Genomic DNA, 57671 nt, shown 5'->3' on the forward strand with positions numbered 1-57671 from the left:
CACTGCGACGAATACTGCTCTACCTGCTCAAACACCAGCGCAACCGCGCGCTCACGCACCACACGCGGGTGCCTCGACGACTTGGCCATAACTCCATCCTCACTCACACGATGGAGCCTCCACCAAACCCGGGGCGGTTCAAAGGCCACGTTGAGGGACTCTGAGTCCCTCAACGTGGCCTTCACGGACCGTCGAGCAAGCCGCTGGACGAGGGGGTTACTTGAGGCCGAGTTCCCGGGAGATGAGCATGCGCTGGACCTCGCTGGTGCCTTCGCCGATTTCGAGGATCTTGGCGTCGCGGTAGAAGCGGCCGACGGGGTACTCGTTCATGAAGCCGTAGCCGCCGAAGATCTGGGTGGCGTCGCGGGCGTTCTCCATGGCCGCGTTCGACGCGACGAGCTTCGCGATCGCGGCTTCCCTCTTGAAGGGTTCGCCGCGCAGCATCTTCGACGCCGCCGCGTAGTAGGCGAGCCGGGCGGTGTGCGTCCGGACCTCCATGTCGGCGATCTTGAACTGGAGCACCTGGTACGAACCGATCTTGTGGCCGAACGCCTCGCGCTCGCCGACGTACCGCAGGCATTCGTCGACGCAGCCTTGCGCGAGACCGACGCTGACGGCGGCGATCGCCACCCGGCCTTCGTCCAGAATGGACAGGAACTGGGCGTACCCGCGGCCGCGTTCGCCGACGAGGTTCTCGACCGGCACCCGGCAGTCCGAAAAGGACAGACCGTGCGTGTCGGAGGCGTTCCAGCCGACCTTCGAGTACTTCGGCGCCACCTCGAAACCCGGCGTGCCCGAAGGCACGATGATCGCGGAGATCTCCTTGCGGCCGTTCTCCTTCACCCCGGTGACGGCGGTGACGGTGACCAGTTTGGTGATATCGGTGCCCGAGTTCGTGATGAACGACTTGCTGCCGTTGATCACCCAGTCGCCGCCGTCCTCGGCCGCGCGGGTGCGAGTGGCACCGGCGTCCGAGCCACCACCCGGCTCGGTCAGCCCGAACGCGCCCAGCGCCTCACCGGCGCTCAGCGTCGGCAGCCACTGTTCCTTCTGCGCCTGGGTGCCGAAGCGGTAGATCGGCATCGCACCAAGGGAAACCCCGGCTTCGAGCGTGATCGCGACGGACGAGTCGACGCGGGCGAGCTCCTCAAGAGCCACGCACAGGGCGAAGTAGTCGCCGCCCATGCCCCCGAACTCCTCGGAGATCGGCAGGCCGAACAGGCCCATCTCGCCCATCTTCGCGGTGATCTCGTACGGGAACTCCTCCCGCTCGTAGAACCCGCCGATGACCGGAGCGACTTCCGCCTGCGCGAAGTCCTCGACGGTCTTGCGCAAGGCCTCGTACTCTTCGTCCAAGCGGAAGTCGATCATGTGCTCTCCTGTGGGGTCACCACGGCTAGTGCTTCGTCCAGCGCGACCTGTTGGCCGGCCCGGACATGGAGCTCGCTCACGACACCGTCCACCGGTGCGGTGATGGTGTGTTCCATCTTCATCGCTTCGACGACGATCAGCGGGGTCCCCGCGCTCACGACGTCACCCTTCGCGACCTTGACGACCAGTACGGTGCCCGGCATCGGGCTCGTGACCGGGCCACCACCGGCCGCTTCACCCTGGGAGGCAAGGATGTTCGCCTGCTGGCCGATCGCGACACACTGTCCGTCGCGGGCGAGCCACACCGTCGTCCCGGCGCCTTGGGCGTGCCGGTAACGACGGAAACCGTTGGGGTGCCGGACTTCCAGCACACCGTTGTCCCAGCGCGCGGAATACCGGGCCGACTCGCCACCGTCCACAGTGACCGAGGCGGCGGCCGGAATGCCTTCGACACAGACCACGGATTCGACGTCACCCGAGCGGAGCCGGAACGTCACCCCGCCGGAACCGCCACTGCGCCAGCCGTTCGGGATGTCCCACGGGTCCACGATCGGCCCTTTCGGCTGCAATGCGAGCAGTTTGTCCAGCGCGGCCGCGACGAAGAACTCCTCGGCGACGCCACCAGTGACCAAAGTGGACAGACGACGTTCGACCAGCTCGGTGTCGAGCCGTCCGGCTCGGACCTCGTCGTCGGCGAGAAGCCCACGCAGGAACGAGATGTTGGTGCCGACGCCGAGTAGTGCGGTGTCGGCGAGCGCGAGGTCCAGCCGGTGCAACGCGGCGGCGCGGTCCGGTCCCCAGGCGATGACCTTGGCGATCATCGGGTCGTAGTTCGAGCCGATCACCGCGCCTTCGGTCATCCAGGAGTCGACGCGGACACCGTCGCCCGACGGTTCGTGCACGGCGAGCACGGTGCCGCCGGTCGGGATGAAACCGCGGGACGGATCTTCGGCGTACACCCGGGCTTCCACCGCGTGCCCGCGCAGTTCGACGTCGGACTGCGCGACGGTCAGGTGTTCCCCGGCGGCGATCTTGACCTGCCACTCCACCAGATCCAGCCCGGTCACCATCTCCGTCACCGGGTGCTCGACCTGGAGCCGTGTGTTCATCTCCATGAAGAAGAACTCGTCCGGCGCCTTGGCGGACACGATGAACTCGACGGTCCCCGCGCCGACGTAACCACAGGACCGGGCCGCTTCGACGGCCGCGGAACCCATCCGCTCCCGGCTCACCTCGTCCAGCAGGATCGACGGCGCCTCTTCGATGATCTTCTGGTGCCGCCGCTGAAGACTGCACTCACGCTCACCGAGGTGGATCACGTTGCCGTGGGTGTCGGCGAGCACCTGGATCTCGATATGCCTTGGTGTGGTGACGAAGCGTTCCATCAGCAACGTGTCATCGCCGAACGAACCCTTGGCCTCACGGCGGGCCGACTCGATCGCGTCGGCGAGTTCACCCTCGGCGTTGACGAGCCGCATGCCTTTACCGCCACCACCCGCGGACGGCTTGAGCAGCAACGGATAGCCGACCTCGGCGGCGGCCTCCGCGAACCCACCTTCGGGAATGTCCACATCGGACTTTCCTGGTACGACGGGAACACCGGCGGCCGACACCGTCGCCTTCGCGCGGATCTTGTCGCCCATCGCGTCGATCGCGCTCACCGGCGGGCCGATGAACACCAGACCGGCGTCAATACACTCACGAGCAAACACCGCGTTTTCAGCCAGAAAACCATACCCTGGATGCACCGCTTGAGAGCCGGTATCGATTGCCGCCTGAATGATCGCCGGAATGGACAAGTAACTCCGTGCGGCCTCGGCGGGTCCGATCCGGACAGCGGTATGCGCCTCACGGACATGCTTGGCATCGGCGTCAGCGTCGCTGTACACCGCGACCGACCGGATGCCCATGTCCCGCAACGTCCGGATGATCCGGACGGCGATTTCGCCACGGTTGGCGACCAGAACAGTGTCGAACATTTTCAACTCACATTCGGAAGACGCCGTAGTTGACCGGTTCCAGCGGCGCGTTGGCCGCGGCCGACAAAGCGAGACCGACGACCGTGCGGGTGTCCGCGGGGTCGATCACGCCGTCGTCCCACAGCCGCGCCGTCGAGTAGTACGGGCTCCCCTGAGCCTCGTACTGCTCCCGGATCGGGTCCTTGAAAGTCTCTTCGTCCTCTGTGGACCATTCGCCGCCGCGGGCTTCGATACCGTCGCGGCGGACCGTTGACAGCACCGACGCCGCCTGCTCGCCACCCATCACCGAAATCCGCGCGTTGGGCCACATCCACAGGAACCGCGGCGAATACGCCCGGCCACACATCGAGTAGTTCCCGGCGCCGAACGAACCGCCGATGATCACCGTCAGTTTCGGCACCCGCGCGCAGGCCACCGCGGTGACCATTTTCGCGCCGTGCTTGGCGATACCGCCGGCTTCGTAGGCGCGGCCGACCATGAACCCGCTGATGTTCTGCAGGAACAGCAACGGAATCGAGCGCTTGTCGCACAGCTCGATGAAGTGCGCGCCCTTCATCGCCGACTCGGCGAACAGCACGCCGTTGTTGGCGATGATCCCGACCGGGTGGCCGTGGACATGTGCGAAGCCGGTCACGAGTGTCGCGCCGTATTCCTTTTTGAATTCGGCGAACCGGCTGCCGTCGACGATCCTCGCGATCACTTCGCGGACGTCGTACGGCGTGCGCGAATCCGTCGGCACCACGCCGTACAGCTCGGCGGGATCGGCAACGGGCTCTTCGGTCGGCTGGACGTCCCAAGGCCTGGGCGTGCGCGGGCCGAGCGTCGACACGATCGACCGGACGATCGACAGCGCGTGCGCGTCGTCGTTCGCGAGATGGTCGGTTACCCCGGACTGCCGCGCGTGGACGTCACCGCCGCCGAGTTCCTCGGCCGTGACGACCTCACCGGTCGCGGCCTTCACCAGCGGCGGGCCGCCGAGGAAGATGGTGCCCTGGTTGCGCACGATGACCGCTTCGTCGCTCATAGCCGGGACATACGCGCCACCGGCGGTGCAGGAGCCGAGCACGGCGGCGATCTGCGGGATCCCGCGCGCCGACATCGTCGCCTGATTGTAGAAAATCCGGCCGAAGTGCTCACGGTCGGGGAACACCTCGTCCTGGCGCGGCAGGAACGCACCGCCGGAGTCCACCAGGTAGATGCACGGAAGGTTGTTGTGCAGCGCCACTTCCTGGGCACGCAGGTGTTTCTTGACGGTCAGCGGGTAGTACGTCCCGCCCTTGACCGTGGCGTCGTTGACGACGATCACGCATTCGCGCCCGGAGACGCGGCCGATGCCGGTGATGATGCCCGCGGACGGCGCTTCGTCGTCGTACAGGCCGGTGGCGGCGAGCGGCGAGAGCTCCAGGAACGGCGAACCCGGGTCGAGCAGCGTGTCGACGCGGTCGCGGGGCAGCAGTTTGCCTCGTTCGACGTGCCGCGTGCGGGACTTCTCCGGGCCACCCAGCCGGGCCACCGACAACCGCTTGCGCAGGTCCTCGACGAGTTCGGCGTGCGAAGTGGCGCTACGGGCGTACTCGTCGCTCCGCGGGTCGGCAGAGCTGCTCAGTACAGGCGTGTCCATGGCTCCTCATCGTCCAGCCGGCACAGCAGGTTAGCGGTCGTTAACAACACCAAGAATGTTAGCGACCGCTAACCTGACTGTCCAGCGGACGACAGCAACGCTACGACGTACTAGCCGGTAACGGCTCGCAGCGCCGGATAGTAGGCACCGGAGTGGCCGGACGCCTTCGGGTGATAGGACTCGTCGACCGGCCAGGTGAGGCTGTTCAGCCACACGTCGCCGTTCGAGCAGATGTTGTGCCCGGCGAAGTTGCCGCGCACGTCCACGAAGGTCGCCCCCGCCGCGGCGGACCGGCTCGAGATGACACTGGCCAGCGTGTCCGCGCCGGAGTTGATCGCGGAGCGCTTGGTGTCACTCAGGCCGACGTTGCACGAACCGGGGACGGTGTAGAAGCGCGGGTAGCCCAGCACGATGACCCGGGCGCTCGGCGCTTTCTGCTTGATCTTCGCGTAGACGTTGTCGAGGAGCGGGGGCAACGTGTTGTTCGCGTAGTTCTTCGCGGTGTTCACCCGATCCAGGCAGGTCTGGTCGGAGTTGAGGGTGCAGGTGGTGATCACGTCGGCGAAACCGGCGTCGTTGCCACCGACCGAGACGGTGACCAGTGTCGCCGCCGAGGTGACCGAGTTGATCTGGTTGAGCACGTCCCCGGTCCGCGCGCCCGAGCAGGCGACGAAGGTGAACGTGGTGCCGGCGTGCGCGTTGGCCCACAACTGCGGGTACGCGTTGGAACTGCGCTTGCAACTGCCGGAGTTGCCGTAACTGCCGGCGCCCACCCCGGAGGAGTAGGAGTCGCCGAGCGCGACGTAGTTGGTGGCCTTGACCGCGCTGGCGGTGCCGGTCAGGCCAAGCATGGCAAGCAGGGCGACCCCCAGGGCCGCGAAGCTTCGGATCCAGAGGCGGGAGATTTTCCGGACAGGGACGGCCATGGGTCACTCCTTTGTGACGTGGTAACGCGTTGTATCACTACCAGGTGACATCCTCACAGGGAAGCGTCACATCGACTGCCACCCGCTTGGCTCACGCAGGAAGTCGTAGCAGGTCACGGACGGTTGTTAGCGCTCGCTAACTTGCGGCCATAAGATAAGCGCATGCCCGTCAACCCCACCCCGCTAGTGAATGGCGAAAAAGCGAACAGGCGGGAACAAATCCTGACCGCCGCCGCGGAGCTGTTCGCCCACCACGGTTTCCACGGGGTGGGAATCGACGACATCGGCGCGGCCGTCGGCATCTCCGGCCCCGCGCTCTACCGGCACTTCCGCAGCAAGGACTCGATGCTCGGGGAGATGCTGAACTCGATCAGCCAGTTCCTCCTCGAAGGCGGCGTCGCCCGCGCGGAACAACCGGGTGACCCCCACACGGTGCTTACCCGGCTGGTGCGCTTCCACGTCGACTTCGCGCTCGAGCACCCCGCGCTGATCACCGTGCAGGAACGCAACCTCGCGAACCTCACCGACGCCGATCGCAAGCAGGTGCGCGGTTTACAGCGCCGCTACGTCGAAGTCTGGGTGACGGCGATCTCAGCCGCGGTTCCCGGCGTCGGTGAGCGACACGCCCGGTCAGCGGCGCACGCCGTGTTCGGCCTGATCAACTCCACCCCGTACAACCGCCATCTCGGTGACGAAGAGCTCGCGGAGTTGCTCGTCCAGCTCGCGCTGGGTGCACTGCACGCCGCGAAATGATCATCCGAGTGGCCACTGAAGTAAACACCGGCCCCAAATCCTTGCGGGCTGGTGTTTGATAGGCACGTGCAGCCCGACAGGAGCGAGGACGAGCGAAGGCTCGTCGAGAAGGCGCAACGCGCCCTCGTCGCGATCAGCCTCGGCGACGACGCCGAAGCTCTCGACGAGGTGGCGCCGTCTGCCGTCGAGCCCCAGAAACGGTCGGCGGAGACCAGGGAACTGATGTTGCTGCTCTTCGGTGAGTGCAGCGCGATGGTGTCGACACTGGGCGACGGCGGCAGCGCGCCGGTCAAGGTCCAGGTGTTCGACGAGGACGGCGAAGAGGTCTCGATCGACCAGGCCGACCCGCCGGTCCGCACGGCTGTGCGAACCCTGCTGGCCGAGGTGCACGGCAACACCGAGGCCGCCGAGGAGCAGGTCGAGATCGCGCTCGCCAACGCCGCCCCCGAAGAGGTCGACAGCCTGGTGCTGCAGGCCCTCCGGTGGACGATCAGGCTCTCCGCGGAGTGCCTGGAACGCGATCTCCCCGTCGCCCCCTGGATCTCGGACGCCGTCGCGGACTAATCCTTCCCCGGGGAATATTGATGGAACGCCAAATGTGGCGTTCCGGCGGTCAGGCGCGTGGGGGTCGTGAGTGTTTACGAGTGTTAGAACACTTGTCACTCACGACCCCTCACCTGACCAGCGGAGATGTCCGGCAGGATCGTCGCCGGAACGCGGTGACGCCACCTTTCCCCGGGGTCAGCCGGCGTGGAGGGTGACGACAGTGCGCACCGGCCTCCGCAGCCGCAGCGGACTCTCGGGGACATGGATCCAGGCGATGTCCCGGAGTTCCTTGGCCACGAAGGAAATGCGGCGGTACTTCAGATGGTCCACCAGTCCGGGGTTGTGCCGGACGACGGCGTCGTACCACTGGTTGGACACGACCAGCGCCAGGTTCGTCTCCTGGTGCTTCTGCAGGGTGAGCTCGAGTTCGGGCAAATCGACCAGGCGGCAGCACGAGTTCAGATCACCGCCGACCCAGCCGTTGCCGTCGTGGCCGACTTCGCCGAAATGCAGCGCGAGCCGCATCCTCATCTTCACCGTGCCGGTGGTGCGCGCGGCATAGCGGATCAGCTCGGTGTTCAACTGCCGCACAAAACCGTCCGAGATGTCCTGCTTGGCCTCGTCCGCGGGGATCAGCAGGATGACCGCGTCACCCCGGTCCTCGCGCTCGCATCGCGACCAGTCCAGCCCCGCGGCTTCGATCGCCTTTTCCACCATTTCGTACATCCGCGCCCTGAGCCACGACTGGTCGGCGTTATTGCGGGTACCGAACTTCTCGATGTCCACAATGGCCATCGAATAGTGCCTGGACTTGTAACTGATCAAAACCCTTCGACCTTCCGGAAATGCGTGCGCGGTCTGTGAACGTTACCGCAACTATGTGACACGGATGGCCTATCGAATACGCGTCAACGCGGAATCTCCGCCGGGAGCTTGGCGACTTTACGTAGCCGCTCCAGATCATTCACCACGATCTTGCGGTACGAAAGCTCGATGATATCCCGTTTCTGCAGCTCACCGAGTTGCTCTTCGACGGTCCTGGTCGCCATTCCGGCCAATGAACCCAATTCCGCTTGGGTCAGGCAGCCGACAATTTCGTAGCGCCCGTCGACGTCCGCGCCGAATTTGCCGGTCAGTTCGACCATGACCCTGGCCAGTTTGCACAACGCGGCGAGGCCGTAGTCGACGCGACGCCGGTTCGCCTCGCGCAGCCGCTCGATGATCATCCGGGTCACCGCGAAATGCGCTTCCGGTTGCCTGCGCAGGAAATCCTTGAGCGCCCGGCTGTCGATGACCCGTGCGGTGGTGCGCACACAGGTGACCACGTTGGCCGAGCTCTCCTGCGGATCGATGGCGGTCATCTCGCCCGCGAGATCGCCATCGCGGACCATGCCGAGCAGGACGACCCTGCCGTCCTCGGAGGACACGACGATCTTGGCCGCGCCGCGCAGGAGCAACAGGGTCCGGTCGTTGTGGCCGCCGTGTTCGACCATGGTGTGGTTACGGGGGAACTCGCGTTCGAAGCCCAGTTCGAGCAACCCCGCGCGCACCGCGGGCTGAAGCCGCCCGAGCAGGCTCGACGCGGGCCAGGCCGTCAGGTTTCGGTCCACCGGAATTCTTTCTTGCCTTGAGATGGCTACCTCCCTGTTACTACGCCATCTGTGAGGCCATCACGCTGAACCGTGCGGCTGCGTGCCACCACATCCCACGATGTCTTTCCTGTCGTCTTTCGGGTCGGCGGACAGTGCGGTCGCCAAACGGTCGAGACAGATCACGCAGGGTATGACGATCTTGCGATAAGTGGTCCGCACGATCTGCCTGCGGCGGAATTCGCCGAGCACCCGGTTCACCGTGACTTCGGCGGCGTGGACCAGCTGCGCGAGCTCGGCCTGGCTGAGGTGGATCACCGCGCCCCACTGGGCGAACCGCTCGTCGAAGTCGTCGGTGAGAGAAAACAGCAGCTTGGCGACCCGCGCCGGTACCGCGTGACTGCGGATTTCGCGGTGGCTTTCGTCCGAGGCACGCAACCGGGTCGCGATCACGCGCGCGACCTCCATCGCCAGCTGCGGATGCGATCGGAGATAACCGTCGAACTTCTCCCAGCTGACGCTCGCCGCGCGGACCTGCGTCACCGCGACCACCGACGCCGAACGCCGATTGCCGTCGGTGTAGGAAAGTTCGCCCAGCAGACTGCCCTTGGCCCGGATGCCGAGCAGATGCTCGTCTCCCCCATCGGCCTGTACGACGACCTTGACTTGGCCACTGTAAACAAAAGTGACAAAACCGCCCTCGTCACCTTCCAGAATCAGGTGCGACTGCGGCTCATACGTCGCATGCCCGGCGAGCGCGAGCAACTCCTCGCGTTCGGAACTCCGCAGCCGCCCGAGAAACGACTCCTGCGGCCACGCCACGCCGTCTTCGCCGGGATCTCCCCTTGCACCGCGCATCGGCCTCAACGCCTCCCCTTCGGGCGTCTCAACTCTTCCCCGTCGGGCCCGGCCAGTCTTTCGGCCATCCAGGTGGAATCCGGACGGCTCCAGTCACCCGAGCAGGGACTTGACGAGCGCGGCTATCTGATCGGTCTCGATGAGGAAAGAGTCGTGCCCGTATGGGGAAGTGATCACCGCCGGCTCACTGCCGAGGCCTTCGGCGAGCGATTTCGCCTGGTACAGCGGGTAAAGCCGATCACTGTCCACACCGGCGACCACCGAACGCGCGGTGACCCGCTCGAGCGCCTCGGCCACTCCGCCCCGGTCACGGCCGACGTCGTGCGCGTTCATCGACCGGGTGAGCGTCACGTAACTGCCCGCGTCGAACCGCCGGACGAGCTTGTCGGCGTGATGGTCCAAATAGGACTCGATGGCGAATCGCCCGCCGCGCAACGCGTCCTCGCCGTCCTGGTCATGACGTCCGAATCGGTCGGTGAGTTCCGGCTCGCTGCGATAGGTGACGTGCGCGATCCGGCGCGCGACGCCGAGTCCGCGATGCGGGCCTTCACCGGGAGCGGCGTCGTAGTAGTCACCGCCGCGCCAGCCCGGATCGGAAGTGATCGCGTGCAGCTGAGGCGACGCCCAGGCGATCTGCTCGGCCGACGCTGCCGCCGTCGATGCCAGTACCAGCAACGATTCGACGCGCTCGGGGAACATGACGGCCCATTCGAGCGCACGCATGCCACCCATCGAGCCGCCGAGTACCGCGGCCCATCGCGCGACACCGAGTGCGTCGGCCAGCGCCGTCTCCACGACGACCTGGTCGCGGGGAGTCACCAAGGGAAACCTGCTGCCCCAAGGCTTTCCGTCGGGGTCGAGCGACGACGGCCCGGTCGAGCCCTGACAGCCGCCGAGCACGTTCGGCACGACGACGAACAGTTCATCGGTGTCCATGGCCCGGCCGGGGCCGATCAGGTCACTCCACCAACCGGCCGTCGGATGCCCGTCCTCGATGGGCCCGGTGATATGCGAATCGCCGGTCAGCGCGTGTTCGACGAGCACCGCGTTGGAGGCGTCGGAATTCAGCGTGCCCCAGGTTTCGTAGGCGAGGGAGAACGCGGGCAGCACGCCACCGGCGTCGAGCCGGAGCTCACCGCCGGTGACCCACTGCCTGCGTCCAGGGGGATCCCCTGCCCGCCACGCGCCGGTGACGGGCTGGGGATCCTCACCGGGTGATGTCACAGAGCGGCCTTCGCCGCCCGGAAGCCGGCTTCGAGGTCCGCCTTGAGGTCCTCGATGCCTTCGAGCCCGACCGACAGCCGGACCAGGCCGGGCGTGACCCCGCTGGCGAGCTGCTCACCGGCCGAAAGCTGGGCGTGGGTGGTGCTCGCCGGGTGCACGATGAGGCTGCGCACGTCACCGATGTTGACCAGCTGGCTGTGCAACTCGGTGCCGTCGACGAACTTGCGGCCGGCCTCGACACCGCCGCGCAGGTCGAACGAGAGCACCGCGCCCGCGCCCTTCGGCAGGTATTTCTGCGCCGCTTGGTAGAACGGGCTCGACGGAAGGCCGGCGTAGTAGACCTTTTCGACCTCGTCGCGCCCCTCGAGCCACTCGGCCAGTGCTTGCGCGTTGGCCACGTGCCGCTCCAGGCGCAGCGAAAGCGTCTCGATACCTTGCAGGATCAGGAAACTGTTGAGGGGTGCGATCGCGGCACCGGTGTCACGCAGGATCTGGACGCGCGCCTTGGCCGCGTACGCGCCGGGGCCGAGGGCTTCCCAGTACTTGAGGCCGCCGTAGCTCGGGTCGGGCTCGTTGAAACCGGGGAACTTCTCGGGGTTCTTGCCGTAGTCGAACGTGCCGCCGTCGACGAGGACACCGGCGACCGTGGTGCCGTGCCCGCCGAGGTACTTGGTGGCGGAGTGGACGACGATGTCGGCGCCGTGCTCGATCGGGCGCAGCAGGAACGGCGTCGGGATGGTGTTGTCGACGACGAGCGGTACCCCGGCCTCGTGCGCGACGTCGGCCACGCCGCGGATGTCGAGCACATTGCTGCCCGGGTTGGCCAGCGTCTCGCCGAAGAACAGCTTGGTGTTCGGGCGGACCGCGGCGCGCCACTGCTCCAAGTCGTCCTGGTCCTCCACGAAGGTGACCTCGATGCCGAGCTTCGGCAGCGTGTAGTGGAAGAGGTTGTACGTGCCGCCGTACAGCGACGGGCTGGAGACGAAGTGGTCGCCCGAGCTCGCGAGGTTGAGGATCGCGGCGGTGGTGGCGGCCGAACCCGAAGCGAACGCCAGCGCGGCGACACCGCCTTCGAGCGCGGCGAGGCGCTGCTCGAGGACGTCCTGGGTCGGGTTCATGATCCGCGTGTAGATGTTGCCGGGCTCGGCGAGGCTGAACAGGTCGGCTCCGTGCTGGCTGTCGCGGAAGACGTAGGAGGTGGTCTGGTAGATCGGCGTCGCCCTGGCACCTGTCGCGGTGTCGGGTGCCGCGCCCGCGTGGATCTGCTTGGTCTCGAAGGACCAGGCCGAGGTGTCGGATGAGTCCGTCATCAGGGGTTCTCTCCTTGCGCTGATTAGTCCAACGTGTTACGCCGACGTTAGCTCCGGATGCGGGTTGGCCCAATCGTTTCCCACGTGCTGAGAGGCACGTACACCATCGGGCGTACCGGGAACTGCCGCTCAGGGCACGACGACACGGTGCCCGCCGCCCGTGATTCTCAAACTATGGCAATTACCGATTGGCGAATGCGGGCAGGGACCCGCCGATGGTTCTTACTCACCCATGTCGTCTGCTCGGTCGGGTGGGTCGGCATCGAACTGGCGTTGCTGACACTTGGCCTGATCGGGCAGCTCGACTCCGACCCGGTGGTGACGCGCAGCGTGCGCATCGTCGCCGGCATCCTGGGCGGCATCTTCTACTTCCCGGCCGCCGCCCTCACCCTGATCAGCGGGGTGCTCCTGGGGCTGGGCACCAAATGGGGCCTGGTGCGCTACCACTGGGTGCTCGTGAAGCTGGCGTTCAACGTCGCGTTGCTCATCGGCGGCAGCTTCCTGGTGATGCCCGCGTTCGAGACCGCGTCCGACGCCGCGATCAGGAACGAGCCGATCGGGGACACCTCGATCATGATGGTCAGCGCGATGACGGCCGGGCTCACGCTGCTGCTCATCGCGACCCAGTTGTCGATCTTCAAGCCATGGCCGAAGACACGGTGGTACCCGAAAAAGGTTGCTTCCAAAGTATCTCTCTAGCTAAGATACTTACTTAGAGAGACACTTTGGAGGGGTGATGACCGAGGAACGGACAGCGGTACTGGTGGTCGGGGCGGGGCTCGGCGGGCTCTCGGCCACCATGTTCCTGGCGCAACACGGGGTGGCCGTGCTCACGGTCGAACGGCACGCGAGCACGGCCATCCACCCACGCGCGACGGGCCAGAACTGGCGCACGATGGAGCTTTTCCGGTGGGCGGGCATCGACGCCGACGTGCTCGACGCCAGCGGCCGCGCGTCGCAGGGGTTGCGGATCACGGTCGCGCCGAGCCTCGACGGGCCGGTGTTCCACCAGATCATCGAGGACAGCGACGACGTCGACATGAGCGGCGCGACGTCGATGCCCCACGGGATGGCCGGCCAGGAGGTCGTCGAGCCGATCATGCTGGCGCGGGCCGAAAAGTTCGGCGGGCGGGTGCGGTTCCGCACCGAGCTGGTGTCGTTCGAACAGGACGCCGACGGCGTCACGGCGTTGCTGCGGCATCGGGACACCGGCGAGGAAACCACCGTGCGTGCGCGGTATCTGGTCGCCGCCGACGGTGGGCGCAGCCCGGTCCGCGAGCGGCTCGGCATCCCGTCGACCGGGCCGGGCATCATCGGCCACAACATCGGTGTGGTGTTCGACGCCGACCTCGGCGAGCGGCTCAAGCCGGACGTCACCGACCTGTACTACTTGCAGAATCCGGGCTTCACCGCGGGCTTCTGCAACACCGACATCCCGGGCCGGTTCGTCTTCGCGCCGGACTACTTCCCGGAAAAGGGCGAGAAGGTCGAGGATTTCACCGCGGACCGGCTGACGCGGATGATCCGGATCGCCACCGACCTGCCCGACCTCGAACCGGCGATCCGCTGGATCGGGCCTTGGGAGATCGGGGCTCGGGTGGCCTCCCGTTTTCGTGACGGGCGGGTGTTCCTCGTCGGTGACGCCGCCAAGGTGACCCCGCCGACCGGCGGACAGGGCGGGAACACCGCCGTCGGCGACGGACACGACCTGGCCTGGAAACTCGCCGCTGTCTTGCGCGACGAAGCGGGCTCCGAGCTACTGGACACGTACGACGCGGAGCGCAGGCCGATCGCGACCATGGTCGTCGACACCTCGTTGCACAACATGAAGCAGCGGATGCGGCCCGATCTCGACGTCAGCGAGCTGACTCCGCCGGTGGATCCGGTGGCCGGGATCCTCGGGTTTCGTTATGTGTCTTCGGCGGTTCTGGCCGAGGATTCGGGTGAGCGCACCGAAAACCCGTTCGAGCCGAGCGGGCGTCCCGGGTTCCGCGCTCCCGATACGGCCATCGCGGGCCCTGGTTCGTCCACTGTGGACTTACTGGGCCGTGGCTGGGTACTGCTCGCCCGTTCTACGTCCTGGCGCGACGCGGCCACTGACATCTCCACCGAGATCGGGGTCGAGATCAGCTGTTTCGTGGCGGGAACGGACTTCACCTCTCCCGATTTCGCCACCCGCTATGGCCTCTCGGACGGTGGCGCAACCCTCATCCGCCCCGATGGCGTCGTCGCCTGGCGCACCCCCGCCGCGGTCGAAGACCCGGCAGGCACGCTCTGGAACGTCCTCGGGCAGGTACTGAGCCGCTAGCGCCACGCGTACGTGCAGAGTCGTGAGTGGCAACAAGTGTTCTATATGAGGTTCCCCCCGGGGAGCGGACACCGGGTTTCATGCTGCGTGTTGAGAACGGTACCCGATCCGGGTTTCTGCCGGGGTGCGGTAACCCACCGTCGAGTGCAGTCGGTCGTGGTTGTAATAGCGCAGGTAACGAAAAACGTCACGTCGGGCCTCGGCCCGGCTGGGCCAGAACGTCGTGCCGATCTCGGCTTTGAGGGTGGCGAAGAACGACTCCGCGACCGCGTTGTCGTAACACGACCCCGTTCTCCCGATCGACGGCCGGATTCGCTGCTCTGCCAACGCTTTCCGGAACTGGTCGGAGGTGTACTGCACCCCGCGATCGGAATGGAACACCGCGTCGTCGTCGATGAGTCCTCTCGTGGTGGCCAGGGTGATCGCGTCACAGACCAGATCGGTGCGCAGGTGGTCGGCCATGGCGTGGCCGACCACCTCCCGGCTGTGCAGGTCGATCACCGTGGCCAAATACAGCCACCCAGCCGACGTCGGCAGATAGGTGATGTCCCCGACGAGGCGCTGTCCTGGTGCGGTGGCGGAGAAATCCCGCCCGATCAGATCGGTCACCGCCGCCACCGGGGTGGTGGCGGGTGTGGTCAGCGAGCGGCGTTTGCGGCGGGTGCTCCCGGCCAGGCCGTGCGCGGCCATGAGCCGTTCCACCCGTTTGTGGTTCACCACATGGCCTCGCCGGCGGAGTTCCGCGGTGATCCTCGGTGCGCCGTAGGTGCCGTGGTGGGCGGTGTGGATCTCGGTGATCACTCCGGCCAGTTCCCGGTCGGCGTCCGCTCGCGCCGCGCGGGTGGCCTCCGACCGGATCCATTCGTGGTAGCCCTGCCGTCGGATGCCCAGGACCTGGCATAACCGGGTCACGGTGAACTGGGCGCGGTGTTCGGAGATGAACCGATAGCGGTAGGTCAACGATCCATCTCTTTGGCAAAATAGGCGGCTGCTTTGCGGAGAATGTCCTTCTCCACCTCGAGTTCCGCGACCCGTTTGCGCAGCGCCCGGACCTCGTCGCTGTCCTCAGGCTGGTCCGGTGGCGCCTCCTGCGCTTTCTTCGCGGTCCTGACCCAGGTGCGCAGCGTCTCGGCGTTGACACCGAGTTCGCGGGCAGTCTGGGCCAACGGCCGTTTCGGGTGGGCCGCCACCAGCGCCACCGCGTCTTTCACGAACTCCACGGGATATATACGTCGAACCACCAGGACATCCTTTCCCTGGCATCACGATGCCAGGAATCAGGGTGTCCGGTCCTAAGGGGGAACCTCATATATAACACTCGTAAACACTCACGAGCGGTCTCGAGGTGTGCTCGGCGGGCGGGGTTGGGCCGGGGGCGGTCTAAAGTGGTCTGATGGCTGAGCTCGCCGCGGTTTCCGTGCGTAGTGTGGTGGATCGGGTCGGCCCGACGCTGTTACGCGCGCTGTCGGTGCCGGACGGGGCTCCGGCGGTGGCCGATGTCGTCATCTTCGAGCCCGGGAGCCCGCTTTCGGCGGGCGACGTGGTGCTCGGGGTCGCGGTGAGCGATGCCGAGCAGGCCGCCGAACTGGTCCGCGGTAGTGCGTCGCAGGGCGCGGCGGCGGTGTTGCTGAAGCCGCCGTTGGCCGGGAAGGCCGCGGTGAAGCGGGCGGCGAAAGATGCCGGGATCGCACTCATCGAGGTCAAGGCCGCCACGTCGTGGGCCCAGCTGGTCTGGTTGCTGCGGACGGTTCTCGACGCCATCACCGACGAAGCGGAGTCCACTGAGGACGGCTTGGAGTCGGCCGATCTGTTCCGGCTCGCCGACGCGGTCGCGTCCGTTGTAGACGCTCCGGTGACCATTGAGGACACCAACTCCCGCGTGCTCGCCTACTCCGCGCGCCAAGACCTCACCGACCCGGCACGGATTTCCACCATCATGGGCCGCCGGATTCCGGATGACGTGCTCGCGAAGTTCCGGTCGCGCGGCGTGTTCCGTGAGCTTTCCCGTGGCAGGCAAACGGTTTTCGTGCCCGCCCAGCGTGACGGCACGTTGCCGCGGCTGATCGTGCCGATCCGGATGGGCGGCGAGTTGCTCGGCTCGATGTGGGCGGTGGTTTCCGGGCCGGTGTCCGACGAGCGGGCCGCCGCGTTCGCCGACGCGGCGCCGGTGGTCGCCCTGCATTTGCTGCGACGCAGGGCGCATGCGGACGCGCAGCGCCGGGCGTCGGCCGAACTATTGCGTGGCGTGTTGCAGGGAAAACCGATGACTCGTCAGGTGATCACCGAGCTGGACCTGTCCGACGAACCGCATCGAGTGGTCGTGATCGAGGCGCCGGGCGGAGACACGCCTGGGGCAGAGGGTCTGCGGCTGGCATTGCTGGAGAAGATTTCGCAGGGTGTCGGCAGACGGCCGGTGGCAGCCGAACTGGGCGGACTGCTCTACGCGCTGGTCCCGGACGGGGAAAGCTGGTCGGAGCTCCGCGACGCGCTCGTCGCGCTGCCGACGTCGAGCCGGACGCCGACACCGCGCGTCGCCGCCGGGAGCGCGGCCGACATCACCGCGCTCGCGACGTCCAAGGCCCAGGCCGACGAGGCGCTCACCCTCCTGCGCGCCGGGCTTGTCCCCGGTCAGGTCGTCAGCTTCGACGACGCATGGACAGCGCTCGTCCTGCACCGGGGCGCGACGGCCGCCGCCGGAGCGAAAGTCGCCGAACTCGGCCCGCTCACGGAATTGCGCGCATACGACGGATACCTCGACACGTTGTACGAATGGCTGAGACATCCAGGTGACCCTCGCGCGGCCGCCAAAGAATTGCGGATCCATCCCAACACCCTGCGCTACCGTATGCGTCGAATGCTCGAATTGGTGCCTTTGGACCTGGACGATCCGGATGTCCGACTGGCGCTGACAGTGCAGCTCATAGCGGTGCGGTGGAGCTGATTAGCCCGAAAGGCCCAACGTCGTTACGCCGAACGCCATATGTCTTGGGCTGCATGGTTCCCGCCGAAGGAACGGAATGTCGGCCGGTGACCACCAGAAATGGCATCGGGTGATTCCCTGGCTTACTTTTCCGCTCGACCATTCCGGTCTCCCAGCGTGATCGAGGAGTGCCAATGAGCTATCCGGAGCGCATCCGCAAAGTCGTGAAGTTGGGCGCACTTTCCGCGCTGACCGTCGCCAGCCTGGTGGTGCCTGGCACCGCGGCCGGCAGCACCACGGTCGTCTCCCAACCCACGGCGACCGCGGACTGCTACACCCCAGAGCACTCCGCCGCTCGATCCAAGGATGGTCACGCCAACGACCTGAACCCGGCGCAGGCCGCCGCGATCGAAGCCGACATGAGCTCGCGTGTCGCGGCCAAGGGCCAGTCGCTCAGGGTCGCCGCGGCGACGAGCATCCCGGTGTACGTCCACGTGATCACCAGTGGCTCCACCGGTTCCCTGCCCGCGGCGACGATCAGCCAGCAGATCTCGGTGCTCAACAGCGCCTACTCGAGCGCTGGCTTCAGCTTCTCGCTAGCCAGCACCGACTACACCAACAAAGCCGCCTGGTACAACGGGATCACCGACGGCACCACCGCCGAGCGGCAGATGAAAACGGCACTGCACAAGGGAAGTTCGAACGCGCTGAACATCTACACCGCGTCGCTCGGGAACGACCTGCTCGGCTGGGCGACCTTCCCGTGGGACTACTCCACGTCGCCGACCATGGACGGCGTGGTCATCCTCGACGAGTCGTTCCCCGGCCGATCGGCCACCAACTTCAACCAGGGCGACACCGCCACTCACGAGGTCGGGCACTGGCTCGGGCTCTACCACACCTTCCAGGGCGGCTGCTCCGGTTCGGGTGACTACGTTTCGGACACCCCCGCCGAGGCCAGCCCGGCGTCGGGCTGCCCGACCGGCCGCGACACCTGCAGTGCCGCGGGCACCGACCCGATCAAGAACTTCATGGACTACAGCTACGACAGCTGCATGACGCAGTTCACCACCGGACAAGGCACCCGGATGAAGAGCGCCTGGACGTCGTACCGCGGGTAATCGCCAAGAGAAGGTGGCCCGTCCGCTGGGACGGGCCACCTTTTTCATACGTCCAGGAGCGTTTTTCCCACAGTGACGCGGGATTCCATCGCGGCGTGCGCGTCGGCGGCCCGTTCGAGTGGAAAGCGTTGCCCGATCACCGGACGCAGCCGGCCCGCCGCGGCTTCGGTCAACGCGCTGCGCGTGAACTCGCGCATCTCCGCCGGATTTCCGATCCCGCGCACGACGTCCACACCACGCGCCTCCGCTTCTTCGTCCGAGATCGGCGTCCAGTCCCCGCTGGAAAGCCCGAAGACGACCATCCGCCCGCCGCGTCGAAGCAGCTGGAACGCTGTGGCCCCGACATCCCCGCCGACGCCGTCGAACACGACATCGACCGGCCCGACGCGCTCGGACCAGTCCGGCTCCCGATAGTCGACGGCCAGATCGGCCCCGAACTCGCGGACCTCGGCGAGCTTGGTCCCGCCGGCCGCACCGACGACTTCCGCGCCCGCCGCCTTCGCCAGCTGCACGAGCAAGCTGCCGACACCCCCGGCCGCCGCCTCGACGAGCACGCGCTCCCCGGGCTTGATCACCGCGGCCCGCACCAAGCCCGTCGCCGTCCGGCCGTCGGCGAGCAGCGCCACAGCTGTGTCGAGCGCCAGTTCGTCCGGGACCTCGAAGAGCAGCTCCGCGTCGACAGCCACCTGCTGCGCGTAACCGCCCGAACCGCCGGTGCTCGTGACGACCCTGGTGCCGATGAGTCCAGCGTCGACGCCTTCCCCGACCGCGCTGACCACGCCGCCCACGCCGTTGCCGGGGATCACCGGCGGCTCCACCCGGAACGGGCCCGGTTTACCCGCGCGGAACTGCGTCTCGACAAAGGTGATGTTCGCGAACGCGACCTGGACCAGCACCTGCCCCGGCCCGGTCACCGGATCGGGTGTTTCTTCCCCGGCCAGTACTTCCGGCCCGCCGAACTCCCTCAGCCACACCGCGCGCATGAGCTCCCTTTCCCCACTGGTGAATCCCGGTTTCCAGGGTGCTACCTGTAGCTAAGTGGAGGTCAAGAGTTTGTTTCGCGGCGACTATGAAAGTGCGGCAATACTGTCGCAGTGGCACGATGACACTGCGGACGAGGTGCCTCACCGTAGGCATCAGTCCTATTGGAACCCCGCAGGAGGCAGCCGTGCGTATCGCCGTACCCCGCGAAATCAAGAAGCACGAGTACCGGGTCGCGCTGACCCCGGCGGGCGTGCACGAACTGACCGGGCGCGGCCACGACGTCTTCGTCGAGACCGGCGCCGGACTCGGTTCGTCCATCACCGACGAGGAGTACCTCGCCGCCGGCGCCAAGGTGCTCGCGACGGCCGACGACACCTGGGCCGAGGGCGAGCTCGTCCTCAAGGTCAAGGAGCCGATCGCCGAGGAGTACCCGCGCCTGCGTGCCGGCCAGGTGCTGTTCACCTACCTCCACATCGCCGCGGACCGGCCGCTGACCGACGCGCTGCTCGCCTCCGGCGTCACCGCGATCGCCTACGAGACCGTGCAGACCGCGAACGGCGCGCTGCCGCTGCTCGCGCCGATGTCCGAGGTCGCGGGCCGGCTGGCACCGCAGGTCGGGGCGTACGCCCTGATGAAGCCGAGCGGTGGCCGCGGCGTCCTGCCCGGCGGTATTCCCGGTGTGCACCCGGCACGGGTTGTCGTGATCGGCGGCGGTGTCGCGGGCATCAACGCCGCGCGCGTGGCGCTCGGACTCGGTTCGGACGTCGAGATCCTCGACACGAACGTCGACCGGCTCCGCCAGATCGACAACGACTTCGGCGGCCGGATCCGCACGGTGACGTCGAACAAGCTGTCGGTCGAGCAGGCCGTGCTGGAAGCCGACATGGTCATCGGTGCCGTGCTGGTACCGGGCGCGAAGGCGCCGAAGCTGGTCTCGAACGAACTCGTCTCGCGGATGAAGCCGGGCAGCGTGCTCGTCGACATCGCGATCGACCAGGGCGGCTGCTTCGCCGACTCGCGGCCGACCACGCACGACGAGCCGACCTACCAGGTGCACAACTCGGTGTTCTACTGCGTCGCGAACATGCCGGGCGCCGTCCCGCGCACCTCGACGTACGGGCTCACCAACGTCACGCTGCCCTACGCGGTGCAGCTCGCGGAGCACGGCTGGAAGTCCGCGCTCAAGGCGAACCCGAGCCTGGCGAAGGGCCTGAACGCGCACGCCGGTCAGCTCACCAACGCGCCCGTCGCCGTCGCGCACGAGCTCCCCTACGTCCCCGTGGACACCGTCCTCGCCTGACCTCACGCGGCATCAAGGGAGCTTTACTACCGCCAAACGGCAGTAAAGGTCCCTTGATGCTTTTTCGGGAGTCGAGATCATCGCCATCTGTCGACAGATGGCGATGCACACGAGCATTGGACTCAGCCACGCTCGCCAGCAATTACGTGACGCACCGTGGGGGGTTTGGGGGCTCGGCCCCCAAGACTCAAACCGGAAGCTCCGCTGGTGAGCGCGATCCGCGAACACAGAAAGCGGAAGCTGTAGGGGCGACCCGCTCAACCAGCCTGGGGGTCACTGGGAGCGGGTCGCCGTCACCAGCTTAGGTAATAACGGCGGACTTCGCTGCACGGGGTCGGGAAGTTGTCCTAAATACTTCTTCACCGGCTGGGCCCGCAACTGGTTTTCCGTTGGGTCGATCAGCCGGAATCGGGCATTCAGCTGCAAAAACCCCAGCGAAGTGTGTCCGGGGTGAAGACCGGCCCTGCCGGATCGTGACGAAAATCGCGTGCCTCGTTCCTGCCCGTTCCGCACGCGCGCGGCGCCGGGGTACGGCAGGATGGCGCGGATCAACCCAGGGGAAACGAAGGGGGCGGAATGCACGACGGCAGTGGCCGCATCTCGGTACAAAATCTCAGTAAGCAGTTCGGCACGGTCAACGCGGTGCAGAACCTGAGTTTCACGGTGGAACCCGGCACGGTGACGGGCTTTCTCGGCCCGAACGGCGCGGGCAAGACAACCACCCTGCGCATGCTGCTCGGTTTGGTGACACCCACCGCCGGCACGGCGACCATCAACGGCCGCCCGCACGATCAGCTCGGCAACCCGGCGCGGGTGGTCGGTTCGGTGCTCGAGAACGAGGGATTCCACCCGGCTCGCACCGCGCGCAACCATCTGCGGGTCTACGCGGCGGCCATCGGCATGCCCGACCAGCGTGCCGACGAGGTGCTCGGGCTCGTCGGCCTGTCGTCCGCGGCGGATCGCAAGGCGGGTGGGTTCTCGCTCGGGATGAAGCAGCGGCTGGCGCTCGCGACGGCGTTGCTCGGCAACCCGCAGGTGCTGGTGCTGGACGAGCCGGCCAACGGCCTCGACCCCGAAGGAATCCTTTGGCTGCGCAACTTCCTGCGTGCTTACGCGCGTGAGGGTCGCAGTGTGCTGGTGTCGAGCCACCTGCTCAATGAGGTCGAGCAGACCATCGACCAGGTCGTCATCATCAGCCAGGGCATGACGCGCTACTACGGCTCGCTCGACCAGTTGCGCAAGAGCCAGCAGTCGCGCGTGCTCGTGCAGCCCGCGGACGCCAACGCGCTCGTGGCGGCGTTGCAGGAAGGCGGGTTCACGCAGGTCTCGCCGACACCGGACGGCCGTGTCGCCGTCGTCGGCGCGACCGTGCAGCAGATCGGTGACATCACGGCGAAAGCCGGGATCGCCGTCTACGGCATGCAGGAGGAGCACGCCGATCTCGAGCGGCTCTTCTTCCAGCTGACCGCCGGGCAGTTCAGCGCGCCGGGCTACCAGCAGCAACCACCGCAACAGCAGTACTACCAGCAAGGACCACCGCCACCCCAGCAGTACCAGCAAGGTCCGCCGCCGCAGCAGTACCAGCAGCCGAGTCCGTACCAAGCCCCGCCCGGGCAGCAACAGGGCCCGCAGCAAGGCCAGAACGACGGCTGGGGAGGCCAGCAGTAATGATGGGCAACCTGATCAAGGCGGAGATCCGCAAGACGCTCACCACCAAGAGCTGGTGGGGCCTCATGATCCCGACCCTGCTCTTCGCGTTCCTGTTCGCACTGGGGTGGGGCGCGATCACCAACAACTTCAGCAACTACCTCGGCAGCTCCGACACCCGCGAGATCACCGCGGCACTGGGCATCAAGACCGGTGAACTCCCCGTCGGGCTCCTCGCGCTCGGCCACGGGATCAACATCGGCACGATCTTCCCGATGATCTTCGGCGTTTTCGCCCTCGCTGGTGAGTACACCAAGAAGACGATCACCACGACGTTCCTGACCGCGCCCAACCGCGGCGCCGCACTGACCGCGAAGATGATCACCTACATCGGCTGGGGCGCGATCTACGGCGTCATCATCGTCGCCGCTTCCAGCCTGGGCACGGTGCTGACCGTCGACAGCGGCCGTCTTCCGACCGCCGGCCAGTGGCTCGGCGTGCTCGGTGCCGGGATCCTGGCGACCACGCTCGCGACGCTGTTCGGCATCGGGCTCGGCGCGGTCTGGCGGAGCGTGGTCGGCAGTGTCATCACGCTGACGATCTACATGCTGGTCCTGGAGAACGTGCTGGTGTTCGTGGGCTGGGGCTGGCTCCGGCTGGAGTGGCTCGGCGGCGTGCTGCCCAACGGGACCTTGAACGGGATCGTCGGGGCTATCGGCGCCGAGGCGTTCGGTGCGGCCGGGGTGGCGATTCCGGGACTGGACGACGAGACGAAGTGGGTGTTGCAATACACGGCCGGCGCGCCCGGGGCGTTCTCGTGGTGGGCTTCGGCGTTGATCTTCCTGGCTTGGACGATGCTGTTCTTCGGCATGGGCTGGGCCGCCAACCAGAAGCGGGATATCACGTAAGCGAAAGCCTTGGTGGGCAAGGCACTTTGGGTGGGTGGCTCGTGAGTGGCTACGAGGGTTAGAACACTCGTAGCCACTCACGAGCCACGCAGTGTCGGACCCCCCGCCTAGGGTGGCGGGGTGACCACTGCACCACCACGGGTTCGTCAAGAAGTTCCAGCGCGTGAGACAGCCGAGCCGGAGAAGGTCGGCTGGATCCGGCGGCTAGCCGCCGCGTGCTGGCACCATCGTGTGCTTGTCGTGCTGTCGCTGTTCGCCGCCGTGCTCGGCGTCGGGCTGCAGGCGGCGGGACCATTGCTGGTCAAGGTCGCGGTGGACGACGCTGTCGCCGGGGAGACGTCGCAGCTGAGCCTGCTCGCGGTGGCGTTGATCGGGCTGCAGGTCCTGTCGTTCGGGACGGCGTTCGTCCGCCGGTACGTGGGTGGCCGGCTGGCGCTGGACGTCCAGCACGACCTTCGGCAGAGCGTGTTCGGCGCGGTGTCGCGGCTTGACGGCGGCAAGCAGGACGCGCTGCGGACCGGACAGGTCGTGTCCCGTGCCATCTCGGATCTGCAGCTGGTCACCGGGATTTTGATGCAGGTCCCGCTTTCGGCGGGATCGGTGATCTTCGCGTTGCTCGCGCTGGGCGCGATGCTGTGGTTGTCCCCCACCCTGACGCTGATCGCGCTGGTGATCACGCCCGCGGTGGCGATCATCATCGCGACGAGCCGCAAACGCCTGTTCCCCGCCACCTGGTCGGCGCAGCAACGGGCGGCCGACGTCGCGCAGCACGTCGAAGAGACGGTCACCGGCGTCCGCGTGGTCAAGGGCTTCGGCCAGGAGACCCGCGAAGTCGCACACCTCGAAAAGACAGCCAGGACCCTGTTCGCCGAGCGCCTTCGCGCCGCGCGGCTGGCCGCGTTGCCGACGGCGACCACGGCCGCGTTGCCCGCCGCGGGCCAGGTCGCGGTCCTCGCCGTCGGCGGGATTCTCGCGCTGCGCGGGCAAATCAGCCTCGGCACGTTCCTCGCGTTCGCGACGTACGTTTCCGCGCTGATCGGCCCGGCCCGCATGCTGTCCGGCCTGGTCGTGCAGGCGCAGCTCACCAGGGCCGGGGCGGAGCGGGTGTACGAGCTCATCGACGCCCAGCCCGAGGTCCGCGACTCCCCCGACGCCCGGCCGCTGCCTGACGGCCCGCTCGACATCCGGCTGGACGACGTCCGTTTCGGCTACACGCGCTCCGAGCCGGTGCTCAACGGCTTGTCCTTGCACGCGAGAGCAGGCGAAACGCTGGCACTCGTCGGCACGGCCGGGTCCGGCAAGTCGACGATTTCCTTGCTGCTGCCCAGGTTCTACGACGTCCACACCGGCTCGGTCGCGATCGGCGGGCTCGACGTCCGCGACGTGAAGCAGCAGGAGCTGCGCCGGGCGATCGGGGTCGTCTTCGAAGAGGCGTTCCTGTTCTCCTCGTCGATCCGCGACAACATCGCCTACGGCCGCCCTGACGCGAGTGACGAAGAGATCCTGGCCGCGTCGAAAGCGGCCGAAGCGCACGAGTTCATCAAGGATCTGCCCGCCGGTTACGACACGCTCGTCGGCGAGCGCGGGCTGACGCTGTCCGGCGGCCAGCGGCAACGCCTCGGACTGGCGCGCGCTCTCATCACGGATCCCCGCGTGCTGCTTCTGGACGACGCGACTTCGGCGGTCGACACCGCGACCGAGGCGGCCATCTACGACACGCTCAGGTCGGTCACAGCGGGCCGGACGACCCTGCTGATCGCGCATCGGCGGTCAACGTTGTCGCTCGCGGACAGGATCGCCGTGCTGGACTCGGGCCGAGTCGTCGACATCGGCACCGAAGAGGAACTCCAAGCCCGTTGCGCGCTGTTCCGTGAGCTGGTCGGCGGCCCGGGCGACGACGTCGAGGAGATCCACCGCTGCGAAGGCCTCGACTGCGGCCCGGCCGGGATCACCCCCGAGCTCTGGCCCGACGACGGCGAGCACGACGAGATCGACGAACTCGCCGATTCCGCCCGGCAGCGCACCGGCACCGACGCCTCGGCGGCAGGCGGCCCGCGTGGCTCGTCGGGACTCGATCTTCCACCGACCGAAGAACTTCTCGAAGGGGTGAGAAAGCTTCCGCCCGCGGTCGATTCCCCGCGGATGGACGGCACCGACGTCACCGCGCCGGATCCGAACTTCCGGCTGTGGGGGCTGCTGCGCCCGGTGCGCTGGCCGCTGCTCGTGGTGATCTTCATGGTCGCGGCGGACGCGGCGGCGGCGATCGCGCTGCCCGCGCTGTACCAGCAGGGTGTCGACAAGGGCGTCCGGCTGGGCGTCGAGTCCGCGGTGTGGATCGCGGCGGGCATCGGCGCGCTGGTGATCGCGGCGGACTGGTTCGTGCTCTTCATGAACACGAAGCTGACAGCACGCGTCGGTGAGACCGTGCTCTATTCGCTGCGGGTGCGCAGTTACGCCCATCTGCAGCGGCTCGGCCTCGACTACTTCGAACGCGAACTGTCCGGCAAGATCATGACCAGGATGACCACCGACGTCGACGCGCTGTCGACGTTCCTGCAGACGGGCCTCTCGACGGCTGTCGTCAGCGTGCTGACGCTCTTCGGCATTTCGGCCGCGCTGCTGATCACCGACAGCTCGCTGGCGCTCTACGCGCTGGCCGTGCTGCCGATCCTCGCGGTGGCGACGGTGATCTTCCGGCGCCTGGCGTCGCGGGCGTACACCGAAGCCCGCGAGCGCGTCAGCGTGGTCAACGCGGATATGCAGGAGAACGTCACCGGGCTGCGGGTCGCGCAGGCGTACACCCGCGAGGAGCGTTCGGCGGAGGCCTTCGCGCAGCGCAGCGACGACTACCGCCGCTCGCGGCTGCGGGCGCAGCGCTACATCGCAACCTACTTCCCTTTGGTGACCATGCTTTCCGGGATCGCCCAGGCCGTGGTGCTGGTGGCGGGCGCGAACCGGGTCGCCGCCGGGACGCTGTCGATCGGTGTCCTGCTGGCGTTCCTGCTGTACCTCGACCAGTTCTTCTCGCCGATCCAGCAGCTTTCCTCGGTGTTCGACGGCTACCAGCAGGCGCGGGTCGGCCTGACTCGTATCGGCGACCTGCTGCACACCCCGAGTTCGGTGCCCGCGGCGAAGAACCCGGTCCCGGTGCCCGCCAAACTGCACGGCGCGGTGACCTTCGAGAACGTCGATTTCGCTTACACCGGAACGGAAGCACTCGCACTGGCCGGGGTCGACCTCGACGTCGCCCCCGGCGAGACGATCGCGCTGGTCGGCGCCACGGGCGCGGGAAAGTCGACGGCGGTGAAGCTGGTCGCACGGTTCTACGACGCGACCGGCGGGCAGGTGCGCATCGACGGCGTCGACATCCGCGACTACGACCTCGGCGCGCTGCGCGGGCGGATGGGTGTCGTGCCACAGGAGGCGCACCTGTTCTCCGGCACCGTCGCGGACAACGTCCGCTACGGCAAACCGTCGGCCACCGACGCCGAGGTCGAAGCCGCCGTCCGCTCGGTCGGCGCGCTCGACGGCGTCGCCGCCCTGCCCGCGGGCTTCCGGCAACCCGTCGGCGAACGCGGCCGCTCGCTGTCCGCGGGACAACGCCAGCTCGTCGCACTGGCCCGCGCCGAACTCGTCGACCCGGACGTCCTGCTCCTCGACGAAGCCACCGCCGCGCTCGACCCGTCCACCGAATCCGCCGTCCTGCGGGCAACCGAGCAGCTGGCGCGCAGGCGCACCACCTTCGTGGTCGCCCACCGCCTGGCCACCGCCGCCCGCGCGGACCGGATCGTCGTCATCGACCACGGCCGCATCGTCGAACAAGGCACCCACGCCGAACTCATCGCCGCCAACGGCTCCTACGCCCGCCTGTGGGCGCTGGGCTAAAAGAGCGCGGCCGGGTGGGTGGCTCGTGAGTGGCTACGAGTGTTAGAACACTTGTTGCCACTCACGAGGGCGGGGCTGGAAAACCGGTACGCCCCACCCGGCCTCTCCTGCGACGATTCCCCGGTGAAGCCACCCCTGCGACAGATCCGAGCGGTCCACACCGAGACCACGATCCGCGTCTACCAGGCGTACCCGCCCGAGATCGGTGACGCGGCACTGCGCGCGGGCAGGTTCGTCGCGCCGTTCAAGCGGGAGCGCATGACCTGGATCAAACCGTCGTTCCTCTGGATGGCGTACCGCTGCGGCTGGGGCGCCAAACCCGGGCAGGAGCGGGTGCTCGCCATCGACATCACCCGGGACGGTTTCGACTGGGCACTCGCCAATTCCGCACTGAGCCACTTCCACTCCGATGTCCACGCTGACGAGAAGGCATGGAAAGCACACATGCGCTCCTCGCCCGTCCGGATCCAATGGGATCCCGAACGCAACCTGCATCTCGGCCCACTCGGGCACCGCTCGATCCAGATCGGGCTCAGCGGCGAGGCTGTCGGCAAATACGTGGACGACTGGACCGTTCACATCACCGACGTCACCGCCGACATGCGGGCCGTGCACTCCGAGGTAGTGGCCGGCGACCTCGAAAGGGCGCGTTCCCTCCTGCCCGACGAGCGGCCCTACGCGCTCTCGCCGGAACTCACGACAGCGATCGGCGCCACCGAGCCATCTACGTCATCGACCACAGCCGCTCGGTGAAATGGGCCGCCGTAGAGCTACCGAGCGTCCCGGATGGTGAGCGATTCGGAACCTTCACCCAGGTAGAAGTGGCCGGGGAAGTACTCGACATGCACGTGCCCCTCCGGGTCGCCGGAGGCTGCGGCATCACGGACCAATTCCGCCAGCACCGAAAGAAGCGGCTTCGGCCCACGCGCGACGAGTGTTTCTCGCTCCCTGTCCACGGAGATGAGCACAGCTTCGTCGTCCGACTCGCGCACCTCGATGGCGGACAAAGCCGTGTCATACGGTTTCGGATCCGCGATGCGGTCCAGCGCAATCGAACCGTGCCCGCGCTCCAGGACAATGACGAGCTCGGCGTACTCGGCGGCATCCCCGGACAGTACGGACTCCCGGGCCAGAGCCGACAAATGCACAATCATCGCTTTTCCGCGGCAGCTTTCGCGGATGGATACCGCCGCTCAGCCCTCGGCGAGGAATTCCCCCATCAGCTCTCGCGCGGCGTCACGCACTGATTCTTCAGGGTCTTGCTGCGTGAGCTTGGCCAACACCGGAACGATGCGCTGAGGATTCTCTTCGAGCCAGCCCAGCACAGTGAGCCCCTGTTTGCGCATCCTCGCGTCGGGATCCAGCAAGAGGCCGTAAAACAACCAGAGCCCCTCTCGCAGCTCAGCTCTGCATCGCTCGGCCAAATCCGCATTGCCGGCTTCAACCTCGGCTTGCGCGGTTTCGCCACCGGCGATCTCCACCAGCACCTCGACAACGCGATACCGCGCTTCAATCGAGAGCGGACCAACCAACAGAGCGAACGCGGCCCGGACGGCAGGCAGCGCCGACTCGTACAAACTTCCCTGCACCACAACAGTGTTGTCGATCTGCCAATAGTGTTTGGTAGCGTCCTTTTCGGACTCGGCATCAGCGAGCGCGGTCAACGCTTCGGCCACACCTGCGGCGGTGCCTGGCCCCCCACGGAGCCGAGCCCACTCGACACTTTCGACCACGGCGTTGGCAAGGTGATTCATTCGCCCACCCTATCGACACCCCAAGAACCATCCTTCTTGACTTTGGTACCGGGTGGGAACTGATTGGGCGTATACGTCCCTTGGCAACTGTGGCAGATCTCGACTTCCTCACCCGTACGCGGGCGGACTGCTTCGGTGAACTGCACTTGGTCTCTTGGTATACCAAGCTTGTTGGCAACATCGTTCTCGGCGCAGCCGTGTGGAGGCCGTGCGCTGCCGACTGCGATGTTTCCGGTCTCCGGGTCGTAGCCGGCCGTTGCCGTGGACGGCGGGCGCTGCCGCTTCGGCGTGTTCGCCACGAGATCGGCGGCGTGCTGATCCCGTTGTGCCCGAGCGTCCGCCAGCAGTTCCTCCCTGCTGCGGGGCGGTCCACCCGCGGCGTCGTCCCCGCAGCCCATGAGACCAAGGGGGTCTATCCAAGACGTCGGATTGCTCGCGTACATGGCGGGGTTCGGGCCGCCGTCGAGTCCCAGCGGATCCCGGCTCACATACCGCCCGATCTCTGGGTCGTAGTACCGCTGGTAGTTGTAGTTGAAGCCACTTTCCTCATCGTGATATTGCCCGGCGAACCGCAGTGGGGTGATCGTTCGCGAAGATCCGCCCAGGGACTGCCCCCACAGCGTCCGCTGATCATGCCAAGACAGGTTGCCTGTCGCGTCCACCAATTCACTGGGCGCACCGACCAAATCCGCGATGATCGAGTAGAACTGTTCATCGATCCACTGTTGTGGCGCCGCCGCCATCCGCACCCGTTCGGCCTGCAGGAGCGGCCGAAAAGTGCCGGGTTCGTACTCCCAGGTAGTAGCGCGGGTACCACCCACCACTTGTTCGGCCAACTGCACGCCGTCCCACACGAAATCGGTGCGCTCGGCCACCGACCCACCATCCGGCGAGAGACGTTCCTTGGCGACGCGGCGACCGAGCGCATCGTACGAATAGCGCCACCGCGTGCCGCCGGGGGTGGCGACACCGACGAGTCTGTCCTCGGCGTCCCAGTCGTAGTGCCAGACGTCCGGCTTGGCCGAAAGACGCTGTTTCCGCCGCATCACCAACCGCCCCTGAAGGTCGTACCGGTAGCTGGTGCGACCCGAGTTCCTGATCAGCGTTCCCTCATAAGCGCGGGGGCCTTCCATCTCCCCTGCCGAACCTGGCAGCGAAGCATGAGTGACGTTGGCTCCGGCATCGTAGGCGTACCGCTCGATCCCGCGAGGTCCGTCCACGCCGACGATCCTTCCGGCGGGATCACTGGCGAACCGTCGGCGTCCGCTCACCATGTCGTCGATCTCTGACAGCACGCCGTTCTCGCGATATCGGTACGACCGCCGCTGCAACACTCGGGGCCGTGACCGATCCGCATCGGTGGCACCTCCGACGGTGGAGACCGTCTGATCGGTAAGCCGACTGTTCGCATCCCAGGTTTGTGCCAGAATGGTGCCGGTGTCAAGCAACCGCTCGGTCTCGCGTCCCGCGTCGTCGTAGCCGAAAGTCATCGTGCGACCCACGACTCGGAGCGACACCGGCTGATTGCGTGTGTTGTAACTCCAGACACTTTCGACTCCGGAAGATGTCCGGCGTGAAGTCCGACGCCCTCCGATGTCGTAGTTCGACACGACAGTCCTGCCGTTCACTGTCTCGGCAACCACACGGCCGATCGCATCCCGCTGGAAATGCACGTCGGCGTCGGCATTCCGCGCCCGGAGCACTCGGCCTTGACCGTCGCGTTCGAAGATCGCCTCGCGTCCGTCGTCGTAACGGCGCGCCACCACTTCGCCCATCAGGTTCCGTTCGAAGCGAACCGTCTGCCCTGCCCCGTTCGTCCGCTCGACCAACTGTCCCGCGGCGTCGTGACGAAAAGTCGAAACTCGGCCGTCGAAGTCCACCTCTCTGATCAAACGGCCCGCATGATCGTACTCGTAACGCCATACGAGGCCCTGAGGATTTGTCACGGCGACTAGCCGCAGTTCAGAGTCATACCTGAACTCGGTTCGTTCCCCCAGCGGCCCTATTTCGACCGACGGCAGGTCGAAATGTGTGGTGAGCGTACGGGTGACATTGCCCATCGGGTCAACGAACTCGACCTCGTTACCTTCACCGTCATACCGCCACTGTTCGACCGAGCCGTCGGGACGTTGCCGGGAATGCGGTTTTCCTTCGACCGTCCACGTCATGCGGGTGACACCGCGGACCGGATCGTCCACCGTGACGATCCTCCCGAACGCGTCGCGTGTGTACCTGGTGGTCTCGCCGAGTGGATCGACAACGGCCAATACCAACCCTGCCGCATCTGTTTCGACACGACGAACAGCGCCGAGGGGATCGGTGACCGAAACCAACCGGCCGTCCTGGTACCCATAGCCGGTCGTCGCACCCGAAGGGTCTACGACAGCGACAGTGTTGCCTGTTTCGTCATAGATCCGTCTCCACACACCACCGTCGGGATCAGTGATGACAAGGGGAAGGTGGTGCGGGTCGTACGACGCGGTCGACCGCCTGCCGTCAGGTCGGACAACCTCGATCAGATCTCCGCTTTCGTTGTAGCGGAAGCGGGTCGTCCGTCCGAGCGGGTCCGTCTCGGTCGTCGGCATGCCGTACGGATCCCAAGCGAACAGCGTCACGTTGCCGAGTGGATCCTCTTGCCGGATCAGCTGCCGCAACTCATTGAAGTGGTAGACAGCGACTTGGCCCATCGAGTTGGTCTCACGAGTCAGCCGATTGGCGACGTCGTATTCGAGAATCCCCGCGAGCGCTTCACCTGAGCCGTCTGTGCGAACACAACGGCCGTCCGCGTCGTAGGTGTAGCCGTACCACTGGCCGTTCCGGTCTTCCCACCTGGTTATCCGGCCGTCGGTGTCATAGGTGAATCGCAGAGAGCGACCGCTGGAGTTGATCACCTCGGACAGTTGCCCAGCTGCGTCGTAGCCATAACGGACCAATGTCACGTCAGTGCCGGAAGGATTGCCGAGCCGAAGTTCGGTGATCCGGCCACCGTCGGAATCGACGTCGATCCGATAGCCGCCCGAATGTCGTACCGTGCCGAGCATCCCGTTCTCGCCGTATTCGAAATCGATCCGATTGCCCCCGCGATCGGCCACCGCCGAAATGCCGGCGACACCGGCACGCGGCGCACGGAAATGCAGGGTACGTTCGGCCTGCGGCTGTCTGATCACATAACCGCCATCGGTGCTGCGGGCAAGTGGCCAGCGAGCACCGGCTACCGCGAAAACTTCGTCTCCGTCCTGTCCGGGTAACGGGTAGACCAAGATCACGCCGTCCGGCCCGGCGTAGTAAACCTTGTCTCCGCCTATCTCCAGACGTTGGTCCAAAGTGGACGCCCACGACGGCCCGAACGCCCGCCCCGAACGATAGGAAGACACGTGTACCCGTTGCAGGACCACAGGCAGTATTCCCGGGAGCTCGACATCGGTCTGCACCAGGAACATCTCACCGGAAGCCATGTCGATGGGTTCTCTGCGGCCGCACCGCCCGATCGGTTCCTGTGATCTTGCCTGCGGGTTTTTCGCATCCTTCGCGAGTGGATGATCCTTGGTGGGCGAGCCGGAAGGGGGCGTGTCACCCTTCGAGCCACTGGGCGTGCCTGAGCTGTCCGGCCCACCGCTCGACGGACTCGTGGTGTCCGCCTTGGACGGTGAGGTCGTGTCCGGGCTGTCGGTGCCCTTCGCAGAGGACGGCGTCGTGCTCCCGTCCGGGGTGTGCGCGCTCGACGGTGTCGTCGGAGCGTCGACGTTCGGAGCGTCCGCCTTGCGGGCAGCGGACGACGGGACCGTGCCGCCGTCGCCCTTCCCCAGCTTCTTCGCCAGCTTGGACAGCTTTTCGATGATCTCGCCGAGCTTGTCGACGATCTTCTTGACCTTCGGCCCCACGTTGGAGATCGTCTTGATCAGCTTGCGGATCAAGGTGGTGACCTTGGAGATCGCGCCGGTGATCGCCGTCGTCGCCTGCGCCGCGATCACCGGGGTCGCGAAGCCGAGCGTGCAGGCAGCCTCCAGTGCCCAGGTGATCAGTTTCCCGACCAGTTCGGCGATGAGATCGCGTACGGTTTCGCGGACGGCGGCCACGACCTGGCCCATCACCATCACGCCGGTCGAGATGCCGTCGGCGAGCGAAGCGGCGCCCGCCAGTGCGTCCGTCTGCTCGGCGGCTTCCCCTCGGTAGGCGTCGCCGGCGGCACCGGACCAGCCCGAAGTGCCGTTCTTGACCTCGTTGGCCATGTCCCCGCTGATCGCGGTGACCTCCGCGGCGACGTTCGCCCACGTGTCGGAGAACGACTGGATCACCGGCGGGTCGCCTGCCAGCCAGTCGAGGCATTCCTTGAGCGGCTGCACGTGCTCGATCAGCCACGACACGCCGTACTGCGCCAGTGTGCCGATCGGGTCCACGACCATCGACAGGACTTCGAGACCGACCCCGACCGCGCCGAGACCGCCTTCGACCCAGGAACCGTCCTTGACCCCCGAGGCCAGGTCATTCGCCGACTCGAGGATGCCGATCCCGGTCACCCCGGTGGTCTGCGACTGCGACTGCGCGACGAGCGGGTTCCCCTCAGGCATCGACCGGCCCCGCCTTCGTGATCGCTTCGGCGGTCGCGTCTTCCCTGGCCTGGTACGCCGTGGCGGCGTCGCGGATCTTGCCCGCGGTGCCGTCCACCGAGTCCGAACCGGTCTGCAGCGCTTGGACGCCCATCTGCTCGAACGGGTCGAGCATCAGCGCGAACGGCTGGCAGATCACCCCGTACGCGGAGTTGTCCATGCTCACCTGCCGCGCGGCGTCGACAGCCGTCCGCAGCCGGTCGGCGAAGCCGTCGATCTTCCCCGCGTGGATCCCCAGCTCGCCGCCGAGTACTTCGTAACCGTCCGCCATGAGTTCCCCCTCGTTGTCGGTGTCAGTCGCGCCGCAGGAACGACTCGTCGCTGAAGTCCCCGTCGTCGTCATCCCCGGGTGGCCGCCTCGGCGCGGCCGGCGGCCGGCGCGGCGGCTCCTCTTCGGCCTCGAACAGCTTGCGTTGCGGGGCCACCTCGGGTTCTTCGACCGGTGGCGGCGGGAAGTTCTCGTCCGCGGTCGCCACGATGTGGCGGGTGGTGCTGTCGTCGCCGACGGTTTCCGCGACGATCTCCCGCATCCGCTCCGGGTACTTCGACTGCGCCTTCTGGAGCGCGCGCATGACATTGGCGGCGATCTCGTCCGGGTTCATCCGGCGGACGCCGTCGGTCATCTTGATGTCGGTCGGCAGCCCGTTGTGCCCGACGGTCACGCTGACCGCCCCGCCGGCCACCGATTCGGTGATGGAGATCTGCTCGACCTGCGCCTGCATCGCCTGGTAGCGCCGCGATTTCTCGACCGCGTCCCGTTCCAGGTCATCGACCATCCGCTCGACGTCCCCCAAGTCAGCCACTGGCGCCCCCTCGTGCTCCTACCTATTGACGGCGGTCGCGGCCGCCCGGTTCCGTCCAGGTTCCAGCATCGGGCACCGGTCGTCCAGGCACCTTCTGTATCGAGGAAGTGAGCGATCCCTTAGTGCGCCACGCCTCACAGTGACCAGTTCGATCACACGGCCAAAGCGGAGGGGGTTAGCCTGGTAGGCGCATCAGCGAACCTCAAGATCGAGACGGATAGAGGCGAGTCCAAGCCGTGTCCAGCAGCAGCCCTGCGTCACAGTTCGGCCCAAACGAGTGGTTAGTCGAGGAAATGTATGACCAGTTCCTCGCCGACCCCTCCTCAGTAGATGCCGCATGGCACGACTTCTTCGCGGACTACAAGCCGACGCAGTCAGCTCAGTCCTCCCAGGAAAAGTCCCCTGACCAGGCAGTGAGCTCCGGGAACGGCCAAGTGGCCCCCTCGAAGCCTGCTCCGGCTGGGGCGGCCCCCGCGAAAACAGCCGCGGCCCCGAAGGCGGCGCCCCCGGCGGCGAAGCCGAGCAACGGCGTCGCCAAGGCCCCGGCTCCGGCGAAGCCCGCTGCGGCGAAGGCAGCCGCCCCGGCGAAGGCCGCGGAGACGAACGGTCCGGAGAGCAAGCAGCTGCGCGGCGCGGCCGCGGCGATCGCGAAGAACATGGACGCCTCGCTCACCGTGCCGACGGCGACCAGCGTGCGCGCCGTCCCGGCGAAGCTGATGGCCGACAACCGCATCGTCATCAACAACCACCTCAAGCGGACCCGTGGCGGGAAGATCTCCTTCACCCACATCATCGGGTACGCCATGGTCCGGGCGCTCCAGCAGTTCCCGAACATGAACCGGCACTACCAGCTGGTCGACGGCAAGCCGTTCTCGGTCACCCCCGAGCACGTGAACTTCGGCCTCGCGATCGACATGAAGGGCAAGGAAGGCGCCCGTACCCTCGTCGTGGCCTCCATCAAGGCCACCGAGAACATGACCTTCCTGCAGTTCTGGCAGGCCTACGAGGACATCGTCAAGAAGGCCAGGAACAACAAGCTCACCGCCGACGACTTCGCCGGCACCACGATCTCGCTGACCAACCCCGGCGGGATCGGCACCAACCACTCGATGCCGCGGCTCACCGCGGGCCAGGGCGCCATCATCGGCGTCGGCGCCATGCAGTACCCGGCGGCCTTCGAGGGCACGAGCGAGAAGACCCTGGTCGACCTCGCCATCAGCAAGATCATGACGCTGACCTCGACCTACGACCACCGCATCATCCAGGGCGCGGAGTCCGGCGAGTTCCTGAAGCTGATCCACCAGCTGCTGCTCGGTGAAGACGGCTTCTACGACGACATCTTCACCTCGCTGCGCCTGCCGTACGAGCCGATCCGCTGGGTCGCCGACATCCCCGAAGGCGCGGTCGACAAGACCGCCCGCGTCATCGAGCTGATCGACGCCTACCGGATGCGCGGCCACCTGATGGCCGACACCGACCCGCTGAACTACCGCCAGCGCCGCCACGAGGACCTCGACGTCCTCTCGCACGGCCTGACGCTGTGGGACCTCGACCGCGAGTTCCCCGTCGGCGGGTTCGCCGGCCAGGAGCGGATGAAGCTGCGCGACATCCTCGGCGTCCTGCGCAACTCGTACTGCCGCACGGTCGGGATCGAGTACACCCACATCCTCGACCCGGACGAGCGCCGCTGGATCCAGGACCGCGTCGAGGTTCCGCACGAGAAGCCCGACACGGCCGTCCAGAAGTACATCCTGTCGAAGCTGAACGCGGCCGAGGCGTTCGAGACGTTCCTGCAGACGAAGTACGTCGGCCAGAAGCGCTTCTCGCTCGAAGGCGGCGAGACGGCGATCGCGCTGCTCGACACCGTGCTCGACAAGGCCGCCGAGGCCGAGCTCGACGAGGTCGTCATCGGCATGCCGCACCGCGGCCGGCTGAACGTGCTCGCGAACATCGTCGGCAAGCCGATCTCACAGATCTTCCGCGAGTTCGAGGGCAACCTCGACCCCGGCCAGGCGCACGGCTCCGGTGACGTCAAGTACCACCTCGGCGCCGAGGGCAAGTACTTCCGGATGTTCGGCGACGGCGAGACCAAGGTTTCGCTCGCGTCGAACCCGTCGCACCTCGAAACCGTCGACCCGGTGCTCGAAGGCATCGTCCGGGCCAAGCAGGACCTCCTGGACAAGGGTGGCTCAGGCTTCACCGTGCTGCCGCTGCTGATGCACGGCGACGCGGCGTTCGCCGGGCAGGGCGTGGTCGCGGAGACGCTGAACCTGGCGCTCCTGCGCGGGTACCGCACCGGTGGCACCGTGCACCTGATCATCAACAACCAGGTCGGCTTCACCACCGCGCCGGAGCACTCGCGTTCCTCGCAGTACGCGACGGACGTCGCCAAGATGATCGCCGCGCCCGTCTTCCACGTGAACGGCGACGACCCCGAAGCCGCGCACTGGGTGGCCAAGCTGGCCGTCGACTATCGGCAGGCGTTCCACAAGGACGTCGTCATCGACCTGGTCTGCTACCGCCGCCGCGGCCACAACGAGGGTGACGATCCCTCGATGACGCAGCCGGCGATGTACGACATCATCGACACCAAGCGCTCGGTGCGTAAGACCTACACCGAATCGCTGATCGGCCGCGGGGACATCTCCGTGGACGAGGCCGAAGCCGCGTTGCGGGACTTCTCGAGCCAGCTCGAGCACGTTTTCAACGAGGTCCGCGAGCTGGAGAAGCACCCGGCGAAGGCGAGCCCCTCGGTCGAAGAGGAGCAGCAGGTCCCGGCGAAGGTGCCGACGGCCGTCACGCGCGGCGTCGTCGAGCACATCGGCGACGCGTTCCTCAACACCCCGGAGGGCTTCACCGCCCACCCGCGCGTCAAGCCGGTGCTGGAGCGGCGGCACAAGATGTCCCGCGAAGGCGGCATCGACTGGGCGTTCGGCGAGCTGCTCGCGTTCGGTTCACTGGCGATGGAAGGCCGTCTCGTGCGGCTGTCCGGCCAGGACTCGCGACGCGGCACGTTCACCCAGCGCCACTCGGTGCTCATCGACCGGAAGACCGGTCAGGAGTACTCGCCGCTGACGACGCTGGCCGAAGAGCAGGGCCGCGTGATGATCTACGACTCGGCGCTGTCCGAGTACGCGGCCGTAGGCTTCGAGTACGGCTACTCGGTGGCCAACTCCGAGGCGCTGGTCATGTGGGAAGCGCAGTTCGGTGACTTCGTCAACGGCGCGCAGACCGTGATCGACGAGTACATCTCGTCGGGTGAGGCCAAGTGGGGCCAGGTCTCCGACGTCGTGCTGCTGCTGCCGCACGGCCACGAAGGCCAGGGCCCGGACCACACGTCCGGGCGTATCGAGCGCTTCCTCGCGCTGTGCGCCGAGGGCTCGATGACCGTCGCGGTGCCGTCCACCCCGGCGAACTACTTCCACCTGCTCCGCCGCCACGCTCTCGACGGAGTGAACCGCCCGCTGGTGGTCTTCACCCCCAAGTCGATGCTGCGCAACAAGGCCGCGACTTCGACGGTGGAGGACTTCACCGACCAGACGAAGTTCATGTCCGTCATCGACGACGTCGAGGTGGACCCGGCCAAGGTTCGCAAGGTGCTGCTGACCTCGGGCAAGCTCTACTGGGAACTGGTCGCCGAGCGCGCCAAGCGCGAAGCGGACGACGTCGCGATCGTGCGGGTCGAGCAGTACTACCCGCTGCCGAAGAAGAAGCTCGTCGCGGCGCTCGAGCGCTTCACGAACGCTTCGGAGATCGTGTGGGTCCAGGAGGAGCCGGAAAACCAGGGCGCATGGCCGTTCTTCGGGCTCAACCTGCCCCGTAAGTTCCCGGAGGTGCTCAGCAAGCTTCAGGTCGCGGCCCGCCGGCCGATGGCCGCTCCGTCCGCAGGCTCGTCGAAGGTGCACGAAGTCGAGCAGAAGGCCCTGATCGCCAAGGCCTTCGAGTAACTGTCCCGTTTGCCTGAAGGGACCTTTCGTACGAATCATTCGTACGAAAGGTCCCTTCAGTTTTTTGCGGGGATACGGGCTCCAGCCTCTGTCAGCAACCCAGCGCACCGCTCCAATTCCAGCGGATCACCCCAGGGGTCCGGACCACGGATCGTCCCGACAGCGCGAGCTCGGCAGCGAGATCTTCGAACGTCACCCGCGCGGGAAATTCGCCGTACTCGTTCTGGAGCACTCGCGGCGCCTCCACGGGCCACGTGGACGACGAGAGCCGCCGAACCCTTCCCGACGCCCAAATTCTGTTGCCGGGTAAGGAAATTCGCGTAAAACTCGAGGTCGGACATCTCAGCTGATCGACTCGGAGACGGCTTCGGCGAGCTTCAACGCGTTCGCTTGGCAGCGCGGCTTGTCGACCTGCGAAGGGCTCGGGCTCCCGGCGATGATCTCCGCTTCGATGTTGCCCTGGTAGAAGCGCACCGAGCACTGGTGTGCCGCGGGCGTATCGACGTAAGCGGCCTTCGTCGCGGTGGTGAGCGAAGAGATCGGTTCGGAGTTCTTTTCCGTGGCCGTCTCGAATCCGGCCTTCGCACTGCGTTCCCCCGCACCGGAGCCGGACTGCTTCGAGGCCGACAGAACCAAACTAACGACTCCGGACGCTTTGCCCGTCTCGTTCCAGGTGCAGCTACTCCGGGACATCGTGATGTCCGGGTTCGAGGTGCTGGCCGGTTCCGGGCCGGACGTGGTCAGCGACGGCAGCCCGGTCAGCTTGTCGCCGATGGTGGTGCACACGGGTAGCGCCACGTACTTGTCCGGCGGGCCGGAAGGCTGGGCCTGGCTGGACGGCGACGCCGTGGACGAGCCGCTCTTGTCCGAATCGCGGAACAGGAAGTATCCGCCGACACCGAGTCCGGCGACCACCAGCACCGCGGCCACGACGATCAGCGCGATCACGCCACCGCCAGGCCCGGACTTCTTCGGCGGGAACCCCGGCTGCGGATAACCCTGCGGCACGTAGCCAGGAGGCGGATAACGCTGTCCCTGCTGCGGATATCCCTGCGGTGGCGGGCCCTGTTGCGGGTAGCCCTGCTGGCCTTGCTGGGGGAAACCTCCGGTCGGCCCCGGCTGGTACGGCGGTCCAGGTTGCATGATCGCAGCGTATCCAGCCCGCAACGCCACCATGGCCACCTTGGTCGCGTTGAACGCGACCAAGGTGGCCATGGTGGCACTTCAGCGGGGAACTAGACGGTCAGCGACCAGGTGTCGATCCGGCCGGTGTCGACGGCGGCGACGTCCTGGACCTTCAGGGCCCAGGTGCCGTTCGCGACCTCACTGGAGAGGCCGACTGTGTAGGTGGTGTTGAGGTTGTCCGTCGAGTCGCTGCTCGACCCCTTCAGCCGGTAGGCGGTGCCGTCCGGCGCGACCAGGTCGATGACCAGGTCACCGATGTAGGTGTGGATGATGGTCACGGCGACCTTGGAGGACGCGGAAGCGTTTCCGGTGCAGCCGGCCACGGTGACCGAGCTGGTGACGGCGGCGCCGGCGTCAGGGATGGCCACGTCGGTGCCGTTGGTGACGGTGGTGCAGGTGGGAGCCGGCGGCGTGGTGCCACCGGTGCCGGTGTAGAGCAGTACGTTCGGCGAGCCGGTGCCCGGGTTGGTCACCTTGTTCGGCGTGCCGTTGGCGACCAGCGCGTCGCGGACCTGCTGCGGCGTGGCGGTCGGGTGGTCGGCGAGGTACAGCGCCGCCGCGCCGACGACGTGCGGGGTCGCCATCGAGGTGCCGCTGATGGTGTTGGTGGCGGTGGTGCTGCCGATCCACGACGAAGTGATGCTGCTGCCGGGCGCGAAGATGTCCAGGCAAGTACCGATGTTGGAGTAGCTGGCGCGGGCGTCGGTGTTCGTCGTCGCGCCGACGGTGATGCCCTGCGGGGTGCGGGCGGGCGAGGTGTTGCAGGCGTTGGCGCCGGTGTCGTTACCCGCGGCCAGGCCGTAGGTGACGCCCGCGGCGATGGACCGCTGCACGGCGGCGTCGAGGGTCGCCGACGCACCGCCACCGAGGCTCATGTTCGCCACGGCGGGCTTGATCGCGTTCGCCGTCACCCAGTCGATACCGGAGATGACGCCCGCCGTGGTGCCGGAGCCCGCACAGTCCAGTACCCGGACAGCGGTGAGGCTCACACCCTTGGCGAGACCGTACTGCGAGCCGCCGACGGTGCCGGCGACATGCGTGCCATGGCCGTTGCAGTCGGTGGCGTTGGTGTCGTTGTCGACGAAGTCGTAGCCGGAGACAGCCCGGCCGCCGAACGTCGAGTGTGTCGTCAGGATGCCGGTGTCGATGATGTAGGCGTGCACGTTCGACGCGGTGGTCGAGTAGCTGTACTTGCTGTCCAGCGGCAGGTCACGCTGATCGACGCGGTCGAGCCCCCAGGACGGCGGGTTGAGCTGGTCGACGCTGGTGCGCATGACCTTGTCCTGCTCGACGTAAGCCACCGCGGGGTCGGCGGCGACGCGCTTCGCCTGCGCTTCGGTCATCGCTCCCGCGAAGCCCTTCACCGAGCCGAAGGTCCGTTTGACCGTGCCTCCGTGCTTGGACGTGACACTCTTGGCGGTGTCCGCCACCGAGGTGCCGTCCTTCAGCACGACGATGTAGCTGCCACTGACGGCGTCAGCGGTATTGGCACCGACGATCGCGCCTTCGGCCGCCGAGGCGGGCACGGTGGTGCCCAACGCGGCCAGCGCGGCAACGGCCGCGGCGAGGCCGAATCCGGCCACCGATCGTCTTTTGATTCCAGCAGAATTACGCACGGTCAATTTCCTCCTAGGCAGGGTTGGCGCGGCGAACCGTGTTGATTCGCCGCGCCACTAGGGGTGTTCCGGGGGGTGGGAAGCACGTCCAGCCACGAACGTGGTGCTGAGAGTAAGTCCGGGCCTGCCGCGAAGGAAGATCTTGCCTATAAGCAGGGAAAACGGTAGGGAACGGCGAAGTCATACCCGCACAGGGCCGTTCAGGCGCCATCTTTAGTCGTTTGTTGAGCCGACCGGCGCACCGAGTAACGAAGAAGGCCGACACATCGTGACCGGTTGCCTGCCTCGGTGTCGCATTCCTGTCGAAAAAGAGTACTCGAATGGCCGCCTACGAAAGTAGCGCTCCGGGCACCGCGGAAATGGTTTGCCACCATGCGAGACGGCTCGGGGAGACTGGGCGCATGCTCGTTCGACAGGAAATCCCGGCGGACGCCGACGCAATCGCAGCGGTACACACCGCCGCTTTCCGGAGCCGGACCGAACCGGACGCGGAGGTCGTCGAAGCACGCTTAGTAGGCGAACTCCGTGAAGACGGCGATCTGATCGCGCCACTGTCCCTTGTGGCCGTACAAGACGGAGTGATCGTCGGGCACGTCTGCGCGCCCGGCGTTCGAGCGCCTCTAGCGCTAGGTCCGCGCGAGCAGGCCGTTGTCACGAAGGAAGTCCTCGGCGATGTCGAGCGCGTTACGTTTCTTCTCGCTGTACTGCACGTTGAGTTCGGTCAGTTTGTCGGTGGTCAGCGCCGCCGACGTGCGGTTCAGCGCGTCGGTTTCCTGCGGCGACAACGTGCCCTTGGCGACGAGCGGCACGATGTTCTGCGCCGGGAACATGTTTTTGTCGTCGGTCAGCGGGACGAATCCGTTCGCGGTGATGGTCGACGAAGTGCTGAACAAATCGGCGACCTGGACGTCACCGGATTTCAACGCCGCCACGGTGACCGGACCACCGGTGTCAGTGGTCCGTATTTCCTTGAATTCACAGCCGTAGAGTGTTTTGATCTTGTCCTTCCAGCGCGTGCTCCACTGACCGGGACCGCCCATCACCAAATCCGCGCACCGCTTGCCGAGATCGGAAAACGTGCGCACGCCGGTGTCGGCGAGGTCCTTGCGGACGACGAGCAGGTCCTTGTCCTCCGCGGGTGCCTGGTCCAGCACCTCGAACCCGGCCGGCAGTTTCTGCTTGAGCTGGGCGTAGACGTCCTGCGAGGTCGTTGCCTCGGTTTCCTTGTCGAAGTACCGCAGCAGGTTGCCGCTGTAATCCGGGACCACCGAAAGCGACTTGTCCTGCAACGCCTTCACCACGACTTCGCGGCTCCCGACCGGCGGCCGGACCTTGACGTTCTCCGCGCCCGCGTTGCGCAGCGCGCCGGCGTAGATCTGGGCCAGCAGAAGGCTTTCGCCGACGTCCGAGGCGCCGATGATGATGTCCCCGGTCGCCCCGCCTTCGGCTCCCCCGGCCAGCGGATTACCACAAGCCGTTGCCAGCAAAGCGAAACCGGCCAGCAAGGTCGTCAGCTTCTTCACGCCGTTCCCCCCACGATCACGGTCTTCCCGGACGCGGCCGCCGCGGCGAGCCGCACTCCCTTGGGCACGAGCGCGCGTTGCACGGCGGCGAGGATCAGGTCCAGCACGATCGCCAGCAGCGTCGTCAGGATCGCCCCGGCGACCACCTGCGAATAGTCGAGCACCGCGAGTCCGTCGAGCAGAAAGCGGCCGAGACCGCCGAGACCGACGTAGGCGGCCACCGCCGCGGTGGCGACGAGCTGCAGCACGGCGTTGCGGATTCCGCCCAGTACCAACGGAAGCGAGATGGGTACCTCGACCTTCCACAGCCGTTGCCAGCCGGTCATGCCGACGCCTTCCGCCGCGTCGACGACACCCTTGTCCGTCGCTTGGAGCCCGGCGTACGTCCCGGCGAGGATCGGCGGCACGGCCAGTACGACCAGGCCGATGATCGTCGCCGTCTCGCTTTCGGTGAAGATCAGGAAGAGGAACGTCACCAGGCCGAGAGTGGGCAGCGCGCGGATCGTGTTGCCGGCGCCGACCAGGATCACCCCGCCGCGGCCGGTGTGGCCGACATAGAGCCCGAGCGGCACAGCGATCACCAGCGCGATGACCAGGGCCAGCAACGTATAGCCGAGGTGCTGGAGCAAGCGGGTCGGGATACCGTCGGCGCCCTGCCAGTGGGCGGAGTCGCCGAACCAGTTCAGCAGGCCGGTGATCATGCGGCAGCCACCTTCACGGTGCTCTTGCTGGTCGTCGCGCGTTCCCACGGCGTCAGCAGTTTCCGGAGATACACCAGCAGCAGGTCGACGACGAGCGCGAGCAGCATCGTCAGCACGATCCCGACGACGATCGGCGAGAAGTACTCCCGCTGGAACCCGTCGGTGAAGAGCACGCCGAGCCCACCGGTGCCGATCAGCGCGCCGACACTCACCAGGCTGATGTTGCTCACCGCCGCCACCCGCACTCCGGCCGCCAGCACGGGAACCGAAAGCGGGAGCTCGACCCCGAAGAACCGCGCCGCGGGGCGATAGCCGACGGCCGTGGCGGCCGCGACGACATGCGGCGGCACGGCGTCGAGCGCGTCGAGCACCGGGCGCACCAGCAACGCGGTGGTGTAGATCGTCAGCGCCACGATGACGTTGACACTGTCGAGGATCTTCGAGCCGATGATGCCCGGGATCACCACGAACAGCGCCAGCGACGGGATCGTGTACAGCAGGTTCGACACCACGAGCAGCACGCTGCGCGCGATCTTCCACCGCTGCCCGAGCCAGCCCGCCGCGACGGCGAGCACGATGCCCAGCACCAACGGCAGCAACGCGAGGTAGCTGTGCTCGAGCAGGTCGCCGAGGATCTCCGAACGGCTGTTGGCGCTGCTCAGGTAGGCCCCGAGCTCCGAAAAGAAGTCGCCCATCAGAGCGCCGAACTCTGCGGCTGCCCTTCGATCACTTCGAGCACCTGCCGCGCGGTGACCACCCCGACCACCTTGTGGGCTTCGTCGACGACCACGCCGAGACTGGCCGGTGAGGACAATGCGGCGTCGAGCGCGCCGCGGATCGGAGTTCCTTGCTGGTAAAGGGATCCACCGGCGACGAGCTGCTCTTCGGCGAGCGGTCCCTCCACTGTGGAGCCCGGCGGGAGCCAGCCTCGCGGCTGGCCTTCGGCGTTGACCACGATCAGCCAGCCGGTGTTCGGCCCGGAGAGCGTACCGCCGATTTCCACGGTGTCGGCGTTTTTCACCTCGACCCCGCTCGAGGACAGGAAGGAAAGCCCGCGATAGCCCCGATCCTTGCCGACGAACGACGCCACGAAGTCGTCGACCGGGTGGCGGAGCACGTCCGAAGGCGTGCCGTACTGCGCGAGCACCCCGCCGACCCGCAGCACCGCGACCTTGTCGCCGAGCCGCACGGCTTCGTCGATGTCGTGGGTGACGAACACGATCGTCTTGCCGAGCTGGGTCTGCAGCCGCAGCAGCTCGTCCTGCAGCTCCTCGCGGACGATTGGGTCGACCGCGGAAAACGGCTCGTCCATCAGCAGCACGGGCGAATCCGCGGCGAGTGCCCTGGCGACGCCGACACGCTGCTGCTGGCCGCCGGAAAGCTGTGCCGGGTAGCGCTTGCCGAGCTCCACGGGCAGGCCGACGGTCTCGAGCAGTTCGGCCGCGCGCTTGCGGGCCTTCGCCTTGTCCCAGCCGGTCAGCAGCGGGACGGTCGCGACGTTGTCCAGGACCGTCCTATGTGGAAACAGCCCGGCGTGCTGGATGACGTACCCGATGCCACGCCGCAGCAGGGCCGGGTCGGAGTCGCGGATGTCCTTGCCGTCGAGCAGCACGGTGCCCGAAGTCGGCTCGATCATCCGGTTGATCATGCGGAGCGACGTGGTCTTGCCACAGCCGGACGGGCCGACGAACACGGTGATCGTGCCGTCCTCGACCGTCAGATTGAGGTTGTCGACGGCGACCGTGCCGTCGGGATACCTCTTCGTCACACCCTTGAACTCGATCGTCACGCCGAACTCCCCACATAGGATTGAAAAACCGTAGCCCACCTCCGGTCGGTTAGCACGGTGTTCCACTCACTAGGCTGCACACAGTGAGCTCACTCGACGACGTCTTCGCTGACCATGGTGTCCAGGTTCGGCCGTTGAGGCTGGCGATCACCCTGCTCAGCCACGGCTGGCAGCAGTTCGACGAGCTCATCCGCGCCACCGCCGCCCCTCGCCGGTCCATTCAGGAGCTTTTCGAGGCACTCGGCGACGATCTGGAACGGGACGGTCACGCCGCGCGAATTCGTCCGGGCGCCGACTATTCGCGCTATTCCGTCACCGCGCAGGCCGATCCGCTCGACGCCGAAGTCGCGCTCCGGGGTGAGTTGCTCGACACACTGACCAAGTACGTCGCCGACGTCCCGCCCGCGATGGCCGCGCTCGACCACGTCCAGGCGACACCGGAGACCGTGCTGCGCCGGGCGCTGTGGCTGGACGCGCGCTACGACCTGCGCACCGCGCGGCTGCTGTTCCTCGGCGACCACGACCTGACCTCGCTCGCCGTCCGCGCGTTGCGACCCGAGGCGGACCTGACCGTGCTCGACCTCGACGAGCGTGTGCTCGAATACGTCGACAGGCTGTCCGGGCGGACGATCCGGACAGTGCACGCCGACCTCCGCGTCGGCCTGCCCCCGCTCGTCCTCGGCTCGGCGGATCTCGTGTTCAGCGACCCGCCGTACACCCCGGAGGGCATGGGGCTCTTCGCGTCGCGCGGAATCCAGGCGCTGCGCGAGCCGACCAAGGGCCGCATCCTGCTGGCGTACGGCTACAGCCCGCGCCACCCCGCGCTCGGCGCGCAGGTGCAGCGCGAACTGGCGACCCAAGGGCTCACGTTCGAGGCGATCATCCCCGGCTTCCACCGCTTCACCGGCGCGCAGGCCATCGGGAGTTCGGCGGACCTCTACGTCTGCCAGCCGACCGCGAAGGCCAAGAAGTCCCGTGGCGCAAAAGGAAAAGCGATCTACACGCACGGCCCGCAGTCGGTCGAGTCCGGCAACACCAAGCCGGATCTCCTGGAGCAGCTGGACGAGATCGCCGCCGAAACCGGGCTGACCGTCGAGATGCGGCCCGCGGACTGGTCGATTCCCGCCGCACCCGGCCAAGCCGTCGCGATCGACCTCAGCGCCGACCCCGGCCCGTGGCTGCTGCGCGTCCTGCTCGCGACCAACGCCCAGCGCGTCGCCGTCCTGCTCCCCAACGCGCATCCGGACCTCGGCAACGCCGAAGCGCAGGCCGCGCTGATCGCGCTCGTCAGCGAGAAGTACACCCTGCGCCTGCTGCGGAGCACGCCCGGCAACAAGCACGCCGTGGTCGTCGCGGACGCCGTCGAAAACCCGCGTGAGCTGCTCACCAAGGCCCACGCGAAACTCGGGAACGTGAATGAGGCGGTATCCGGGGACCTCCTCGGATACCGCCTCATCGACCTGCCCCGCCACCGGCTGGCGGAGCTATTTATTTGACGGGAAAGGCAAATGCGACCTTCGCCATCTGTCGACAGATGGCGGTAGTTGCGGACGCGGGGTATCACGTGATGTCGACATCTCGTGGTGCGTGGTCGGGTTGGGTCGTGAATGGCAACGAGTGTTAGAACACTTGTTGCCACTCACGAGCCACCCAAGGTTTAGCGCGTCACGCCGTCGGCGACGGCGGCCTTCGCGACGGCCGCCGCGACCTCGGGGGCCACGCGCGGGTCGAGCGCGCTCGGGACGATCCTGTCCCGGGCGAGGTCGTCCTGCGCGATGGCGAAGATCGCGTCCGCGGCCGCGAGCTTCATGTTCTCGGTGATCGACCGCGCGCCCGAGTCGAGCGCACCGCGGAACACGCCAGGGAACGCCGACACGTTGTTGATCTGGTTCGGGAAGTCGCTGCGCCCGGTGGCGACGACGGCCGCGTACTTGGCGGCGATCTCCGGGTGGACCTCCGGGTCCGGGTTGGAGAGCGCGAACACGATCGCGTCGTCGGCCATGTCGGCGAGCAGGCTCTCTTCGATCAGCGAGCCGGACAGGCCGAGGAACACGTCCGCGCCCTTGAGCGCCTCGCCGAGGCCGCCGCGCAGGCCGGCGCGGTTGGTCGAGAGGGCGAGCTGCTGCTTGATCGGGTTCAAGCCGTCACGGCCGTCGTAGATGATGCCCTTGGAGTCGAGCACGGTGACGTCCGCGACGCCGGCGGCCAGCAGGATCTTGGCGCAGGCGACCCCGGCCGCACCGGCGCCGGAGATGACCACGCGTTCGGCGGCGATGTCGCGATTGAGCACCGCGTTCGCGCCCCGCAGCGCGGCCAGCGTCACGATCGCGGTGCCGTGCTGGTCGTCGTGCATGACCGGGCAGTCGAGCGCGGCCTTGAGCCGGTCCTCGATCTCGAAGCAGCGCGGCGCCGAGATGTCCTCGATGTTGACCGCGCCGTAGGACGGCCGCAGCCGCACGATCGTCTCGACGATCTCGTCGACGTCGGTGGTGTCGAGCACCAGCGGGATCGAGTCGAGCCCGCCGAAGGTCTTGAACAGGACCGACTTGCCCTCCATGACCGGCAGCGCCGCGCTCGCGCCGATGTCACCGAGACCGAGCACCGCGGTGCCGTCGCTGACCACCACGACGAGCCTGTCCGCCCAGGTGTACTGCTTCGCGAGCGCCGCGTCCTCGGCGATCGCGCGGCTGACCTTCGCCACCCCGGGGGTGTAGGCGATGGAGAGGTCACGCGGGTCGGAAATCGGGCGCCTGGCCGCCACCGAGAGCTTGCCGCCCTCGTGGCCGCGGAAGATCTCCGCGTCCGTCACCGGTGCCGTACGGGCCTGGTCGTTCATGCTGGGTCCTGTCGTTGAGTCCGGCGTGGTCGCGGTGGGGGACTCGGGATTCGTGGATTGAACGGATGTCACGGAAAACTCCTGGGACTGCGAGCGGGGGAACACCGGGACCAGTGGAAAGCCCACACATCTCCGGTGAAACTGACTCCTCCGGCACGGCAGCCCAGCGCGGTAGCGCCGGCCTGTCGGCTAGGCGTCTCATCGGCCATCTGTGCCCTTGGTGAGGCGATGGCCGCGGACGCGGCGGTCCGACCATCATGACAGGCGGCTCCCCGCTTGTGACCCCATGGTGCGGTTCATGTCACACAGTCAGGGGTTTTAGGCTGGTAGGCACGGGTTTAACAAAACGTCCGTCCGGCTTTTTTGGCCGGGTGGACGTTTTGCCAAACCGGAGTCCGAAAAGGACTCAAGAAGTACGGCGCTTGAACAGCGCCGCCGACGCCACGATCGATACCACCAGAATGCCGCCGCACCAGGCCAGCGCCACCCACGGCGTCGAACCGACCGGGGTATCGAGCAGCAGTCCGCGAATGCTTTCGATGACCGGCGTGATCGGCTGGTTTTCCGCGAAGCCGCGGATCCACGACGGCATGGTGTCCACCGGCACGAAAGCACTGCTGGCATAGGGCACGAACATCACCACGAAGGTGAATCCGTTGGCGCCTTCCGGGGTTTTCGCCAGCAGCCCGGCCGCCGCCGAGAGCCAGGAAATCGCCAGGATGAAGGCCAGCAGGATGCCGAGAGCCGCAAGCCAGTCCACTAAGCCCGCGGCAGGCCGGAAACCGATGAGGAAGGCCACCCCGAACACGAGCACGGTGGACGCCAGATTGCGCGCGACACTGGCCGCCACATGCCCGGCGAGGATGGCCGCGCCGCTGATGTCACGCGAGCGGAACCGGTCGATGATGCCGCCGGTCATGTCCTTGCTCACGCTCACCGCGGTCATCGACGCCCCGAATCCCGCGCACAGCAGGATGATTCCGGGCGTGACATAGGTGACGTAGGTGGTGCCGGTGTTGATCGCGCCGCCGAAGAGGTAGACGAAGACCAGCATCAGCATGATCGGCAGCATCAGCGACATCGTCAGCGCTTCGGCGTTGCGGCTGGTCAGGCGGAGGCTGCGGCCGATCATCGTGCGGGAGTCGGCGAAGGTGTCAGACATGGGCCGTCTCCTTTTCGGTGGACGCAGTGTGCCCGGTGAGTGCCAGGAAGACGTCGTCGAGCGTGGCGCTGTGGAGACCGAAACTGCGGATGGCCCGATGCGCTGGGTCGACCTCGTCGAGCAGCGCGCGGACGTGGGCCGCGCTCCCGTCGGTGGCGGCACCGAGGGTCAGGCGCGCCGGGTCACGCAGGATCACGCGGTTGCCGAGGATTCCGGCGACGATGTCGAACGCCTGCGTGTCGGCGAGCACGAGGTCGACGCGATGGTCCGCGACGCGCTTCTTCAGTTCCGCCGGCGTGCCCTCGGCGACCACGGTGCCGCCGTCGATCACGGCGATCCGGTCGGCCAGTTTGTCGGCCTCTTCCAGGTACTGCGTGGTGAGGAAGACGGTGACGCCGTCGCCGACGAGCTCGGTGATGACCTGCCACATCGCCTGGCGGCTGCGCGGGTCGAGCCCGGTCGTCGGCTCGTCGAGGAAGATCACCGACGGCCGGTCGACCAGCCCGGCGGCGAGGTCGAGCCGGCGGCGCATGCCCCCGGAGTACGTCGAGACGCGGCGCTTGCCCGCGTCGGCGAGGTCGAAGCGCTCCAGCAGTTCCCGCGCCCGGCCGCGGGCCTGCGGACCCGAAAGACGGGACAGCCGTCCCATCATGCGCAGGTTCTCGTCCCCGGTCTGCTCTTCGTCGACCGCCGCATACTGGCCTGTAAGGCTGATCCGGCGGCGCACTTCCCGGCGCTCACCGACGACGTCGAAACCCGCTACACGCGCCGCCCCCACGTCGGCGCGCATCAGGGTCGCCAGGATGCGGACCGTGGTCGTCTTGCCCGCGCCGTTGGGTCCCAGCAGCGAGAACACACTCCCCTTCGCGACCCGGAGGTCGACGCCGCCGAGGACCTTCACCGCCCCATATGACTTCTCGAGGCCCGTCGCCTCGATCGCCCATTCGCTTGTCATGACTTGACTCCCCATGTTCTGCGTATGGCATACGCTTCATTGCGTAAGCTATACGCAGTGCGAGCCGGGCGTCAAGCCCATGCGAAGGTGGGAGCGATGGAAAACGACAGCGGCACCGGCCTTCCGGCAAGCATCGAAGCGGCGTGGGGCGTGCGCGAACGGCCGACGAAGGGGCCGAAACCCGGCCTGAGCCTGGAGCGGATCATCGACGCCGCGGTGGCGATCGCGTCGGCGGAAGGGCTCGCGGCGGTGTCGATGAACCGCGTGGCCAAGGAACTCGGCGCGGGCCCGATGTCGCTCTACCGCTACGTGACCGCCAAGGACGAACTCGTCTCGCTCATGGAGGACACCGCGTTCGGCCCGCCGCCCGAACTCAGCACCGGGCACGACTGGCGCGCGGGACTCACCGAGTGGGCTTGGGCCATACGAGCGTCCTACCAGCGGAATCCGTGGTCGCTCGGCATCCCGATCTCCGCGCCGCCGATCACGCCGAACCAAGTCGCCTGGCTGGAACGGGGGCTCCACTACCTGCGGGACACCGGGCTCGCCGAGCACGAGAAGTTGTCGACGGTGCTGCTGCTCAGCGGCTACGTGCGCAACGATTCGACCGTCATGGTGGCGGTGTACCGCTCGTTCGAGACCTCCGGTGCGGCCTCGGGGGACGAGTGGATGGCCACTTACGCCCGCAGGCTCGCGAAACTGACCGACCGCGAGCGGTTCCCGGCCCTGCGCGCCGTCCTCGACGCTGGCGTCCTGGAACGCGCCGACGACCCGGACGAGGAGTTCGTCTTCGGCCTCGAACGCGTCCTCGACGGCGTCGAAACCCTCGTCACCCGCCGCTCCTGACCACCCGCCATCTGTCGACAGATGGCGATCTCTAGGCGCGGATGTCTTCGGCGAGGACGCGTTCGATGTTGCGTTCGGCCAGCGCGGTGATCGTGACGAACGGGTTGACGCCGGTGCTGCCCGGGATGAGCGAACCATCGGTGACGTAAAGGTTTTCGTAGCCGCGCACCCGGCCGTAGAGGTCGGTCGCCTTGCCCAGCACCATCCCGCCGAGCGGGTGGTAGGTGAACCGGTTCTCGAACGTCCGCGTGTCGCCGAACAGGTCGTAACGGTAAATCGTCCCGTTGGCGCGGTTGATCTTGTCGAACAACGCCTTCGCCGCGTCGATCGACGGCTGCCCCTGCGACGACGTCCACTGCAGCCGCGCCGAGTCGGTCGCGTGGTCGTAAGTGAAGTGCCCGCGCTCGGGGTTCTTGGTGATCGCGAGGTACAGGCTCGCCCAGGTCTCCAACCCGGCGGGAACCGGCGCGATCTCGGCGAACACCGGGTGCACGGGGTCGTTCCAGTTGTCGATGCCCATCGCGGGCATCCCGGATTCGAGGCTGCCGACGGGGTCCCACAGATGGTTCGCGCGGCCGAGCATGACGTTGCCATTGGTGCCCCAGCCTTGGCCGATCTCGTCGTTCAACGCCGGCAGCCGGCCGGTTTCCCTGGCACGCAACAACAATTCGGTCGAGCCGATACTGCCGGCGCCGAGGAACAGGTACTTCGTGCTGATGCTCTTGGTCGCCAGCACGGTGCCCTGGGCGTCGATCTGGCGGACGACGAGCGTGTACGTGCCGTTGGGCTGCCGGAGGATTTCGCGAACCTCGTGCAGCGTCTGGATGGTGACGTTTCCGGTGCCGAGCGCGGCGGCGAGATAGGTCTGGTCCAGCGAACGCTTGCCGTGGTTGTTGCCGTAGATGACTTCCGAGCCGAGCGCCGAGCGCGGGACCGTGCCCGCTTCTTCCTTTTTCAGGTACTCGAAGTCGTAGACGCTGGGGACGAACGCCGTCTTGAACCCGGCCCTCGCGGCGGCTTTGCGCGACACCCGCGCGTACTTGTAGGACTTGCTCTTCTCGAACCAGGCCGGGTCGATGTTGTTCATCCCGAGCGCGGCATTGGCTCGCGGGAAGTAGGTGCCGTACATCTGGTCCGCGTCGACAGCGGGCAGGATTTCCTCGAAGTAGTCGCGGCGCGGCGTGACGGCCATGGCGCCGTTCACCAGCGAGCCGCCGCCGACCCCGCGGCCGAGATAAACGGACATGTCGCCGAAATGCACCCTATCGAGAACGCCCGCGTACGACTCGATGTCGTGATTCGCGATGTCGAGCCAAAGAAAAGACGCCAGGGGCGCCTCGGTGCGTGTCTTGAACCACATGGATCGCTTGTCCGGCGCGAGCATGTCACAGAAGACTTTGCCGTCCGGGCCGTTCTCGTTCCAGAGCTGGCCCATTTCCAGCATGACCGTCGGAATTCCGGCTTCGCCGAGCCGCAGCGCGGTGACAGCGGCGCCGTAACCGGTTCCGATCACCAACGCTGGCACGAAATCCGGCAGTGGGAGCTCGTTCCGATTCGCCGCGGTCGCGGCCGCATCGGTCGAAATCGCGGTCAATCCCAGCGCCGCGGCCGTGTTCAACGCCGCCAATCCCAAAAAACGCCGCCGATTCAGTGCCGCTTTGAATCCGGAAGAAGCCATGCGCGGCATGTTTCCCGCCCTCCCCGGCCCGGACAAGAGCAAACACGAATCCAATTCGGGTCAACCAGGTAAACACCGTTAAGTTCACCCACTCGGGTGACCCGAAACCGTGCAACACACCTACCGGAACGTGCGTAGGCGTATTGCACGGTCATGACTTGCGGGTCACCCAGATGGCGATGGTGGCGGTGACGACGGGCTTGCCGGCGGCGTCGGTGATCGTGACCGGGACGGGTAGTTCGAACCCCGCGTCGCCGAATTCCGGGATCTCAGGCACCTCGGCGACGGCACGCAAACCCGTCTCGGCCTTGGCGAGGTACTCGACCGTCATGCCCTTGGGCAGCCAGCGGTGCGTGTCGGGCACGGTGGCTTCGGCGAGCATGCCCATCGCGATCTCCGCGAGGTTGCAGGCCGCGATCGCGTGAAAGGTGCCGATGTGGTTGTGGACACCCCACCACTTCGGCGCGGTCACCTCGCAGTACCCGGGCCGCAGCTCGCGCACCGACGGGACGACCGTCCGGAAATAGGGCACTCGCAGGCACATCGCCGCGGAGAAGGCCCGTTTGCCGCCGGGTTTGGCCGCCAGCCTGCGCCACATCGCGAACGTCGGACTCGGTGCCATGATCCCTCCAGTCTTAACTACTCGTCAGTAGCCAAGCAGAGCGCAGGCTATATTCGCAAACGTGGCTCATCAGCTCTTTCTCATCCGACACGGACAAACCGAGTGGTCCCTCAGCGGTAAGCACACCGGCCGCACGGACATCCCGCTGACGCCGGCGGGCGAGGTCCAGGCGCGCGCCGCGGGCGTCACGCTGGGCACCCTGCGGAAAGGACCCGCACTGGTCCTCTCGAGCCCCCGGAGACGCGCCACGCACACCGCGGAACTCGCGGGCCTGGAGGTCAGCGAGATGACCGAGGAGCTCGCCGAGTGGGACTACGGCGACTACGAGGGCATCACGACCGAGACGATCCGCGAGACCGATCCCGGCTGGACGGTGTGGACCCATCCGATCCCGGGCGGCGAAAGCGCCGAGCAGGTGGCCGCCCGCGCGGACAAGGTGCTCGAACGCGTGCACGCCGCCCTCACCGAGTCCGACGTCGTCCTCATCGGACACGGCCATTTCAGCCGGGTCCTGGTGGCCCGCTGGATCGGCGAGCCGCCGAGCGCCGGCGTCCACTTCGCCCTCGACCCGGCGAGCATCACCGTGCTCGGCGACGAACGCGGCGAACCCCAGATCGAGCACCTCAACCTTCCCTCGAACTAACCGGAGTTTCGTTGCCAGACAGCAGAATCCGCCGCGTCCGCGAGTCGGACGCCGTCGCCGTGGTCGGTCTCGTCTACGAGCTGGCGGCCTACGAAAAGGCCCCGCAGGACTGTCACCTGACAGCGGACCAGCTGCGCACCGCGCTGTTCGGTGAAGCCCCCGCGCTCTTCGGTCACGTGGCCGAAGTGGACGGCGAAGTCGTCGGCTGTGCCTTGTGGTTCCTGAACTTCTCGACCTGGCGCGGCGTGCACGGCATCTACCTCGAAGACCTCTACGTCAGCGAGACGCAGCGCGGATCGGGGCTGGGCAAGGCCTTGCTGGCCGCGTTGGCCGACGAGTGCGTCCAGCGTGGCCTGGAACGGCTCGAATGGTCCGTACTGGACTGGAACCCCGCGACGGAGTTCTACAAGGCGATGGACGCCGTCCCGATGGACGGATGGACCGTCTACCGGCTCGCCGACGAACCCCTCAAGGCACTGGCCGCACAGGCCTAGGCCCTACTTTTCCTCGCGCTCGCGGCGGGCGGCCCGGCCGGCCGCTCCGCCGCGCTCCGCCGCTTCTTCCTCGGTCTCGTCGTCGGCCTGGCCGAGCGCCCACGCCCGAGAGGGCCGCCGGAACACCAAAACCAGCACCGCGACGCCGATCACCGCGAGCGGCACGCCGAGCAAGGGCTGCGAAGCCGGCCCGGCGCTGTACCAGCCGACACCCACCAGCAGTAGCGCGATGACGACAGCGGGTGAACGGGCCCACGTCTTGCCCATCAGCAGCCCGGCGGCACAGAAGAGTGTCGCGGCCGCCAGCACCACGTAGTAGGCCAATTCGGCGTAGATGTTGTTCCCCGACGGGGGCGCCTCTCCGAAGCTGTTGACCAGCAGGAGCACGGTCAGGACCAGCAGGGCGAGCCCCGGCAGCGCGGTGATCGCGCCCGCGAGGCGCACCTCGAGCGGAGCCGGCGAGATCTTGTCAGCGAGCGGCACGAGAGACAAGCCTTCCGGGCAACTTGGTACTGGACACGGTGTCGCTACCCGTACGGGTGACCGTGCGTGAGCACATTCGATGGTATGCCACCCGGTCGGCCGTTTCTGCGCGGCCGTCGGGACGTCAAGATCTGAAGTGTCGTCGATGAGCGGGCGGTCGGCCCGGGTGCACTTGTCACGGCAGCGGCTCTACGTCGTGCGAAGGAGGACCGCCCGCCACAGGAAACCGTGTCGCGTGAGAGTCAGGACCACCGCTCGCCGCTGAGCTTCGCGTCACCATGCGCGCTCAGGTTTTCCGCGTGCACGGTTTCGTCACTTACCCTGCGGTAGTGCGCGCAGTCCTGATCGTCAACCCCCAGGCCACCTCGACCACCCCCGGTGGACGAGACGTGCTGGCCCATGCGCTGGCGAGCCAGGTCAAGCTCGAGGTCGTCGAAACGGACTACCGCGGCCACGCCAAGGCCGTGGCCCGTTCGGCCGCCCGTGACGGCGTCGACCTGGTGGTGGCGCATGGTGGCGACGGCACGGTCAACGAAGTGGTCAACGGCGCCCTCGCCGACAGCGAGGGCGATCCGCGGGGGCTGGACCACCACGGCTTCGGCCACGTGCCGATGCTCGGCGTGGTCCCCGGCGGATCGGCGAACGTCTTCGCCCGCGCGCTCGGGATCTCGCCCGACCCGGTCGAGGCGACGCATCAACTGCTGCGCGCGCTCGAAGAGGGCCGCTCGCGCAGCGTCGGGCTGGGGCTGGCCGACGGGCACTGGTTCACCTTCAACTCCGGCCTCGGCTGGGACGCCGATGTCGTGGCGACGGTCGCGAAACGGCGAGGCAAGCAAGCCACCACGGCGCTGTATCTGCGGGCCGCGGTCACCAACCATCTGCGCCCGCCACTGGGCCGCCCGAAGCTGACCGTGCGAATTCCGGGTGAAGAACCGGCGGAGGTCCGCACCGCGTTCGTGTCGAACACCGATCCGTGGAGCTACCTGGGGAACCGTCCCATCCACCTCAACCGAGGTTGCTCGTTCGACGGCGGATTGGGTTTATTCGCGCTGAGCGGTCTGGCGTTGCCCACCGTGTTCAGGCATTTACGGGGTGCGTTGAGCACCAAGGGGGAACAGCGCGGGCGACGTCTCCTTCGTCACGATGATCTGCCGATAATCCGCATAGACGCAGCTGAGCCGGTAAACTTCCAGGTGGACGGGGACCTGGTGGGTCAGCGGACCAGGGTGGAATTTTTCAGCGTCTCCGGCGCGTTGACAGTGGTGGTTTGACTGTCCCGCGGCCCGGCGCTCCTCTGATCGCCTGCGGCAAAGTGTTACAGCCGCTCGCCGACGCAGAAGCTCCGTTCACCGCACCGGCCTTCCCATCCGGGGGCCGTTTCGGACAGAAACCGCAGGTCAGGCACGTCGCCCGGCCGGGTGAGCTGACTCACCGATCTTCAGAAAACCCTTGTCGAACGCGGTGCTTCGTGAAAGCATTCACAAGCACCCAAAAAAACGACCGCCATTTGACGACTTTGGCGCGGTTCGCCGCGTCAAGTAAAAGGAGCTCAGAGACATGGATTGGCGCCACGACGCGGCCTGCCGAGACGAGGACCCAGAGCTGTTCTTCCCGGTGGGAACCAGCGGTCCGGCTCTCTCGCAGGTGACCGAGGCGAAGTCCGTGTGCCACCGCTGCACCGTCGCTTCCGACTGCTTGGCCTGGGCATTGGCCAGTGGACAGGATGCTGGCGTATGGGGCGGCATGAGCGAGGATGAGCGACGCGCTCTCAAGCGCCGCCGCACTCACATTGGCACGCGTACCAACGCCTGAAGTACCACAACAGCAAAATCTGGTCGCACAACCTCGCGTCGGCTTAAAATCTGGCGGCGGGTGAGCCTTGCGTTCACGTGCCAGAGGTGATACCGACCCAGATCCAGCTTAACAAGAGGGACTACGCCGGCCCCGATCGGGGTCGACCAACCTCACAGGGACTTGAAGTCCTCCCGCGGAATCGTTTAAGGGCCGACACCAGTTTGCAGGTGTCGGCCCTTAAACGCGTCTTGACCTGTTTAGATGCGGCGGCTGAGCGGAATCCGCAGCACCGCTTCAGTGCCACCCGATCGGGGGCCACGCAGCGAAAGCGAACCCCGAAGCTCGGACTCGATGAGCGTCCGCACGATCTGCAGGCCGAGCCCGTCGCTGCGTTCCAGCGAGAATCCGGCGGGTAGCCCGCGGCCGTTGTCGCGGATGACGATGTCGAGCCAGCGGGCCGATCGCTCCACCACGAGTTCGACCTTGCCCGGCCGCCCGTCCGGGAAGGCGTGGCCGACGGCGTTCTGCACGAGTTCGGCCAGCACCATCACCAGCGGGGTCGCGATTTCGGCGACGACCACCCCGAACGAGCCGCTGCGGGACAGGCTCGCCTGCGATTCGGCCGTCGCGACTTCCCCGACCATCGGCAGCACGTTGTCGAGCAGCTGGTCGAGGTCGACCCGCTCGTCCACCGAGACGGACAGCGCTTCGTGCACCATCGCGATCGAGGCGACCCGCCGCACGGACTCGCCGAGCGCCAGCCGCGCCTCCTCGCTGGAGGTGCGCCGGGACTGGAGCCGCAGCAGCGCGGCCACCGTCTGGAGGTTGTTCTTCACCCGATGGTGGATTTCGCGGATCGTCGCGTCCTTGGACAGCAGTGCCCTGTCGCGCCGCTTGACCTCGGTGACGTCCCGCACCAGCACGAGCGCGCCGGCCGCCTGCCCGGCCGGGCGCAACGGCAGCGCGCGGAAGAGCACCACGGC

49 protein-coding genes (1 of these 49 running past the window's edge) are annotated in these 57671 nt (G+C 67.0%); 19 read left to right on the top strand and 30 right to left on the bottom strand.

All coding sequences use genetic code 11. The features are described from left to right. Positions 1–216 precede the first annotated feature (216 nt). The 4 genes from VGP60_RS05610 to VGP60_RS05625 all read right to left on the bottom strand — a co-directional run bounded on the left by VGP60_RS05610 (position 217) and on the right by VGP60_RS05625 (position 5897). Positions 217–1371: an acyl-CoA dehydrogenase family protein gene (locus VGP60_RS05610; protein ID WP_327546778.1), complete on the bottom strand. Its 1155-nt coding sequence runs from the start codon at positions 1369–1371 to the stop codon at positions 217–219. Continuing rightward, positions 1368–3350 carry an acetyl-CoA carboxylase biotin carboxylase subunit gene (locus VGP60_RS05615; RefSeq protein ID WP_327546779.1) on the bottom strand — a complete coding sequence of 661 codons (1983 nt, stop codon included), beginning with the start codon at positions 3348–3350 and terminating at the stop codon, positions 1368–1370. The genes VGP60_RS05610 and VGP60_RS05615 overlap by 4 nt, the downstream gene beginning before the upstream one ends. A gap of 7 nt (positions 3351–3357) precedes the next feature. Continuing rightward, entirely contained in the window at positions 3358–4971 is a 1614-nt protein-coding gene (locus VGP60_RS05620; protein WP_327546780.1) for a carboxyl transferase domain-containing protein, read from the bottom strand. 110 nt (positions 4972–5081) lie between these two features. Then, positions 5082–5897: an SGNH/GDSL hydrolase family protein gene (locus tag VGP60_RS05625; RefSeq protein WP_327546781.1), complete on the bottom strand. Its 816-nt coding sequence runs from the start codon at positions 5895–5897 to the stop codon at positions 5082–5084. Between the two features lie 162 nt (positions 5898–6059). Here VGP60_RS05625 and VGP60_RS05630 point away from each other — a divergent pair, with 162 nt between their 5' ends. After that, positions 6060–6650: a TetR/AcrR family transcriptional regulator gene (locus tag VGP60_RS05630; protein WP_327546782.1), complete on the top strand. Its 591-nt coding sequence runs from the start codon at positions 6060–6062 to the stop codon at positions 6648–6650. A gap of 66 nt (positions 6651–6716) precedes the next feature. Then, positions 6717–7214 carry a hypothetical protein gene (locus VGP60_RS05635; protein ID WP_327546783.1) on the top strand — a complete coding sequence of 166 codons (498 nt, stop codon included), beginning with the start codon at positions 6717–6719 and terminating at the stop codon, positions 7212–7214. A 177-nt stretch (positions 7215–7391) separates the two neighbouring features. Here VGP60_RS05635 and VGP60_RS05640 read toward each other — a convergent pair whose 3' ends face one another. The 5 genes from VGP60_RS05640 to VGP60_RS05660 all read right to left on the bottom strand — a co-directional run bounded on the left by VGP60_RS05640 (position 7392) and on the right by VGP60_RS05660 (position 12177). Further along, positions 7392–8021, bottom strand: coding sequence for a hypothetical protein (locus tag VGP60_RS05640; RefSeq protein WP_327546784.1), 630 nt, complete (start codon positions 8019–8021; stop codon positions 7392–7394). Between the two features lie 83 nt (positions 8022–8104). Further along, the gene (locus tag VGP60_RS05645; RefSeq protein WP_327546785.1) at positions 8105–8806 is read right to left on the bottom strand and encodes a Crp/Fnr family transcriptional regulator; all 702 of its coding nucleotides are present in this window, start codon (positions 8804–8806) and stop codon (positions 8105–8107) included. 60 nt (positions 8807–8866) lie between these two features. Continuing rightward, positions 8867–9643 (bottom strand): Crp/Fnr family transcriptional regulator, encoded by a 777-nt coding sequence (locus tag VGP60_RS05650; RefSeq protein ID WP_327546786.1) that lies wholly within the window; start codon positions 9641–9643, stop codon positions 8867–8869. 93 nt (positions 9644–9736) lie between these two features. Then, positions 9737–10867, bottom strand: coding sequence for a homoserine O-acetyltransferase MetX (gene metX, locus VGP60_RS05655; RefSeq protein WP_327546787.1), 1131 nt, complete (start codon positions 10865–10867; stop codon positions 9737–9739). Beyond that, positions 10864–12177: a bifunctional o-acetylhomoserine/o-acetylserine sulfhydrylase gene (locus VGP60_RS05660; RefSeq protein WP_327546788.1), complete on the bottom strand. Its 1314-nt coding sequence runs from the start codon at positions 12175–12177 to the stop codon at positions 10864–10866. Before VGP60_RS05660 ends, metX begins: the two co-directional genes overlap by 4 nt. Before the next feature lie 195 nt (positions 12178–12372). Here VGP60_RS05660 and VGP60_RS05665 point away from each other — a divergent pair, with 195 nt between their 5' ends. Both VGP60_RS05665 and rdmE read left to right on the top strand, forming a co-directional pair. Beyond that, positions 12373–12876 carry a hypothetical protein gene (locus VGP60_RS05665; protein WP_327546789.1) on the top strand — a complete coding sequence of 168 codons (504 nt, stop codon included), beginning with the start codon at positions 12373–12375 and terminating at the stop codon, positions 12874–12876. A gap of 37 nt (positions 12877–12913) precedes the next feature. Further along, complete coding sequence (gene rdmE, locus VGP60_RS05670) at positions 12914–14485, top strand: aklavinone 12-hydroxylase RdmE (protein ID WP_327546790.1); 1572 nt, start codon at positions 12914–12916, stop codon at positions 14483–14485. A 78-nt stretch (positions 14486–14563) separates the two neighbouring features. Here rdmE and VGP60_RS05675 read toward each other — a convergent pair whose 3' ends face one another. Next, on the bottom strand, positions 14564–15445 hold the full coding sequence (locus VGP60_RS05675; protein ID WP_327546791.1) for an IS3 family transposase: 882 nt from the start codon (positions 15443–15445) through the stop codon (positions 14564–14566). Beyond that, positions 15442–15726 (bottom strand): transposase, encoded by a 285-nt coding sequence (locus tag VGP60_RS05680; RefSeq protein ID WP_327546792.1) that lies wholly within the window; start codon positions 15724–15726, stop codon positions 15442–15444. Before VGP60_RS05680 ends, VGP60_RS05675 begins: the two co-directional genes overlap by 4 nt. A 152-nt stretch (positions 15727–15878) precedes the next feature. On the opposite strand from VGP60_RS05680, the gene VGP60_RS05685 reads away from it, so the two are divergent. Together VGP60_RS05685 and VGP60_RS05690 are read left to right on the top strand one after the other, a co-directional pair. After that, complete coding sequence (locus tag VGP60_RS05685) at positions 15879–17426, top strand: helix-turn-helix domain-containing protein (RefSeq protein ID WP_327546793.1); 1548 nt, start codon at positions 15879–15881, stop codon at positions 17424–17426. A gap of 173 nt (positions 17427–17599) precedes the next feature. Further along, entirely contained in the window at positions 17600–18526 is a 927-nt protein-coding gene (locus VGP60_RS05690) for a zinc metalloprotease (protein WP_327546794.1), read from the top strand. Between the two features lie 44 nt (positions 18527–18570). Here the strand turns inward: VGP60_RS05690 and VGP60_RS05695 are convergent, their stop codons facing one another. Further along, the gene (locus tag VGP60_RS05695; RefSeq protein WP_327546795.1) at positions 18571–19509 is read right to left on the bottom strand and encodes a zinc-binding dehydrogenase; all 939 of its coding nucleotides are present in this window, start codon (positions 19507–19509) and stop codon (positions 18571–18573) included. Between the two features lie 185 nt (positions 19510–19694). Here VGP60_RS05695 and ald point away from each other — a divergent pair, with 185 nt between their 5' ends. The 5 genes from ald (at position 19695) to VGP60_RS05720 (ending at position 28003) form a co-directional block, all read left to right on the top strand. Next, complete coding sequence (gene ald / locus VGP60_RS05700) at positions 19695–20810, top strand: alanine dehydrogenase (RefSeq protein ID WP_327546796.1); 1116 nt, start codon at positions 19695–19697, stop codon at positions 20808–20810. Positions 20811–21386: 576 nt separating this feature from the next. After that, positions 21387–22478, top strand: a complete 1092-nt coding sequence (locus VGP60_RS05705; RefSeq protein WP_327546797.1) for an ABC transporter ATP-binding protein — start codon at positions 21387–21389, stop codon at positions 22476–22478. 2 nt (positions 22479–22480) lie between these two features. After that, positions 22481–23365, top strand: coding sequence for an ABC transporter permease subunit (locus VGP60_RS05710; protein WP_327546845.1), 885 nt, complete (start codon positions 22481–22483; stop codon positions 23363–23365). A gap of 120 nt (positions 23366–23485) precedes the next feature. Next, positions 23486–27250, top strand: coding sequence for an ABC transporter ATP-binding protein (locus VGP60_RS05715; protein WP_327546798.1), 3765 nt, complete (start codon positions 23486–23488; stop codon positions 27248–27250). A gap of 123 nt (positions 27251–27373) precedes the next feature. Further along, the gene (locus tag VGP60_RS05720; protein ID WP_327546799.1) at positions 27374–28003 is read left to right on the top strand and encodes a DUF4291 domain-containing protein; all 630 of its coding nucleotides are present in this window, start codon (positions 27374–27376) and stop codon (positions 28001–28003) included. Positions 28004–28020: 17 nt separating this feature from the next. On the opposite strand, the gene VGP60_RS05725 is transcribed toward VGP60_RS05720, so the two are convergent. The 3 genes from VGP60_RS05725 to VGP60_RS05735 are packed head-to-tail and all read right to left on the bottom strand — an operon-like array spanning position 28021 to position 32918. Continuing rightward, positions 28021–28404 carry an Imm32 family immunity protein gene (locus VGP60_RS05725; protein ID WP_327546800.1) on the bottom strand — a complete coding sequence of 128 codons (384 nt, stop codon included), beginning with the start codon at positions 28402–28404 and terminating at the stop codon, positions 28021–28023. Positions 28405–28443: 39 nt separating this feature from the next. Further along, positions 28444–29004, bottom strand: coding sequence for a hypothetical protein (locus VGP60_RS05730; protein ID WP_327546801.1), 561 nt, complete (start codon positions 29002–29004; stop codon positions 28444–28446). Further along, positions 29001–32918, bottom strand: a complete 3918-nt coding sequence (locus VGP60_RS05735) for an RHS repeat-associated core domain-containing protein (RefSeq protein ID WP_327546802.1) — start codon at positions 32916–32918, stop codon at positions 29001–29003. The genes VGP60_RS05730 and VGP60_RS05735 overlap by 4 nt, the downstream gene beginning before the upstream one ends. Between VGP60_RS05735 and VGP60_RS05740 the strand changes: the two genes are divergently transcribed. Further along, positions 32899–33177, top strand: coding sequence for a hypothetical protein (locus tag VGP60_RS05740; protein WP_327546803.1), 279 nt, complete (start codon positions 32899–32901; stop codon positions 33175–33177). The genes VGP60_RS05735 and VGP60_RS05740 overlap by 20 nt on opposite strands. Positions 33178–33564: 387 nt before the next feature. Here VGP60_RS05740 and VGP60_RS05745 read toward each other — a convergent pair whose 3' ends face one another. Next, positions 33565–33882 carry a type VII secretion target gene (locus VGP60_RS05745; RefSeq protein WP_327546804.1) on the bottom strand — a complete coding sequence of 106 codons (318 nt, stop codon included), beginning with the start codon at positions 33880–33882 and terminating at the stop codon, positions 33565–33567. Positions 33883–33904: 22 nt separating this feature from the next. Further along, the gene (locus VGP60_RS05750; protein ID WP_327546805.1) at positions 33905–34414 is read right to left on the bottom strand and encodes a YbaB/EbfC family nucleoid-associated protein; all 510 of its coding nucleotides are present in this window, start codon (positions 34412–34414) and stop codon (positions 33905–33907) included. A 236-nt stretch (positions 34415–34650) separates the two neighbouring features. On the opposite strand from VGP60_RS05750, the gene VGP60_RS05755 reads away from it, so the two are divergent. Further along, positions 34651–38361, top strand: coding sequence for a multifunctional oxoglutarate decarboxylase/oxoglutarate dehydrogenase thiamine pyrophosphate-binding subunit/dihydrolipoyllysine-residue succinyltransferase subunit (locus VGP60_RS05755; protein ID WP_327546806.1), 3711 nt, complete (start codon positions 34651–34653; stop codon positions 38359–38361). 342 nt (positions 38362–38703) lie between these two features. On the opposite strand, the gene VGP60_RS05760 is transcribed toward VGP60_RS05755, so the two are convergent. The 6 genes from VGP60_RS05760 to VGP60_RS05785 all read right to left on the bottom strand — a co-directional run bounded on the left by VGP60_RS05760 (position 38704) and on the right by VGP60_RS05785 (position 45175). Next, a complete protein-coding gene (locus VGP60_RS05760; protein WP_327546807.1) occupies positions 38704–39576 on the bottom strand; it encodes a hypothetical protein in 873 nt (290 codons plus the stop codon). Between the two features lie 20 nt (positions 39577–39596). Beyond that, entirely contained in the window at positions 39597–41162 is a 1566-nt protein-coding gene (locus VGP60_RS05765) for a S8 family peptidase (RefSeq protein WP_327546808.1), read from the bottom strand. Positions 41163–41788: 626 nt separating this feature from the next. Then, a complete protein-coding gene (locus VGP60_RS05770; protein ID WP_414640295.1) occupies positions 41789–42676 on the bottom strand; it encodes an ABC transporter substrate-binding protein in 888 nt (295 codons plus the stop codon). 5 nt (positions 42677–42681) lie between these two features. Further along, positions 42682–43386 carry an ABC transporter permease gene (locus VGP60_RS05775; RefSeq protein WP_327546810.1) on the bottom strand — a complete coding sequence of 235 codons (705 nt, stop codon included), beginning with the start codon at positions 43384–43386 and terminating at the stop codon, positions 42682–42684. Continuing rightward, positions 43383–44081, bottom strand: a complete 699-nt coding sequence (locus VGP60_RS05780) for an ABC transporter permease (RefSeq protein ID WP_327546811.1) — start codon at positions 44079–44081, stop codon at positions 43383–43385. Before VGP60_RS05780 ends, VGP60_RS05775 begins: the two co-directional genes overlap by 4 nt. Then, entirely contained in the window at positions 44081–45175 is a 1095-nt protein-coding gene (locus VGP60_RS05785; protein ID WP_327546812.1) for an ABC transporter ATP-binding protein, read from the bottom strand. The genes VGP60_RS05780 and VGP60_RS05785 overlap by 1 nt, the downstream gene beginning before the upstream one ends. A gap of 83 nt (positions 45176–45258) precedes the next feature. On the opposite strand from VGP60_RS05785, the gene VGP60_RS05790 reads away from it, so the two are divergent. Next, complete coding sequence (locus VGP60_RS05790) at positions 45259–46671, top strand: bis-aminopropyl spermidine synthase family protein (RefSeq protein WP_327546813.1); 1413 nt, start codon at positions 45259–45261, stop codon at positions 46669–46671. A gap of 161 nt (positions 46672–46832) precedes the next feature. Here the strand turns inward: VGP60_RS05790 and VGP60_RS05795 are convergent, their stop codons facing one another. The 3 genes from VGP60_RS05795 to VGP60_RS05805 all read right to left on the bottom strand — a co-directional run bounded on the left by VGP60_RS05795 (position 46833) and on the right by VGP60_RS05805 (position 50128). Then, positions 46833–48011, bottom strand: coding sequence for an NADP-dependent malic enzyme (locus VGP60_RS05795; RefSeq protein WP_327546814.1), 1179 nt, complete (start codon positions 48009–48011; stop codon positions 46833–46835). A 406-nt stretch (positions 48012–48417) separates the two neighbouring features. Then, a complete protein-coding gene (locus VGP60_RS05800; RefSeq protein ID WP_327546815.1) occupies positions 48418–49173 on the bottom strand; it encodes an ABC transporter permease in 756 nt (251 codons plus the stop codon). Further along, positions 49166–50128 carry an ATP-binding cassette domain-containing protein gene (locus tag VGP60_RS05805; RefSeq protein WP_327546816.1) on the bottom strand — a complete coding sequence of 321 codons (963 nt, stop codon included), beginning with the start codon at positions 50126–50128 and terminating at the stop codon, positions 49166–49168. Before VGP60_RS05805 ends, VGP60_RS05800 begins: the two co-directional genes overlap by 8 nt. A gap of 96 nt (positions 50129–50224) precedes the next feature. Here VGP60_RS05805 and VGP60_RS05810 point away from each other — a divergent pair, with 96 nt between their 5' ends. Continuing rightward, on the top strand, positions 50225–50974 hold the full coding sequence (locus tag VGP60_RS05810; RefSeq protein WP_327546817.1) for a TetR/AcrR family transcriptional regulator: 750 nt from the start codon (positions 50225–50227) through the stop codon (positions 50972–50974). Between the two features lie 31 nt (positions 50975–51005). On the opposite strand, the gene VGP60_RS05815 is transcribed toward VGP60_RS05810, so the two are convergent. Both VGP60_RS05815 and VGP60_RS05820 read right to left on the bottom strand, forming a co-directional pair. Then, the gene (locus VGP60_RS05815) at positions 51006–52661 is read right to left on the bottom strand and encodes a GMC oxidoreductase (protein WP_414640293.1); all 1656 of its coding nucleotides are present in this window, start codon (positions 52659–52661) and stop codon (positions 51006–51008) included. Positions 52662–52803: 142 nt separating this feature from the next. Continuing rightward, complete coding sequence (locus VGP60_RS05820) at positions 52804–53274, bottom strand: hotdog fold domain-containing protein (protein ID WP_327546819.1); 471 nt, start codon at positions 53272–53274, stop codon at positions 52804–52806. 61 nt (positions 53275–53335) lie between these two features. Between VGP60_RS05820 and VGP60_RS05825 the strand changes: the two genes are divergently transcribed. Together VGP60_RS05825 and VGP60_RS05830 are read left to right on the top strand one after the other, a co-directional pair. Next, complete coding sequence (locus VGP60_RS05825) at positions 53336–53917, top strand: acid phosphatase (protein ID WP_327546820.1); 582 nt, start codon at positions 53336–53338, stop codon at positions 53915–53917. Between the two features lie 11 nt (positions 53918–53928). After that, entirely contained in the window at positions 53929–54411 is a 483-nt protein-coding gene (locus VGP60_RS05830) for a GNAT family N-acetyltransferase (RefSeq protein ID WP_327546821.1), read from the top strand. Between the two features lie 3 nt (positions 54412–54414). Here VGP60_RS05830 and VGP60_RS05835 read toward each other — a convergent pair whose 3' ends face one another. Continuing rightward, on the bottom strand, positions 54415–54894 hold the full coding sequence (locus VGP60_RS05835; RefSeq protein WP_327546822.1) for a hypothetical protein: 480 nt from the start codon (positions 54892–54894) through the stop codon (positions 54415–54417). Positions 54895–55223: 329 nt separating this feature from the next. Here VGP60_RS05835 and VGP60_RS05840 point away from each other — a divergent pair, with 329 nt between their 5' ends. Together VGP60_RS05840 and VGP60_RS05845 are read left to right on the top strand one after the other, a co-directional pair. Beyond that, positions 55224–56165 carry a diacylglycerol/lipid kinase family protein gene (locus VGP60_RS05840; RefSeq protein ID WP_327546823.1) on the top strand — a complete coding sequence of 314 codons (942 nt, stop codon included), beginning with the start codon at positions 55224–55226 and terminating at the stop codon, positions 56163–56165. A gap of 286 nt (positions 56166–56451) precedes the next feature. Further along, on the top strand, positions 56452–56706 hold the full coding sequence (locus VGP60_RS05845; RefSeq protein ID WP_327546824.1) for a WhiB family transcriptional regulator: 255 nt from the start codon (positions 56452–56454) through the stop codon (positions 56704–56706). A 239-nt stretch (positions 56707–56945) separates the two neighbouring features. Here VGP60_RS05845 and VGP60_RS05850 read toward each other — a convergent pair whose 3' ends face one another. Continuing rightward, on the bottom strand, positions 56946–57671 hold the 3' end of the coding sequence (locus VGP60_RS05850) for a sensor histidine kinase (protein WP_327546825.1). It continues 771 nt past the right edge of the window; only the last 726 of its 1497 coding nucleotides appear in the window; the start codon falls outside the window, past its right edge; the stop codon is at positions 56946–56948.

Source organism: Amycolatopsis sp. (assembly GCF_036008905.1).
GTDB lineage: Bacteria > Actinomycetota > Actinomycetes > Mycobacteriales > Pseudonocardiaceae > Amycolatopsis.

Coding starts and splice junctions, on each gene's coding strand:
- VGP60_RS05820 (WP_327546819.1), bottom strand. CDS start 53,274: ATGGCACCGAGTCCGACGTTCGCGATGTGGCGCAGGCTGGCGGCCAAA.
- VGP60_RS05800 (WP_327546815.1), bottom strand. CDS start 49,173: ATGTCTGACACCTTCGCCGACTCCCGCACGATGATCGGCCGCAGCCTC.
- VGP60_RS05845 (WP_327546824.1), top strand. CDS start 56,452: ATGGATTGGCGCCACGACGCGGCCTGCCGAGACGAGGACCCAGAGCTG.
- VGP60_RS05710 (WP_327546845.1), top strand. CDS start 22,481: ATGGGCAACCTGATCAAGGCGGAGATCCGCAAGACGCTCACCACCAAG.
- VGP60_RS05725 (WP_327546800.1), bottom strand. CDS start 28,404: ATGATTGTGCATTTGTCGGCTCTGGCCCGGGAGTCCGTACTGTCCGGG.
- VGP60_RS05685 (WP_327546793.1), top strand. CDS start 15,879: ATGGCTGAGCTCGCCGCGGTTTCCGTGCGTAGTGTGGTGGATCGGGTC.
- VGP60_RS05630 (WP_327546782.1), top strand. CDS start 6,060: ATGCCCGTCAACCCCACCCCGCTAGTGAATGGCGAAAAAGCGAACAGG.
- VGP60_RS05780 (WP_327546811.1), bottom strand. CDS start 44,081: ATGGGCGACTTCTTTTCGGAGCTCGGGGCCTACCTGAGCAGCGCCAAC.
- VGP60_RS05705 (WP_327546797.1), top strand. CDS start 21,387: ATGCACGACGGCAGTGGCCGCATCTCGGTACAAAATCTCAGTAAGCAG.
- VGP60_RS05615 (WP_327546779.1), bottom strand. CDS start 3,350: ATGTTCGACACTGTTCTGGTCGCCAACCGTGGCGAAATCGCCGTCCGG.
- VGP60_RS05775 (WP_327546810.1), bottom strand. CDS start 43,386: ATGATCACCGGCCTGCTGAACTGGTTCGGCGACTCCGCCCACTGGCAG.
- rdmE (WP_327546790.1), top strand. CDS start 12,914: ATGACCGAGGAACGGACAGCGGTACTGGTGGTCGGGGCGGGGCTCGGC.
- VGP60_RS05650 (WP_327546786.1), bottom strand. CDS start 9,643: ATGCGCGGTGCAAGGGGAGATCCCGGCGAAGACGGCGTGGCGTGGCCG.
- VGP60_RS05760 (WP_327546807.1), bottom strand. CDS start 39,576: ATGGCCACCTTGGTCGCGTTCAACGCGACCAAGGTGGCCATGGTGGCG.
- VGP60_RS05805 (WP_327546816.1), bottom strand. CDS start 50,128: ATGACAAGCGAATGGGCGATCGAGGCGACGGGCCTCGAGAAGTCATAT.
- VGP60_RS05810 (WP_327546817.1), top strand. CDS start 50,225: ATGGAAAACGACAGCGGCACCGGCCTTCCGGCAAGCATCGAAGCGGCG.
- VGP60_RS05665 (WP_327546789.1), top strand. CDS start 12,373: ATGCGGGCAGGGACCCGCCGATGGTTCTTACTCACCCATGTCGTCTGC.
- VGP60_RS05745 (WP_327546804.1), bottom strand. CDS start 33,882: ATGGCGGACGGTTACGAAGTACTCGGCGGCGAGCTGGGGATCCACGCG.
- VGP60_RS05625 (WP_327546781.1), bottom strand. CDS start 5,897: ATGGCCGTCCCTGTCCGGAAAATCTCCCGCCTCTGGATCCGAAGCTTC.
- VGP60_RS05690 (WP_327546794.1), top strand. CDS start 17,600: ATGAGCTATCCGGAGCGCATCCGCAAAGTCGTGAAGTTGGGCGCACTT.
- VGP60_RS05660 (WP_327546788.1), bottom strand. CDS start 12,177: ATGACGGACTCATCCGACACCTCGGCCTGGTCCTTCGAGACCAAGCAG.
- VGP60_RS05795 (WP_327546814.1), bottom strand. CDS start 48,011: ATGAACGACCAGGCCCGTACGGCACCGGTGACGGACGCGGAGATCTTC.
- VGP60_RS05610 (WP_327546778.1), bottom strand. CDS start 1,371: ATGATCGACTTCCGCTTGGACGAAGAGTACGAGGCCTTGCGCAAGACC.
- VGP60_RS05730 (WP_327546801.1), bottom strand. CDS start 29,004: ATGAATCACCTTGCCAACGCCGTGGTCGAAAGTGTCGAGTGGGCTCGG.
- VGP60_RS05815 (WP_414640293.1), bottom strand. CDS start 52,661: ATGCCGCGCATGGCTTCTTCCGGATTCAAAGCGGCACTGAATCGGCGG.
- VGP60_RS05695 (WP_327546795.1), bottom strand. CDS start 19,509: ATGCGCGCGGTGTGGCTGAGGGAGTTCGGCGGGCCGGAAGTACTGGCC.
- VGP60_RS05620 (WP_327546780.1), bottom strand. CDS start 4,971: ATGGACACGCCTGTACTGAGCAGCTCTGCCGACCCGCGGAGCGACGAG.